At 39.3% G+C, this 57665-nt stretch carries 42 protein-coding genes; 13 read left to right on the top strand and 29 right to left on the bottom strand.

Features of this window, described 5'->3' with window-relative positions:
* The coding region (locus AC0KSB_RS06260) for a transposase (RefSeq protein WP_472307416.1) at nt 1-163 on the bottom strand (163 nt) is incomplete at its 3' end.
* A 1494-nt stretch (nt 164-1657) separates the two neighbouring features.
* Between AC0KSB_RS06260 and AC0KSB_RS06255 the strand changes: the two genes are divergently transcribed.
* Together AC0KSB_RS06255 and AC0KSB_RS06250 are read left to right on the top strand one after the other, a co-directional pair.
* Nucleotides 1658-4153: a hypothetical protein gene (locus AC0KSB_RS06255; RefSeq protein WP_472307412.1), complete on the top strand. Its 2496-nt coding sequence runs from the start codon at nt 1658-1660 to the stop codon at nt 4151-4153.
* A gap of 14 nt (nt 4154-4167) precedes the next feature.
* Nucleotides 4168-5712: a tyrosine-type recombinase/integrase gene (locus AC0KSB_RS06250; RefSeq protein WP_472307410.1), complete on the top strand. Its 1545-nt coding sequence runs from the start codon at nt 4168-4170 to the stop codon at nt 5710-5712.
* Between the two features lie 412 nt (nt 5713-6124).
* On the opposite strand, the gene AC0KSB_RS06245 is transcribed toward AC0KSB_RS06250, so the two are convergent.
* The 4 genes from AC0KSB_RS06245 to AC0KSB_RS06230 all read right to left on the bottom strand — a co-directional run bounded on the left by AC0KSB_RS06245 (nt 6125) and on the right by AC0KSB_RS06230 (nt 10490).
* The gene (locus AC0KSB_RS06245; protein WP_472307408.1) at nt 6125-9148 is read right to left on the bottom strand and encodes a metallophosphoesterase; all 3024 of its coding nucleotides are present in this window, start codon (nt 9146-9148) and stop codon (nt 6125-6127) included.
* 313 nt (nt 9149-9461) lie between these two features.
* Nucleotides 9462-9614, bottom strand: coding sequence for a hypothetical protein (locus AC0KSB_RS06240; protein ID WP_472307406.1), 153 nt, complete (start codon nt 9612-9614; stop codon nt 9462-9464).
* Between the two features lie 449 nt (nt 9615-10063).
* The gene (locus tag AC0KSB_RS06235; RefSeq protein WP_472307404.1) at nt 10064-10297 is read right to left on the bottom strand and encodes a hypothetical protein; all 234 of its coding nucleotides are present in this window, start codon (nt 10295-10297) and stop codon (nt 10064-10066) included.
* Between the two features lie 22 nt (nt 10298-10319).
* Nucleotides 10320-10490, bottom strand: coding sequence for a hypothetical protein (locus AC0KSB_RS06230; protein ID WP_472307402.1), 171 nt, complete (start codon nt 10488-10490; stop codon nt 10320-10322).
* 111 nt (nt 10491-10601) lie between these two features.
* On the opposite strand from AC0KSB_RS06230, the gene AC0KSB_RS06225 reads away from it, so the two are divergent.
* Together AC0KSB_RS06225 and AC0KSB_RS06220 are read left to right on the top strand one after the other, a co-directional pair.
* On the top strand, nt 10602-11264 hold the full coding sequence (locus AC0KSB_RS06225; protein ID WP_472307400.1) for a recombinase family protein: 663 nt from the start codon (nt 10602-10604) through the stop codon (nt 11262-11264).
* A gap of 590 nt (nt 11265-11854) precedes the next feature.
* A complete protein-coding gene (locus tag AC0KSB_RS06220; RefSeq protein ID WP_472307398.1) occupies nt 11855-12466 on the top strand; it encodes a GNAT family N-acetyltransferase in 612 nt (203 codons plus the stop codon).
* Between the two features lie 532 nt (nt 12467-12998).
* Here the strand turns inward: AC0KSB_RS06220 and AC0KSB_RS06215 are convergent.
* The 7 genes from AC0KSB_RS06215 to AC0KSB_RS06185 form a co-directional block, all read right to left on the bottom strand.
* The gene (locus tag AC0KSB_RS06215) at nt 12999-15530 is read right to left on the bottom strand and encodes a hypothetical protein (protein WP_472307396.1); all 2532 of its coding nucleotides are present in this window, start codon (nt 15528-15530) and stop codon (nt 12999-13001) included.
* Between the two features lie 2 nt (nt 15531-15532).
* On the bottom strand, nt 15533-16984 hold the full coding sequence (locus tag AC0KSB_RS06210; protein WP_472307394.1) for a hypothetical protein: 1452 nt from the start codon (nt 16982-16984) through the stop codon (nt 15533-15535).
* A gap of 5 nt (nt 16985-16989) precedes the next feature.
* Nucleotides 16990-19227, bottom strand: coding sequence for a glycoside hydrolase family 2 protein (locus tag AC0KSB_RS06205; protein WP_472307392.1), 2238 nt, complete (start codon nt 19225-19227; stop codon nt 16990-16992).
* A gap of 34 nt (nt 19228-19261) precedes the next feature.
* The gene (locus tag AC0KSB_RS06200) at nt 19262-21313 is read right to left on the bottom strand and encodes a beta-glucosidase (RefSeq protein WP_472307390.1); all 2052 of its coding nucleotides are present in this window, start codon (nt 21311-21313) and stop codon (nt 19262-19264) included.
* Between the two features lie 46 nt (nt 21314-21359).
* Complete coding sequence (locus AC0KSB_RS06195; RefSeq protein ID WP_472307388.1) at nt 21360-22241, bottom strand: carbohydrate ABC transporter permease; 882 nt, start codon at nt 22239-22241, stop codon at nt 21360-21362.
* 9 nt (nt 22242-22250) lie between these two features.
* Nucleotides 22251-23120, bottom strand: a complete 870-nt coding sequence (locus AC0KSB_RS06190; RefSeq protein ID WP_472307414.1) for an ABC transporter permease — start codon at nt 23118-23120, stop codon at nt 22251-22253.
* 259 nt (nt 23121-23379) lie between these two features.
* The gene (locus AC0KSB_RS06185; protein WP_472307386.1) at nt 23380-25104 is read right to left on the bottom strand and encodes a type 2 periplasmic-binding domain-containing protein; all 1725 of its coding nucleotides are present in this window, start codon (nt 25102-25104) and stop codon (nt 23380-23382) included.
* A gap of 574 nt (nt 25105-25678) precedes the next feature.
* On the opposite strand from AC0KSB_RS06185, the gene AC0KSB_RS06180 reads away from it, so the two are divergent.
* The 4 genes from AC0KSB_RS06180 to AC0KSB_RS06165 are packed head-to-tail and all read left to right on the top strand — an operon-like array spanning nt 25679 to nt 31608.
* Complete coding sequence (locus AC0KSB_RS06180) at nt 25679-27160, top strand: sensor histidine kinase (RefSeq protein WP_472307384.1); 1482 nt, start codon at nt 25679-25681, stop codon at nt 27158-27160.
* Nucleotides 27157-28860: a helix-turn-helix domain-containing protein gene (locus tag AC0KSB_RS06175; protein WP_472307382.1), complete on the top strand. Its 1704-nt coding sequence runs from the start codon at nt 27157-27159 to the stop codon at nt 28858-28860. Before AC0KSB_RS06180 ends, AC0KSB_RS06175 begins: the two co-directional genes overlap by 4 nt.
* Before the next feature lie 13 nt (nt 28861-28873).
* The gene (locus tag AC0KSB_RS06170; protein ID WP_472307380.1) at nt 28874-30319 is read left to right on the top strand and encodes a sialate O-acetylesterase; all 1446 of its coding nucleotides are present in this window, start codon (nt 28874-28876) and stop codon (nt 30317-30319) included.
* Nucleotides 30319-31608: a glycoside hydrolase family 140 protein gene (locus tag AC0KSB_RS06165; protein ID WP_472307378.1), complete on the top strand. Its 1290-nt coding sequence runs from the start codon at nt 30319-30321 to the stop codon at nt 31606-31608. Before AC0KSB_RS06170 ends, AC0KSB_RS06165 begins: the two co-directional genes overlap by 1 nt.
* 109 nt (nt 31609-31717) lie before the next feature.
* Here the strand turns inward: AC0KSB_RS06165 and AC0KSB_RS06160 are convergent, their stop codons facing one another.
* The 10 genes from AC0KSB_RS06160 to AC0KSB_RS06115 all read right to left on the bottom strand — a co-directional run bounded on the left by AC0KSB_RS06160 (nt 31718) and on the right by AC0KSB_RS06115 (nt 42409).
* Nucleotides 31718-32347 carry a bifunctional 4-hydroxy-2-oxoglutarate aldolase/2-dehydro-3-deoxy-phosphogluconate aldolase gene (locus AC0KSB_RS06160; RefSeq protein WP_472307376.1) on the bottom strand — a complete coding sequence of 210 codons (630 nt, stop codon included), beginning with the start codon at nt 32345-32347 and terminating at the stop codon, nt 31718-31720.
* Between the two features lie 15 nt (nt 32348-32362).
* On the bottom strand, nt 32363-34369 hold the full coding sequence (locus tag AC0KSB_RS06155; RefSeq protein ID WP_472307374.1) for a PfkB family carbohydrate kinase: 2007 nt from the start codon (nt 34367-34369) through the stop codon (nt 32363-32365).
* 13 nt (nt 34370-34382) lie between these two features.
* Nucleotides 34383-35222 carry a class II fructose-bisphosphate aldolase gene (locus AC0KSB_RS06150; RefSeq protein ID WP_472307372.1) on the bottom strand — a complete coding sequence of 280 codons (840 nt, stop codon included), beginning with the start codon at nt 35220-35222 and terminating at the stop codon, nt 34383-34385.
* Nucleotides 35223-35253: 31 nt separating this feature from the next.
* Nucleotides 35254-36186: a dihydrodipicolinate synthase family protein gene (locus AC0KSB_RS06145; RefSeq protein WP_472307370.1), complete on the bottom strand. Its 933-nt coding sequence runs from the start codon at nt 36184-36186 to the stop codon at nt 35254-35256.
* Entirely contained in the window at nt 36179-37525 is a 1347-nt protein-coding gene (locus AC0KSB_RS06140) for an FGGY-family carbohydrate kinase (RefSeq protein WP_472307368.1), read from the bottom strand. Before AC0KSB_RS06140 ends, AC0KSB_RS06145 begins: the two co-directional genes overlap by 8 nt.
* A 79-nt stretch (nt 37526-37604) precedes the next feature.
* Complete coding sequence (locus tag AC0KSB_RS06135) at nt 37605-38957, bottom strand: ABC transporter substrate-binding protein (RefSeq protein WP_472307366.1); 1353 nt, start codon at nt 38955-38957, stop codon at nt 37605-37607.
* A gap of 96 nt (nt 38958-39053) precedes the next feature.
* On the bottom strand, nt 39054-39905 hold the full coding sequence (locus AC0KSB_RS06130; RefSeq protein WP_472307364.1) for a carbohydrate ABC transporter permease: 852 nt from the start codon (nt 39903-39905) through the stop codon (nt 39054-39056).
* Complete coding sequence (locus AC0KSB_RS06125) at nt 39892-40815, bottom strand: carbohydrate ABC transporter permease (RefSeq protein WP_472307362.1); 924 nt, start codon at nt 40813-40815, stop codon at nt 39892-39894. The genes AC0KSB_RS06130 and AC0KSB_RS06125 overlap by 14 nt, the downstream gene beginning before the upstream one ends.
* Before the next feature lie 28 nt (nt 40816-40843).
* Nucleotides 40844-41992 carry a galactonate dehydratase gene (gene dgoD / locus AC0KSB_RS06120; RefSeq protein WP_472307360.1) on the bottom strand — a complete coding sequence of 383 codons (1149 nt, stop codon included), beginning with the start codon at nt 41990-41992 and terminating at the stop codon, nt 40844-40846.
* Between the two features lie 30 nt (nt 41993-42022).
* Nucleotides 42023-42409: a VOC family protein gene (locus tag AC0KSB_RS06115; protein WP_472307358.1), complete on the bottom strand. Its 387-nt coding sequence runs from the start codon at nt 42407-42409 to the stop codon at nt 42023-42025.
* Nucleotides 42410-42746: 337 nt separating this feature from the next.
* On the opposite strand from AC0KSB_RS06115, the gene AC0KSB_RS06110 reads away from it, so the two are divergent.
* On the top strand, nt 42747-43559 hold the full coding sequence (locus tag AC0KSB_RS06110; protein WP_472307356.1) for an IclR family transcriptional regulator: 813 nt from the start codon (nt 42747-42749) through the stop codon (nt 43557-43559).
* Nucleotides 43560-44049: 490 nt separating this feature from the next.
* On the opposite strand, the gene AC0KSB_RS06105 is transcribed toward AC0KSB_RS06110, so the two are convergent.
* The 6 genes from AC0KSB_RS06105 to AC0KSB_RS06080 all read right to left on the bottom strand — a co-directional run bounded on the left by AC0KSB_RS06105 (nt 44050) and on the right by AC0KSB_RS06080 (nt 54573).
* Nucleotides 44050-45939, bottom strand: a complete 1890-nt coding sequence (locus AC0KSB_RS06105) for an AbiA family abortive infection protein (RefSeq protein WP_472307354.1) — start codon at nt 45937-45939, stop codon at nt 44050-44052.
* A 60-nt stretch (nt 45940-45999) separates the two neighbouring features.
* The gene (locus AC0KSB_RS06100; protein ID WP_472307352.1) at nt 46000-47253 is read right to left on the bottom strand and encodes a hypothetical protein; all 1254 of its coding nucleotides are present in this window, start codon (nt 47251-47253) and stop codon (nt 46000-46002) included.
* Nucleotides 47254-47490: 237 nt separating this feature from the next.
* Complete coding sequence (locus AC0KSB_RS06095; RefSeq protein ID WP_472307350.1) at nt 47491-50673, bottom strand: DEAD/DEAH box helicase family protein; 3183 nt, start codon at nt 50671-50673, stop codon at nt 47491-47493.
* 12 nt (nt 50674-50685) lie between these two features.
* Nucleotides 50686-53796 (bottom strand): site-specific DNA-methyltransferase, encoded by a 3111-nt coding sequence (locus AC0KSB_RS06090; RefSeq protein WP_472307348.1) that lies wholly within the window; start codon nt 53794-53796, stop codon nt 50686-50688.
* Between the two features lie 26 nt (nt 53797-53822).
* Complete coding sequence (locus tag AC0KSB_RS06085; protein WP_472307346.1) at nt 53823-54026, bottom strand: helix-turn-helix domain-containing protein; 204 nt, start codon at nt 54024-54026, stop codon at nt 53823-53825.
* 331 nt (nt 54027-54357) lie between these two features.
* Entirely contained in the window at nt 54358-54573 is a 216-nt protein-coding gene (locus tag AC0KSB_RS06080; protein ID WP_472307344.1) for a helix-turn-helix domain-containing protein, read from the bottom strand.
* Nucleotides 54574-54931: 358 nt separating this feature from the next.
* Between AC0KSB_RS06080 and AC0KSB_RS06075 the strand changes: the two genes are divergently transcribed.
* Genes AC0KSB_RS06075 through AC0KSB_RS06060 form a run of 4 tightly spaced genes read left to right on the top strand, consistent with a single transcriptional unit; the run spans nt 54932 to nt 57104 of the window.
* On the top strand, nt 54932-55165 hold the full coding sequence (locus AC0KSB_RS06075) for a helix-turn-helix domain-containing protein (protein ID WP_472307342.1): 234 nt from the start codon (nt 54932-54934) through the stop codon (nt 55163-55165).
* 1 nt (nt 55166) lies between these two features.
* Complete coding sequence (locus AC0KSB_RS06070) at nt 55167-56294, top strand: tyrosine-type recombinase/integrase (RefSeq protein ID WP_472307340.1); 1128 nt, start codon at nt 55167-55169, stop codon at nt 56292-56294.
* A gap of 2 nt (nt 56295-56296) precedes the next feature.
* A complete protein-coding gene (locus tag AC0KSB_RS06065) occupies nt 56297-56740 on the top strand; it encodes a hypothetical protein (RefSeq protein ID WP_472307338.1) in 444 nt (147 codons plus the stop codon).
* Complete coding sequence (locus AC0KSB_RS06060) at nt 56730-57104, top strand: HNH endonuclease (protein ID WP_472307336.1); 375 nt, start codon at nt 56730-56732, stop codon at nt 57102-57104. The genes AC0KSB_RS06065 and AC0KSB_RS06060 overlap by 11 nt, the downstream gene beginning before the upstream one ends.
* Nucleotides 57105-57394: 290 nt before the next feature.
* Here AC0KSB_RS06060 and AC0KSB_RS06055 read toward each other — a convergent pair.
* Nucleotides 57395-57665, bottom strand: a 271-nt coding sequence (locus tag AC0KSB_RS06055; RefSeq protein ID WP_472307022.1) for a transposase, incomplete at its 5' end; no start/stop codon positions are given.

Raw genomic sequence — 57665 nt, 5'->3', positions numbered from 1 at the left:
CTGTTGTTGTAATTGGGGAGGCATTCTTCACCCAATTCGAGATGGAGGATCTTGCTACGCCATATTCACGTTCTAACTGAGGATACGTATAATTACCACTGGTGTACAAATCAACCAGCTGCTGCTTGAAATCAGCGGGGTATTTCTTCTGGGATTTGGCCATGTCGAACTTTCTCCTTCTTGCTTTTTTGTTAATATAACTTGTTCGACTTTACCTGTCCATACTTATATACTAACACCATGAAGAGGCCGAAATTACCGAAGAACAGCGTCTATCTACCAAACCTGAAGATATACAGACTTGCCTAAAAACAGGCGTTCTGCCTGCTTGCTATAAGGACAGTGGCATAACAGCAGAAGTACAAAGTCAAACCGAGCTTAGCTGTTTTGTTAAAAACGATGATGGCATTGTTACATGTCCAATTCCAACTTCAACATATACCACATGATCTGCCAGTAAGCCCGTTCAACCATACACTAGATAGAAAAAATCTACCCAAAAAGAAGGTTCAGCTTCGCATTCGCAGTGATAATGCAGTACTCCAAAAACGAATGTGTATAGTAGAACAAATTAAGAGCTGAATATCTGACATGTTCACTTTTTTTGCACCTTTATTGTTTTTTTATACTCTGAAAGACACAAAAAAAGCGCTTTTTAGAGCGCTTTTTTCGATTCCTATCCGACTTTTCGGGAAAAATGTGGTGGAGAAGCATCATAGAAAGCCGATTAGGTTTCTTCCCAGATCACATCAGTAGTTCTAACACACGGAAATTTCTATTTAACAAATTGTACTATCTTGCTTTTGGTAGTGATAGAAAAGTTGTAGACATAAAGATAATATTACAGGAAATTGGTTTAACAAATCTAAAATCTACTTGTGTACCACTGTCAAGTCATAATGATATTGAGAGTCTTGTTTTCCTTTACAAATTTGAACTAATTTCGACAAATAGCAATTTTCTAGACTATCGCATACGCAGTCAAATTATCAACTTGATGAAAGTTACTGAACGTAACGGATGGTTAACCAAGGCTGAAATTCTTCGACTTATTCAGTGGTATTGTACAAACAAACATGCAAGCATATTATTGCTTAATCCAACTCTAATACTATTAAGGAAATCAATCTCCTGTGATTTTTTGACCTACAAACTCAATTCACACGGGAAAACATTATTAATTCTTATTTGGTTATTCATCGTCAAAAGCACAGATTTAAACTTGCTTTTTGATAAACCAACCGATGGTCTAATAAACAATCCCAAACTTCCTGTTGAGTTCCAACATATCATTGATCATGCGCGAAAATGTTTATTGCCTAACCAATCAGCACAAGATTATTTTGATCTGCTATATGAACTGATTTATCCGCTATGTAACACCAATCAATCTGACATACTTACGCTTACAAATTCTCCCGATAGACCGAGCTCATTACTCATATTAGAAACCATTACTGGGAACACTACCCAAATGAAATTACTGCATCTTTTTATAATAGAAACCTCTCAAGATGACTGCAATCCTTATGACACTTACTTGTATCTCTCTGGGGCGCTACATATAGATCACTACAATTCAAGTGATTATGAAGCTATCGTTAATGCACTTAAAGATATTTGCTTAGCACGAGAAAATCTGCCTGAGAATCGAAATATGACCAGAGCAGTAAATATTCTAAAAGAACAGAACGTAAGCAAAAACGCTGCACTGACACTATACTGCGATTTGCGAGATGGGAAAAATCTGCCAACCTCAAAGTTAAGTACAAAAAATACAACAAATTGGGGGCAAGCTCTTTCATTACTGCAAAGTAAAAGTGCTAATGCTATAGACTTCCTGCGCAGATACGATGATAATTCGCATGATTACATGTTTGAGAATAGTTTAGTTTACAATGAAACAATAAATACATTTAACCTCAAAAACGGAATAGATACGCTCATTATTAATCCAAGCTGGGAATTTATACGGCTTAGTATAAAGGACGTAAGATCAATTTATAGAAATACAGTTTACATTGTCACCGATAAACTTGAGGCAGATTGTCTGCGAGAAAATTCGGATATCACACAGTCATTCTATGATTTTCAGTCGTTGAACGCAATTTCTGGAAAATTTGATTATATAGTTTTCTTTGAGAGAGACATCGGCCTAGACTCTTGCAATTCAATGATTAGAAAAGCACTCGAACTACTAAACCCCAAAGCACATCTACTAGTAGTTGGGCCAGATGACTTATTCTTAAAGAATTACAGAGATGCAATATTTGATAGTGGTTTCACTTATGAGAAGATTACAGTACTCCCATTTAGTATTGCAAAATCAAAAAGAGCAAAAAAGGTAATTATTGATATTGCGAAACTTACTAAGGTGAACACGCAGATCAATCTATCCAGTTCTTCCTTTGAAAATTCTTCGATCAATGGCTATGATTACCCAAGAATTTTAATAGATAGTACATTTACGGCTGATCGAAGTTATGTTAGCAGATTAAAGCTCATGAGTATTAGATCGTATATGAAGACCTTACACGATGCCGAAAAAAGCAATCCCGTGAAAAGAAAGCTACCTTCCGAATTTATCTTCTCTAAAGAGATTAGTTTCTACTATTCTATAACTTACATAAAGACCGAATCCACGTATCGAGCCGAAGTCTATGTATGTGAGCGCCCAACATTTGAACAGCTAAAGCGGAACAAATTGGCACGAGGCAAACAAGTTAAGGGTAGCAAAACATTTTTAAGAGCGAATTCTATCGAAGAACTAGAACTGAAAATAAGAGAAAAAGCCCCATATAATAAGAGATTGAGAAACGCAACTATTTCTTTAGTAAAGAATGCAATATTGGACAATGCCTACAGGGACATATCTTTTAGAACATTTTACTATTGCTATGAAGAATTGATAGTTAAAAGAATAAACTACAGTGACACCATAACAAAACAGTTACACTACAGCAAAAACGTTAACCTGATACATAACTGTATGCTTTGCGATAAACTGGATGAATACAAAACTGCAATGTCTGAATTATCTACACAGAACAATTTATCTTATGAAGATGAAATTAAGCTATGGTTTAAACTTTATGATGTTTTTCTTTTAGCCCAGAACGAGAAACTGGTCGAAGAAATACCAATTAAAGAGTTTATATTGAACATTAGAAAAAGAGATAAAACTCAAGAAGTTAGGGATGCGTTAACAAGAAAGGTACTATCTGATAAAGAAGAAAAAATCGTTTACCGCTGGATTAATGAAAAAATATCTCAAAAAAATAAGTGGTCATATGCTGCAGTCATGATTAGACTATTCACAGGTCTTGGGGTTGATGAAATTTGCGCTCTCAAATGGTCTGATTTCGAGAGTATTTTATATTTAGACTTCTACTTTTTGAATATAACAAAAAGACATAACCATAAGAACAATATGGAAACTCTAAGTGTTTCAGACCACTATAGAAGAGTTCCGATACCAACTGAGCTGAGTAAAATCCTGAAAAACAGATACAATTTATTAATAGATAAATTTGGTTCAAGGAAAGTTGTTGATAATCTACCAATGTTTTGTGACTTCACGCCTACTCCTAGAAAAGGAAGTTCTACATCATTATCAAAGCATACCATTCCCCTACCTTATAGAAAATTACAGAAGATGACTTCGTCTGCATACAGTTCAGCGACATCAAACAAAGCCCAAAATGTGAATGTTCCTATAGAAGGAAGTAAAAGCAAGGCAACTGACCTGAATAAATATTATGGTGATTTGCTTAGATCAAACTTCCGTTACCGTGCATTTGAAACATGTGGTCTTAAAACTGGTGAACTATGCTATATATTAGGCACTCAAGCTCCTGATACTTTTTCAAAACATTACTGTGATTATTCTCACGACTTATCAATTCTCAACATGATAAAGAAAATGGACAGATGGGTGAATGATTTATTCGTTGATAAGTACGAAAAAAGGCAAGCATTTACATGTGTACTCAATGATGAAATCATAATCACATCCAATGCTGTAAGCAGTAATGTTCCAAGCATTGATATGATAATAGAATTGGATGGAGCTAAGGATAACCAACTTTCAGTTGAGATAGAGAGCGAATTTGGTATCTCAGGAACAGTAATTATGTTAGAGAAACAATCTTAAGTGAGGTTATGCTTATGACCGAGTTAAATAACACAAAGTTTAAACGCCTTGAAAAAAGAAGTTATGAAGGAATGCGACTCAATGAAATTATTGATGGCAAATTAACTCTTCTAGGTTTTTTTATTAAATATTTCCCGGAAATCGGCAAAAAAAGAAACTGGGCACAAGACACATTCACAGCTTACGAGAATGATTTTTATAATCACCTGGCAATACCACTTAGTTATAAACCTCTAAACAGCTTCTCTTATGAAGAAATTGCAGCCGTAATCAGAAGCATTGAAAAAGCTGGCTACGGATCTGGGGTTAATAAGAAAAGGTACCAACCAACAACTATAAATCATCTGTTCTATTTGATATCACTTCTTTATGATAATGCTAAATTAAACGGACATTGTATTGAAAATCCATTATGGGGAACAGCGCTTTATTTACCAAGCAAGAAAAAAGAAGAAACTGAAACAAAGGCTGGAAAAATAAGGAAATCACTAACAATCAAAGAAGAACTTCATGTCTATGAGAGATGCTACACAAATGTTATGCAAGCAGGAGAACTTATGGGAGTACTGCTTATGTTTGCATGCGGGCTCAGAAATTCGGAAGCTTGTGCAATTAACTTTGAAGACATAATTGAAATACCTGACTACCCTCACAACTATTGTATTAGAGTTTTTAAGTCTACAGGAAAGAATACAAATGAAACCAAAGCAAGTGGTAAAACTAAGAATGCCGACCGTTTGATACCAATTACAAATAAGCTCCATAATTTCATCAGTGATAGAAAACGCTTCATACAAGGCGAAATTGGAAATAGAGCATCTGATGATGAAATAGCGCAATTACCTATAGTCTGCACTAGAGATAATTATAGAGTTAGGTGTACCGCTAATGACCTAACAATTATGGGAAAGAAGATTCTTAGGGAGGCAAATGTGAGTTCATCTATACTCGGACTCATAGACTCCGAAATAAGTAAAGATACGGATATCATAGAAAAAGAGCCAACTTCCTATCTTCTTAGAAGAAATTTTGCTACCCATTTACACTTATTAGATTTGTCTGATTCAGAAATACAATATGTTATAGGCCACGACATAGATGACCCAACTGATATGAGACACTACTACTCTAATCCCGACAGGCTTATTCGGATTAAAAGAAAATTGGATAATCGTCCACTTATATCCGACACGTATCATTATGAGAACTTAATCAGCATCGACAGCACCGAGGGAAAAAGATTTTTTGTTTCTCCAGGCAATCAAAAGATTTTGATTAATACTGTCTCGAACAAGTCAGGTAACAGAAAGAGCGATGCCCCTATTTATTTAGATGCTAGACTAAGCATCTCTGCAACTGAACCGCTTGAAAAAGTTACAACTAAGATACGCAATGAATCAGGTCGTGATCAACCCATAACCCTTCGTTACGAATTATCTGACGGGAAGTCAGCATCGGGAAATGCAAATATACTTAAGCAGTACCACAAATCATATGACAATGCAATGAAGAAAAACAGAATAACTGTATCACACGATTATGAAACAATTTTTGAATGAATGTATTGTAGTATAACAATAAGAAATCATATTATGGCATTACAGTTGCGAAACGCGGCGAATCAGAGCCACCTGCGCGGAGGCTTAAAGCAATTAGCGTACGACTGTAGAGCCGCCCGCCGCAGATAGAGAAAGCCATTCTCAAGACTCACAAAGACTTCGCTTTGTCTTCAGTTATAGAGAATCTCACTTCTTCGTTTCTGTGTAAATACATCATTTATCAGACGCTTACAACAGTTCCATTGGAGATAGTAAACCAGTGGTCTTCTTTTCCTTTTTCTGTAGTTTCCTGTTGTCATTATATTCGGCTGTTTTTGGACAGGCAAGGCCGGTAGCTCGACGCTATATTTCAGCCTAAGCAACTTGTTCATAGAATGTCAGTCTATGAGTGTGCACTTAACTTTTATAGAAATTACTCGCTTTTCTGACTCAAATGTGCCCCTCTTTGAGCTAGTAACTTCTTCTGTTCTTCTTTAGCAGGAAAATACTCTGTTTTAAGTCTTTGCTGTTGCTTGTAGCCTAGGTTATCCATATAAACAAGTGCATGTTGAACAATTCGTGCCAGCATGGTTGCGAACGTGTTTCCTTTTTTTGTTTTTGATAACTGCATCGCCGTATCTGCAAAATCGGTACCTAATCCTTTTCTCTCGATCATCATAAGATGCTCTAATGAATATGTCTCTGACAGATGATGATTGTAACTATCAAGATATTCGAATGTGTTTTCTTTAACTGAACTGCTAACAACAAGATTATACAATTCGAGAAACAAGGACATAGAAACCCATTGAAGAGCGGCTAATATGTCATCGTCAGTCACATTTTTCTGTCTGATAAATTGATCCTGTGCTTGATCTCTAAAAAACTTAATTATTTCACCAGCATCTTTATCAACCTCTTTAGCCCACTGGGAAAATATCTTATTGGGAAGCTGATATAATATTTCAACAAATGCCTCTTTATCACTCCTAAGCATTAAGTGTTCAAAACTCGGTAAGCATTTAGCGACTACTGAAAGTAATTTACAAGCTCGAATGATCTGGTTTGCAAACTCTTCAATTGAATCATCAGAATAATCATATATATCAACCGCTTTCATATCAGTCTCTTGTCTTTTCTCTGCTTCTATCTCAGCGGCCTTGTCAGCTCTTTTTGTCTCTTCTGAAAGAGGTTCTAATTTATGAACTTTATCATGAAGCAGAAATTGTGGCATTTCATTATCAAAGCGAAATTCACTCCATTCTGAAGTAAATTTATTCACCATATGAATAATATGTCTAAGAATCTTAATATTATCTGTTATGAATGATATGAAAAGTAATATGTCCGAATTTATACCAAAACAAGCGCATTGTAGAAGCTTAGTAAGATCTGAATCGTCACCAGTTGTATGGTAACGGTTATTTACTTCTCTTGCTACAAAAAAAGCTAAATAATTTTTATTCGAAAAACGATATCCAGAATGATCGTCTGTACGGACTAATATTTTTGAATTTAGAATAATTTCTATAACATCAGGTATACTTACGTTTGTACCATACTCATTGTTATATTCACTTATTATTTCACACACACGTAAATGTGGTATCGGATATGCTTTGTTAAAATGAATGTAATGTGCAATTTTTGACAATATCATAAATGTTTTATCGACGGATAACCTATTTGTTTGATACTTGGCAATAGCCGTTACTAGGCTACTCTCAAACACTTTGCTAAAAATACTACTATCATTATAAGATGCTTCTCCGATATTATTACAAAAATACTCAACATATTTAATTATAAAGTCCGGATCCAGGCTCACAAAATTGCGCTGAGTTTTAATTGCATCTGATAATAGTTTTGCAGTTCTACTTGCTGCATTTTTATCATCAATCTTTATTTCGACTATTTTATATATTAATTCATCGCGTTTATCAGTGTAGAAAGAAGTTAGTTTATATCTTCCTACATAGTCCGAAGCTTTAAGGAGACTTTTTATTCTTTTTACTAGATCAAAATCTATTACTTGAATCGAAGTAAAGATTACATATTCAAAAACATCTTCAACTTCACTTATAAACTGATCCAGACATTCAGGAGAAATCTGATCAACGTTGTCAATAAGCAACATTCGATTATCTTTTGACAATTGTGAAAATCTTTCATAATCTGACGGATTATCACCATATATTTCTTCGAAACAAAACTTAATAGTTCTCTTAGCATCTTTTCCACTAATATAAGATACATCACAAAATATAACACAATAGTCTTCGGTCAATTTCAAGAACAAATATTTCAATAAGGAGGTTTTCCCTGAATTGTATCCACCAACGATACTCATTCTTTTACTTGATCGAACTTCCGTCACTAAGGAGTCTTCATCAAGAATCTCTTTACCAAAAGCACCTTTTTGATCTTCAGCTTGAATACGTGGGAATGTATAATAGTCGCGAAAATCGTCCGATATATCGTGTTTTTCATCCTCTACTAATTTTTCGATAAATGAATGTTGAACAGTTATTTTTCTTTCAGCAGACGGCTTCAGTGCTAACATCTTTACATTTTTATCAATATTCTCGTATTGCTGTTCCTTAATATTCCATTTCATGTTATAAAGTGTGTATTCCATTTTCTTTGTATCAAGGATCCCCGAATGAAACTCACTTTTAGTCCAATCATCATTTTGACATAAACATCCGCCTGCTTGAATAAAGGTAGGAATATGACGATCGCTGGAAATTGTCTTAGTTCCAGAATAATGCTCATGACCGATAAATACTATTGAGCTCTTTTTAAATATCGCATTTTCTAGCAATACTTTTTGGCTATCATTGTACCACTCAGGAGCGTGATGCATTATCGTTATTACAAAATCAGCGCCTGTTGGCTTACATAGATTATTAATACATTGTTGCGGAATATAATGCAGTCCCTTGTCTTCATCAAGAATCGAAAATATAGCACTATTTAATAAATTTACCTCGATTTCAAAGTCACGTAACCTGATGATATTTTGACAATACACTTTTCCATTAACAAAGCACCTATTTTTAGCAGAAAACTCATAGAATCCATCCAGTTTTATTAACTCTTTATCAATGAGTTTATCGTATGATTTTGCCTTTCTGATACTCTGCAGTTTTCTGCTTGTTAATGGATTGCCATTATGATTAATATCATGGTTACCTGGTACACATAAAACATCTATACGCCCTTGATAACCGGTTCTATCTTTGACATTAGAAATAAGATGACCAACCAATCTTTGAACTCCTGCGAATTGTTCTCTTTCTCCGGTTTGAGTCAAGTCGCCTGATAGAATTATGCATACTCTATCAAACGGAAATAACTGCTTAAGAGAATCTACGATTTTACCGGTTTGAAATGAATTAACCGAATATGCTCCACTGAAATGAAAGTCACTCAAATGTAAAAATATAATCTTCATTTATAAATCTCCGTCTGTCAAAGCATAGACCATATAATTACAAATTATTATACCATACACTATATGAAGCAGTGTTATAGCTATAAAGCTTTTCTATCTAATATCAAATCACAGTATCAATTACTATGTCTAACCCCACAGGTTAATGTATAAGATGTTGATTCAACTGATGCTTATATATTGATATAAGCATTGTTTCCTGGAGTCATCATTTAAATGTTTTTAACCATTATGTTTTTGTGAATAGCATGTGTCTCAACCAGAAGTCAAGTCCAAAAAGTTGGTGTAAATTGCCTTCCGGTATCTGCATGAATTAGGTGACAACATGCAGGTGTGCTGCTCGTTCTGCTAACGCTTCTTTTCTCGCTGTTTCTCTCTCATCAAAGCAGCGATCCATTATGAAATACTTCTTGCCGGTCAACCATTTTTCATGGTGCTCCACTAAAAGTGCAGAGAAAATGTCCACGCAAATACATCACTGGGGGTGTGATATAAAAACAGACCTCACTGGTGTTTGACTTTTATGAGTCCTCATATTAAACTTTAGCTGTAGCACCCATTAAATAATTGTCGCTACTTGATATGCGACTAATAAGAGGTCAAGTTCAAATGGTTGTCGCTCCCTGGTATGCGTCTCATAAATAGCCAGGTTCAAATTATTTTGGCATGTCATAATTCCCCCAGGGATACGAAAATCGAAGATGATGTTTTATTTTCCGAACTTTTCCAAAATCTGCTTGAATGCATGAATGAATTTATAGAATACAAGAAGCAAGACTGCGAAAGCGACAAAATTAAGTTGCGATTAACTAAAATCGAAGAAGATGACTTGAGTATGTTGTGAACAGCAGGCTTTCAACATATATTAATCTAGATTAAAATAAACAAATCACTACCACTCTAAGCAAATCACTATCACTCTTCTTTTTCGACTGGCAATTCCCAATCGACTTCGCCAATATCATGGTTTACGGTTTCCGAATTCTCAAAATAATCCTCAATAGATTCTTTGTGTTCATCACAGGTTTGCTCATCTAGCTTTTTTCGAGCTCGATCGCATACTGTCCGAAACTCTTCTTCTCCAAATTTTTCGCACGCTGATTTATATAGTTCTTCTAACACTGGATTGCTATAACGTTTTGGAGTCATATTTAGCCACCCAATTTTTATTTTAGCTGAGTTGTCTGACTGGTACAAGTTTTGTGTCTGCCCAAACTTTATATGAATAATCTGCCCCGAAATGAGCCATCAGTCCGGTTGACATGAAGCCGGCGGCGGCTCCGTCACCGCCGGAACAGCGGCTCTGATTAACCGTAATATTCACTTTATAGTAGTTTTGCAATGTAGAGCTTTATTAACAACCATGTCACAAACCACCGTTTATGATACAATTGTTACACAAGTGAACGATAATAGCAAATGATTGCTTAATGTGATTCGGGGTGTGTACGTTATGAAGTTTGGTTATGCTAGGATGTCGACCAAAGAACAAAATCTTGATCGGCAAATTGATTGGCTACGTGACCAAGGTGTAGAGTATCAGAATATTTATGTTGAGAAAATTTCCGGTGTAAAAGCTAATCGCCCGCAATTTAATCGGCTCATGGAAAGACTTAGAGAAGGCGACACTGTTTTAGTTGAGAGCTTTTCACGACTCGCTAGATCAACTAAGGATCTGATAGATATTATTGAGATGCTAGATGGCATGGGGGTTGTACTTGTAAGTAGCAAGGATAATTTCGACACCTCGACTGCACAAGGCGAGCTTATGTTAACTATAGTTCAATCCTTCGCCCAGTTTGAAAGAGAATTGATAATAGAGCGGACGAAAGAAGGTTTGGCCGATGCTATGACAAGGGGTAAGAAAGGCGGCAGAAAACCTCTGCCGAAAGGTAAAGTAGCAAAGGCATTAAAACTGTACAATACTAACTCTATGTCGCTAAAAGAAATCGAAAATATAACAGGTGTTTCAGCATCTACTATTTATCGTCGCCTAAGAGAACAGAAAGCAAATAATGCAGCATATATCAACAAGCTCAACGAAAGCAGAGCTCAAATCAAGCAGGGTAAAGTGATTGTTAAAACTATAGAAGAACTTGAGGAGATGCTAGACTAATCTATAAAAGGAGCAGACGTACTCCTCCTTGGTAGCGGTAAATAAACACCACCCTTTTGTGGCTAGATGAGTTAATGAGATATAAAGTCTATGAGAAAATGCCTGTATGCTTAAATGTAGTGGTAAAACGATTCATTGGTTGCATAATAATTTTTGTGTATCCCCTAGTAGTAAGCTAATCGGTCTGACGGAACTACCTAAATCATGCAGAAATTGTTAGACCATCCACTTGCAAAAACCATCTAGATCAGAAGAAGTATTGCCCTCCACTTATATTATGGGATTTGACTGATTCAGAAACACTAATCATTACAGGTCCTGGGATGGAACGCCCAACTGATATGAAACACTACTATAATCTCGACAGAACCAGGAAATTTATATATTTTCAAGCAGTACATCAATTCATATGACAACACAAGAACTCAAAACAAACAACTTCACCACACAATTATGTAGTTGCGGATGAACATTTTTTGATTACTAGTAGTATACTAGGTAATAGAGTAATATATTTATTCTGTCTCCATGGATTAAGATTATAGATTTTATTGTCGATGAATTCTTGTTATCAGATTGACGAGGTGTATATGATTATAAAGGCTGGAACATCGCGAAATCGTACTTATGTCCAAGATGTTATTGAAGAAACTAATTTTAGCCGAGACCCATATATTGAGGAAGAGCGCTACTGTTTCTACGGACATATTGAGTTGTTAGACGAATACACAGAAGAATGTATGCTTACATTCGATGGCACTTTTTTCGATGAGACAGCTATTATGAATAATGGTGAGAGCTTAATTGAAGTTTCTGACATGATAGACTCTGATACAAATATGGGAATCAGCTATCTTGTATCAAGAAGTTCATATGAAAAGGAGTACTTAGGAGACAAACTTTATCTCCCTCTATTTTCTGTCTATATTAGTAGGTTATACGTTAACCCTAAACATAGAGGACAAGGTTTAGCCAAATATTTGCTGTCCAATTTTGAAGCTATATGCAAGCACTGTTTCAATGTTTATTTGCATGCTGCTGTTACGTGTCCAAAACCGCAAGAACCAAACAATCAAGACGAGTGGATTAATACAATTGACACGGATGGTGCTATCTTAAAAAGAATAGAGTCTGTAATTAAAGCTGATGGTTTTAAGAAGATCAGAGCCTCAGAGTACTTTTATAAAGTATACTCTGAATAATTTAATTATCTGTGTAATTTACCTGTTCTAACTATATGATTTCTAAATTCCATCATATTGTGGTTTGTCAATTAAATGTCTCTTTGAATACTTTTTGACAGCTATTAGAATCGTTCCTGTTTCATGTGTATGTATTATTTTTACCATAAAACACGTTGAAACAGAGCCATTCGCACGCAGTTTTAGTGCCATTATCTGACTAACCCAATTTATTTAGACATTTCTAAAGCGCAGATGCAGAGCCACAAATGTCAGTCTTCTTATAAGATGAAATTACTGCACAAGCAAAATTTATCTTAGGAGGACTGAAAAATGTCAAACAACCTTGATATCGTCCGAGCCGTGTACATCTGGCTCAGTCAGCGACAGATAGCAGCCACACACCATATGTTAAGAAATACAATGGTGCTACTTGTCAGGCATGCTTAAACTCATAAATGGCTAACACTATTTGATTGCGTTTTGCACCATGAGGCGACTAAAACATCTACTAATTATTTAAACTTGTTTGCAACACTAAAATCCTGTCTTCTCATGGCAGTTCATTTACCATATTGCTTATTACAACCGTTCCACTGACATTGTTTATGATAATCGCAGGGCCATACGGTGTTGTAATCTCTTCAGTTTCGTGAAGCTCACCAACCACTATTGGACCTTGAGGATTAACTAATACTTCAGTTCGTCCGACAAATTCAGTTTCAGGCAATATAATAAGGTTCGCACTTTTTAAACCATCAATTCTTATACGTCGATGCATAAAATAGCTGACCGGCGCCATCTCTCGACACGATACAATGCCTGCGGCTTGGCCGCTAATGAAAACTCTGCTTTCGAATTGCCATGCCCGGCTGAAATTATATTCTATCTGTGCTTGGCTACCATCATTTTTAACTGACCTCAGTTTTCCTTCATGACCTATCATCAAGGGAGCGCCTATCGGTGTGTTTAAACTAATCGAAACAGTTGTATCAGGACAATAGCCTGTGAAGACAAACGCATTTTTATTCCTGTGAATATTTACAACCGGTGTTTTACTGTCAGCGTCTTGATAGTGATATCTAATATTTATACCGAATTCAGCTAGAGCATATCGAAGCAAGCTACTACTCTGGAATGAGCGATCAACTGCGTATGGCTCCAAACCGGCACTGTGCTCTGTGAAATATCCACTGTTTGATCCCCGTACCCAAACGACACGACCTTTTGCTCTAGAGCCATCTTCACTAACAGGTTTAGGCGCTGTTGCAAAAATTCGCCTTTTGCCATCGTGTATAACCATTGCTAATACTTTGTTTTGTGTCAAACTATAATCAGAAAGAATCGCTTCTGCTCCTCCATGTGACAGGACAGGTTCAATTTCAATTTGATCAGGAACCATGTGGGGAGCAAGTTTATCTGGTAAATTGGCCACTTCGAGTTCGAGTAGACCGGAAAGCGGTTCAGTTCTTTTTATACCAAGATATGCTAGAAGTTTACAATCACTGTCTTGAAGTGATCCATAGAGTATAACCTGACCTCCTTCACTAATAAATCTTGGCAGAAGCTCTGCCATAATAGAGTTTTCAAGTGGCATTGGTGTTACTATTACGCTTCCTGGTAGTATGTTAAGACTAGTAATTTCGTTAGTTTTCTTCATAGAACTAGAATCAATTTGCGATGTAACATACTTAGCGAAATTGTCTGTTGATATAACCCCACCGATAGGGAATCCTTGATTAACGGCACTACGCATAAACATATCCTCGAAGAATGTTTTCTCTCCGTTCCCGCTTGTTGAATACTCGTCAAAGGGATAGACCCAGAGTACTGGTGGCAGATTATCAGGGAATCTGTTTAGTGCTTTGTTGATATGAGGTTGTATTTCTATTGGACAATCCTGCGGCATTTGTCCAAATGAGTTATCAATCGTAAGAAGATTGATCTGCGACGGCATCTGTGATGTGCCTGTTTCATCGAACCTCGTGATCGACAATGGTAGATAGATATCGTGAGGCTGTCTCTCATATCTGTCTATCCAGGGGCTATTGACCCACCAAGGATCATGCACATAAAATCGGAAGGGGTAGCCTTTTCCCTCAGGCAGCTTAGCTATTCGCGATAAATGGCCAACGAGCTCCATGCCGAAGTCACCATTTATTGCGGCCCATGGCGAGTTGCAGGGCGGTGCGATGTCGAACCCACCCTCATAAATACCCTTATGGTTGACAGCATCAGTGCCATAGTCTATACCCAACGATTGATTGGTTCCACGAGTTTCAACAGGGTAATCACATTCCTGGCGAAACAGTTGCCAGAACTGGAGAATTTTCAGCTGAACTTCGGGAATCTTCTCATTATTGAATTTTAGCTTATTAAATATCGCACCGGTGAGGCCCCATGTTTCAGTGCCAAACCCGAAGCCATTTGATAGCCAAAGATAGTCGAATCCAAGATCTCGCATGAAGCATTGTGATTGCCTCCCGAGAAATGTGCCAAAATGAGTATCCTGAGGGATGCCATTTGGAAAGCCTGCATATTTTACTTCATCAGCATTTAGCAAGGCGTAGCAACAGACCATACTGCTTTTACCCATAGATTCGCCAAAACATATTTCGTTATGCCGTTCATATTTGAAGCTTGATTTAGCAAATTCAGGACCGGGATCGAAGGTTGCACCCAGCTTAATTGGTTTACCAGTTATTTCTCTGCCAATATCTCTTACAGTCTTGAGCAGTCTTCTTAAGTCAGCATATGTATATTCCGACGGATTATCACGATAGTCATAATAAGTCGCGTGCAGGTTAATTCTTTTTGGATCATTTACCTGATCCCAACCCATACGTGGGTTAGCGCCACCAATATATTTAGCCCATTCGAATATAGCATCCATATCACCTTGATAGTCAAGGATTTCGGAGCCATCAGAGGACCAAAACAAGATAGATACTGTCTCGGCAAGATCTATAGAATCACGCCAGTGTGTGAATATCTGTCGTGCTACAGTTTCGAAACATTCTTGATCAAGGCTATAAAACGGTTTTAGAGAGACTTCAAGCGTAAAATTTTTCAGCAATTCCTTCATGTTCATTTTCCTCGTACAATTACAGCTTCTATACCAAGAATATCAGCAATTTTCTTGATCGTAGCAGCGTGATGACCTATGCCCAACGCATAATGATGCGTCGGCCCTTCCATGACCCATGCTTTGACGAACTCTTTTGTTGTCGGTGCGAAATAAGCTCTGGTGTTAGTATTACCGGTCGGTGGAATCGGACCCTTTTTACTGATACCTTCTCCAATAACAAACTTGAAATTCCCTGTGGCGGTTTGCGTTATACCGAGCATTGTTATCGGCCCTTCGCGAAGTTTAAATTCGACAGAGGCACCGCTACCTGGCTTGCCATGATATTTTTTCAAGCTGCGCAAAATTGGTTTGCTATCCGCAATTGTCATATGATGCGGTCCATCATGTCCGACAAGTATAAAATCCTCCTGAAAATCAAACGGATGGAATTCTGCGAAGCTGCCGCCAATATCGAGTCGGTCCATTATCAGCATCGCTATACAAGTCTTGAGATCAAATTCGCCGCACATAGGTACACCTTGCGCATTGAGGATAGTATTGCCGGCAATCAAAGAACTCATAACCTGGCGCTGTGCACTGTCGGCTCGACCCTCATAATAATAAGCAAGTCCTGACAGTTCATGTCTCTCGACTAAGGCTTCCAATGCGGCAGCTCCAATTGCGGCTTGCTGCAAGTGTTCATCGGTCAGCTTCGCTGTTAGTGGATCAGTTTGGGGCTCGGGCGTCTCGAACTCCTTTAGTATTAGCTTTCTTTTTTCGTTTATCAATTCAGGAGCAACAGCTTCAAACTCAGACATTAGATCCTCGATTTCAAGCAGCGAAACATGCACTCCGAAGGTAGCGGAGACTGCTGTTGGATCAGTATGCATATCATACATAGCTTCCATTACATGCCCCATCAACCCAATACGCGCCTGTCGCAGACCATGCAGTACTTTTGCTATATCGCACCACCGGCCGATTTCTTTAGCCGCTTCCTGATCATCGTAGAGTGTCCCAATAACAACATCCGCGACAGGTCTTCCAAGTCTAATAGCAACCCCGGTAAACTCGGGTACAGAGCATATATTGTCGTTCTCCAATTGCATTCTGGTACTAGCCTGGCTGTAGTCCATTGCGGCTCTTGGCTGTAGCGCGAGCAGTATGATCGGCTGTTCCGCACCCAATACCACAGGGGCAAAAGTCGCCGAGGTCGCGTATGTAGCCATATTGCAGAAAATTAGATCCAGGTCATCTCTTCGCATTTGTGCAGCTATGGCCGCAGCATTCTGTTGACCGCTGGCAAAGCCATAGTCAATCAACGTGATATCATGTTGCTCGAGGCTCCTCACCAAATCCTGATGGAAACCTTCAAGTTTTTCCTGTAAGCCATCAAACTGTGAATAGTATGTATCATGAACAACTGCGAAAATTCCAATTCTAGCTATTCGTTTATTTTTTCTCTCAATCATTTTCCTTACCTCAATAAAAGTCGATACTCGCTTGACAGCTCGCCGCATTCAATGATCAGTTTCATCTCACGAGTACTGCCTATATCTGATTCAATAATCGCCGCATTAAGCGGGATCAATTTATCCTTCTCTTTATTTTCAATTGTTTCTGGCAATTTGAAGCGTACAGTAGGACCCTCCAGATTCATGTTGGCCGGGACTGCCTTGTATTGCCAATTCATAACAAAATGCCTGCTGCCGGCAAATTCCAGCCAGACATCGGCCTGCCCTGCCTCAGCCGCATCATTACCATCGTTCAGCAGCCATAGATCTACGGCAAAAGTTTCTCCAGAACGCCAGGCGAATTTGGGAATTCTGGCACTGATCAATTGATTGCGGCAGCTCACAGCTACGGCATAATAGGCAGGCTTAGGGGCAACTGGGTAGTTAATCAGTGAGTTGTTAGCCAGAGTTGGCCAAGGCTCGTTATAGCACCAGTTAAGGGCCATCGAGCAATAGGGTTTCTGCCGGCGGGCTTCTTCATATATGCATTTATAACCTTCACTCTGAAGCCACTGACTCCATTCAATCATCTGTTGTAGATTAGACGGTTTACCGAAGTAATCCTCGATCATGTCCGGACATGCCCACGAATCGAAATCTCCCCAAGCCTTAAACGCGTGATGAGCAATAGTGATCTCATTTTCCTCCAAGGGAAATAGCTTGTTCTGCTCGCTGATCATCAGGCAGCAATCAAGATTGGATAGAGATGGAACGCCAAATTCTGTATAAGCGGTATAGTGTGCCTGAGGCATTGCCTGAAACACTTCGCGTCCATCAAGATACCGGAACAAATAGCAGCCATGAGCCATACCCATCAAAGGTGATGTCGGAAGATAAGGACGTTTAGGATCTAGCTCATAGCAGAGCTTGTTCAGTAATCGCAAGGCATGCGATTGGTCGGTCATCTTGGACCAGCTGTTGAATAACTCATTACCGCCACACCAAAAAGCCAGGCTGGTATATTTACGAAGCTTAGTAATTATTGCCTCTGCTTCTTGCTCCAGCACTTGCAGATACTCCTTGCTACCTCGATAATTGTTGCAGGCCAGTGGAAATTCCTGCCAAACCATAAGACCGAGCTCATCACAAATTTCGAAGAAGCTATCCTTATTAACGATTCCGCCTCCCCATATTCGCAGCAAATTCATATTGGCTTCCTGAGCCAGTATAAGCAGAGGCTCATAGGTCTCCTTAGTTATTGTGCCGGGAAAAACCGCCGGATTTACCCAGTTGGTACCTTTTGCGAAGATGGGAACATTGTTAAGCTTCAGCGTGATTGGTGCATTACTGCGTGATTTTGGATAGCCTACTGGCTCAGACCAGGCACCCTCGTTCATTTCCAGAGTGATCGTTCTGAAACCAATTTTGCCACCAACAGAGTCTCTAATATCGCCGTTTTTCAGCAGTCTAAGCTCCCATCTATAGAGGTCAGGCTGACCATAACCATTGCACCACCAGAGCAGTGGATCGTTGATGCAGCCGATATTACCCCGCCCTGTTGACTGGAGAACAATTTCCGAATCAGGCGAGTATAATGTGAATTCCAGATCACCTTCCCCTGATAGATCGACATCGAGACATATTTCGGCCTGATCCAACTGCTCCGATAAATCGTAAAAGAGCTCTGCACTAATGATGCGATCCTCATATCTGACAACAATGCCTGTATCATCCCAGATGCCAAGCGGTATCAAGCGAGGATGCCAGTCCCAGCCGTAACTGACAGCAGGCTTACATGACTGCCTAGCCTCTTGTCGCGAGCCCGGAACCGCTCCCTCATCCTTGGGCACAGGATGAATTGCAATCATCAGCTCTGATCCCAAATCCTCAGTCACATCGAGCTCAAATGGCCTGAACATTCCTTCGTAGGAGTATCGCAGCTCGCCACCAATCAGAATCTCATATTTATAATCAATACCCTTGCAAGTGAAGAATACCCGCTGGTCACTAGTCAAATCAGAACTCAGATCCGGAATAACAGACTTGTATATCCAATACTGATCCTCCATCCACCTGTAAGCCTCAAAATTAGTCTCCTGCCGCCAGTCGGGCAGACCCTCGGCTGTACCCCAATCAAGATTGGCCGCACCTGGCACCGTCGCTTTTATCCACTTCTCAGGCATGACATCATGCCCGCTGCTATGCCCAAGCTGCCAGCTCAGCTCAATCAAATCAACCGCTGGACGCAAATTCGAACTCATATCATATCCTCCAAATCACATCATCAGAACCTTGTTACAAGATCAGCGCTTCCCTCTCACAGAGAATCGTATAAGCCTGCGGATCATTTATAACAAGCTCATAGCCTAAACGAATATCCGCAGCCGAAGCCCCGACTGATATCATGTACTTTCCATTCTCAATCTTCCAGTCATTACTATATTGATCGAAATGAGCAAAATCGCGGAACCCTAGCCTTATTTCGACTATTTTTTCTTCACCAGGCGCCAAAAACACTTTAGCAAAAGCCTTCAACTCTTTTATTGGTTTGTAAACTATACTGTCAATCTGTCCAACATAGAGCTGCCAGACCTCTTGACCAGCAATATCTCCGTTATTTTTAATCACAAAACGCAGATCTAAACTCATGCTTTCACTAGTGTTTTCACTTGTATTATCATTTGTTATTTCAAGCCCTTCATAAGAAAACCTCGTGTATGACAGCCCATGGCCGAAGGGAAACCAGACACTTTCCATATTCTTATCATAATATCGATAGCCGATATCAGAACCTTCCTGATATCGAACATGTTTACCATTGCCGGTATCGTAAGCGTAAGCAGGTGCTTCCAGAAACAAAGTTTCAGAGAGTTTGCCTGACGGATTAACTTGACCGAACAGGATTTTTGCCAGAGCCTCACCGCCGCCCTCACCCGCGTACCACATTTGCAAAACAGCATCAGCGCTATGACGCCATTTACCCGGAATATTAGCGCTGCCTGTCTGCATTACTACAATAGTCCGCTTAAATTCCCCAGCAGTCAGATCGGCATATTCATTCATCACATCGGCAAAAGCCAAGCACTCTCGGTCAGTTCCTTCTGTTTCCAGGTCCTGCGGATTAGCGATAAAAACAATTACCGTATCACATTGTTTCGCGGCGTCACGTATATTCCGATAATTTTCAGTTCTCTGCAAAAGAGTATTGAAAATCGGCAGATAATCAATCTGACACTCAGCCGGTAATATCTGCCGGATACATTCTAATGGTGTTGAAATACTATCAGAAGCTACTGTGACCTTCGAGCTTCCGCCACCCATAATGACCGGTTCTTGCGCGAAGCTTCCAATGATACAGATGCGTTCCATAGAACCGGAACACAAGGGCAGAGCATCATTATCATTTTTTAGAAGAACGATTGATTCGGCAGCAGCATTCACCGCCAGCCGATGCTGGGAAGCCCGATCATAAATTTGTTTCAGACCGCGGCACTTGATAGCCTGCTGAGCGAATCTTCTAATTCTCTCAATGGACTGATCAATCTGAGCCTCACTGATGATTCCTCGAGCAAGTCCATCCTTAATCCTCTCGACAATATTTTTATCCTTCGGCATTTGCAGATCAAGACCAGCACGCAGTGCTTTTGCCGGTGAATGAACTGCATACCAGTCAGATATAACCAGTCCACCGAAGCCCCACTCTTCACGGAGCAGCTCCGTCAGTAACCATTTATGCTCAGAGCACCAGATACCGCCAAGTTTGTTGTAGGCACACATAACGCTATCCGGCTGACCTTTTTTAACTGCAATCTCGAATGGGAGCAGGTAGATTTCTCTAAGTGTGCGCATATCTATCTCAACTGATACTTTGTTACGATCCTTCTCTTGATTGTTGACAGCGAAATGTTTAAGGCTAGTACTGACACCAAGTGATTGAACGCCCTGGATAAAGGCTGCGCCAAGCTCACCTGACAGTACCGGATCCTCTGAAAAGTATTCAAAATTACGTCCACAGACAGGTGTTCTCTTCATATTGACTCCTGGTGCTAAGAGTACCTGGATATCCTCCTCGATACAGTCTCGGGCAATTGCCTTGCCAACCTCCTTCACGAGCTCAATATTCCATGTGCTACCAAGAGCAGATGGTGTCGGAAAACAAACATCTCCACCCGGTATGCTGCATTCCTGTGGAAACCATGGATGTCCAATTAATCGTCTGATGCCATGCGGACCATCACTTAACAATAGCGCCGGCAGATTAATGCTGTAATTTCCACTTGTCAGTAATGCGCCGCTACCGGTTAGTATTTTTGCTTTTTCCTCTATTGGAAGAGATGATATTTCCATTACATATTCTCCTGTGATTTATACTTAATCAATCGCAAACACGATATCAACCCTTAACACTGCCGAGAACAATGCCTTTTGTAAAATAACGCTGCAGGAAAGGGTATACACAGATTATCGGCAGCATGGCCAGGAATATCTGCGCGGCATTGTTGCCTTTTTGCGTCAAGTTGAAGGTTAGGGAGTCGATCGACTGAACCAGAGTCATATCAATCTCAACAACTATGGTTTGAAGATATGACTGCAGAGGATAGTTTTCTGTTCTGTTCATATAAATTAGACCGTCGAACCAGGCATTCCAGTTGCCAACTGCCACGAATAGTACAAGTGTTGCCATTACCGGCTTGCAAAGAGGCAGAACGATCTGTACAAGGGTTCTCCAGTGTCCTGCACCATCGACAAACGCTGATTCGAGTATCTCGTCAGGCAAGCTCTTAATATAATTTTGCAGAAGTATAATATTGTAGACATTTACCGCACCTGGTAATACAAGAGCCCAAATGGAATCCATCAATTTGAGTGATGATATCAGCAAATAAGTAGGAATCAGACCACCACTGATGATCATAGTGACCAGCAGATACCAGACATAGAATTGTCTGGCGCCGAATCTGTGACGTGACTTGGACAAAGGATAGGCAGCGAGAACAGTCATAGTCATACTGATTACAACGGACAGAACAACTCGTTTGACCGATACCATCATAGCTGTTGGGAAGGCCGGAGTTGACAGAATATATTTATATGAATCGAGTGAGAAATCAACAGGCACCAAACCAACTCTTCCGGCATTAACTGCTGCGCTGCCGCTTAGAGATACGGCAAATATATGCACCATCGGTGCTATACAGACCAGGGCAAGTACTATACAGAAAATATAATTTGCAGCCACGAACAGGCGGCGGCTTAAGGATTCTTTGTAAACCATGATGCCTCCTTAGAATACACGGTAGCCCGTGGCTTTGTAAGCGATGCGATAAGAAATAATCAGCAAGCTACCAGATACGACTGATTTGAAGAGACCTGCTGCTGTAGCCAAACTGAACTGAGCTCCACCGATACCAAGACGGTAGACTATCGTATCTATGATGTCACCGGTCTGGTATGTTATTGGACTATAGAGGTTGAATATCTGATCGAAACCTGCATTTAGTATCGAGCCCATACGCAGAATTGCCAGAAGAACAATTGTTGAGGAGATGCCAGGAAGTGTTATATGCCACATGCGTTTTGCATAACCAGCACCGTCGATCGCGGCCGCTTCATAGAGCGCAGGATCAAGTCCAGCCAGGGCGGCCATATAAATAATCGTCGCATAGCCGAATTCCTTCCAGATATCTGTGACCCAAATAACGCCACGGAAATGGTCGTTGCTGCCAAGGAAAAATACCGGATCCATCCCGAACATCATTAGAATCTGATTGACCATACCATCTCTAGGATTGAGTATTTCGACAACTATACCCGCCATCAGGACCCAGGAAACAAAATGAGGAAGGTATACGATAGTTTGAATTGATCTCTTAACATGCTTAGACAACATCTCATTTAGCAAAAGTGCGAAAGTAACTGGCACTATCAAGCCAAGCACTATCTTGCCTACCGCGATGATGAATGTATTTATAACCGACTGTACAAATCCAGGTGTGTTGAACAATCTTTGAAAATTAGCCAAACCTACAAAAGGCGAGTCCAGGAAGCCTTTTGCCGGACTGTAATTCTGGAAAGCCATAACAATACCGCCAAGTGGAATGTACTGGAAAACAAAGATCATAATTACCGGAAACAGAAGCATTACATGTAGCATGGCATCGCGTTTGAAAGTATAAAGAAACCTCTGACCTCTTGTAAGTCTCTCTGCAGCTATTTGCAGCTGACCTGAAGTAGCATGCTCCGCCTGAGAACTTCGCTTGTTTCTAAGCAGACTAGGCTTACTTCTTTTTGTTCTGTTTATTGCCATGGCATGTATCTCCTCACTCATTTTTTAAGAAAGGCTGCGTTTACCATGAATAGACGGTAAGCGCAGCCTTAGTTTCAGTTTGATCTAATTTATAGGCTTATACCATTTATCTGGCTTCATACCATGCGTTAACTTCATCGGTCATTTCCTGACCGCCATTCTTGAACCAGTCAGCAACAGCCTTCTCATAGGTTGAGATGTCCTCGCCCATGACAACGTTGATCATTGACGCATAGAGCGCGTCGTCAAGAATACTCTTTTTCTCAGTCATCGTAGTTGTTGGAATCGACTGATAATGATCGAGCAGGATTCTATCCTCATTCTTTAGCTGATTGATTACTGTAAAGGTACCAGCTGGGCCGAAAATGTGATAGCTGTTAAACAGTGAGCGTTCGCCGCCTTCATATCGTAAATGATTGTCATATGTAGTCTTGGACAGAGCAATTGAGAAATCCTCTTTGCCTGACTCAAGCGCTGCTACTGACTCAGTATGTCTTGTCAGGTTCTGCCAGGGCATGCCACAGAACTGTACAGTAGCCACATATTTTGATGTCTGTATATTTTCATTCTCACTAACAGGTGATGGATGAGTTGTATACTTAAGAACTACTTCTGAATCCTCGTTGAAAATCAGGTCGATTTCCAAATTGATAAGCTTAACCACAGCTTCAGGATTCTTACAATCCTTATTAACGAAAATAAATTGTGTCCTTGAAACAGAGCTCTGTGCGATTGGCTTGGAACCATCTATGGTAGGAATATCAGCGATAACCCACTCCGCGTTAGGATCAGCGATAGCATTGTCACCTACGCCAGATGCAAGATAAAATGTGCCGAAAACAACGCCGACCTTACCGGCTGCGACATCTTCTTTTGCGATACTCTTCTCGGTAACAGCAAAATCCTTGTTGATGAAGCCATTTTTATACCATTCCTGCAGCTTTATAAGCGGCTCATAGGTCTTCTCGCTTGCGGATCCATAATGCAACTTGCCTGACTCATCTGGAATCCAAACATTGGGATATGCACCATAACCATTCATTATGCCGCGGAAAGCAACATCAGGATCGGCTCCGAAAGCTTGCTTACTTCCTATCAAGCCATATGTCCCTTCACCGCCCATTTTGTTATCGATAAAAGCTTGCATTGTTGTTTCAAGTTCTTCGATTGTCGTTGGTACCGGCAGATCGAGTTTATCAAGCCAATCCTTACGGATATGGATAAGTGCAACAGAATCAGGGGTGGCGCCGGTTATCGGAAGACCCATCAGTCTGCCTTCATGTGTGCTATAGCCTCGAGTTGCTCCACCATCAGCATCAAGGAAAGCCTTGTATTTATCACTGGCATACTGCTCAAATATGTCTGTCATATCCATTATCAGGCCAGCCTCAAGCAACATCTTGTATTGGACTTCATTTACCATACCAAAATCAGGCAGGTTCTGCTGAGCTGTCGCCAGATTCCACTTGGTATTATAAGCATCCATATCGGCTGAAACCCAATCGTATTCAACACTGATACCTAGATGCTCTTTGTAGGCATCTATGTAAATATTCTGTGATGCTGAATCGTAATCAGGATTACCGGGCACAAATACTGTTCCTCCGGTATCAACCCAGGCACCTCTAAGTGTAACTCCTGGATCATACTTGCCAAACGGATCCGCTGGTTCAGTAAGATTGGTTTCTTCACCGGCAGTAGTTTCGCCAGAAGCCTGTGATGTTGTAGGCTGTGTGTTGTCGGTCTTATCATTGTTTCCGCTACATGCTGTTAACACAAAAACGGAAGTCATCATGATTGCCAGCAACAGTGCTGTGATTCTCTTTTTCATACTACCCTCCTGTAATAAATAGAATTCGTGCAGATTCACGCATTGCTCTTGAACTCTATAGTATATATTTCTTAATGCCCTGCGCTTCTGCTGATGAATCTATCCTATCACCAGACTGATCGTTGTGATATTCCACTATTACTCATTGAGCATTGCAAATATTTTGTATATTTTAACAAGCATTCAGAAATTATGTCCTAATCATCAATTCCTTTCTATTATGAGCACAATATCTGAATCAATCAGTTTTCGTACCCATGATATAATTATTCCACGTACAACCCTATATTTGAAGGAGTAAATCATGAGAGCATTATTGCCCCGAAAACATCACCGCAGAAGAACTCATTCGATGTCTGTTAGGATGTTGATAATCGCTCTAGTAACGCTCATTCCCTTTCAAATAACAGGAATTGTCTTAATCGACCGAGGCCAAACCGCAATCAGAAACGAGCTCACTAATGCCGCGTTGGAATCCACAGGATCCATCACTAGCCTTCTAGAACAGGATGTTCAGTACTTAGCTAGGCAGCTTGAAGCACTACTGGCAGCACCGTCTTTGAATGACTATGTTATGCGAAGCCAAACAATGAGCAACACTGAATTCTATAATACACTTAACAGCCATTGGGAGCTTATTAGACCGCTTTATTTGGGTAATGCCTCTATAAGCGATATCACGATTTACTATCGCGATCAAGACAGAATGATGTCTGCTGCGAGCGGCTATATGCCTACAACTCATCAGCAGTTTATAAATCAGTTTGAGGAAATCAAGGCCTCCTCTGGTACGGTTCACAATATAGATGATAGGCTGTATTTATCAATCATGTATCCGGTTACCTCCGTTTATTCCTCCTCTCCACCGGCTTATATTATCCGTTTCGACCTATCTACAGCTTATATCCGCCAGCTGTTGTCAAGACTTGGCGGTGATAGATACACGGTTTTATATGATAGTGAAGCGGACCGTATCATAACCTCAAATGAGATTGGAAGCCAATTGTCTGAGCTATTCGAATCTGAAAAAGAACAATTTGTAAACCGAAAGGAAACAACAATCAGAGAGAGTCGAAACGCATATACATTTGCTTATTACTCTGCATTAATGAATCTGTACATAGTACAGATTGTGGAGAAAAATGAACTATTCTCGGTCACTAATCAGATATTGATTGCACTTGTACTGTTTACATTACTGAGTGTTATCGCGATGCTTGCCTACACATATTTCTCAAGAAAGTACGTCAGAAAACACGTAGCAGCATTACTAGAAGCTTTCCAAACAGTTGAAAAGGGACAGCTGGGAAACACGTTGTCGACTAACACCGACACAACCGAGTTCAACCAGTTAGGCGAAGGATTCAACCGCATGTCAACCAAGTTAAAAATGGCAGTGACAGACCTGTATGAAAAAGAGATATATGCTCAGAGAATGGAACTAAAACAGCTTCAGGCTCAGATAAACCCTCATTTTCTCTATAATATTTATTTCTTGCTACATCGTTTGATCCAGCAGGAAGATTTCGAGACAGCACATGAATTGTCTGGTTATCTCGGCGAGTATTTCCAATACATCACACGCAATTATCAGGACAAGGTCACACTGGAGGCTGAATGGAATCATGCAGCTAGCTATTTAGAAATCCAAGCACTTCGTTTTAGTAGCACTCTGAAAATAAGTATTGACCAATTACCAGAGGTAGTAAAACAGATAATGGTACCAAGACTAATTCTTCAGCCACTTCTGGAAAACGCCATCAATTACGGTATCAAAGGAGCAAACGAGAAGGCACAGGTGGCACTTAAGTATGCTGACGATGGCAACCACAGCATTAGAATCGAAAACCATGGCCGAGAGATTACTGACCAGGAACTCGAGCTAATAAAAAGCAAGCTGATATTTACATCAGAGATACAAGCAGAAACAACCGCGATTACAAATATCCATCGAAGATTAATCCTGGAGTTCGGCAGCTCCTGCGGACTGGATATTCGACGTCTGTCAGATGGTTTAAGCGTAATCATAACAATACCGAAGGAAGCAAAAAAATGAGAAACTACTCTGTACTATTAGTAGATGATGAAAACTTTGTTGTCGACTGGATCTACGAACTATTGGACATCCATCTCGGAAGCAGCCTATCGATCTATAAGGCATACACAACACAGCGGGCGCTCGAAATTGCTGGCAGTACGAAAATCGATCTGCTGATAACCGATATAAACATGCCGGAAATCAACGGTTTAGCAATGGTAGATCGAATCACCTCAATTTGGCCATTGTGTAAATCAGTATTACTTACAGGACATCCAAGCTTTGACTACGCACAGGAAGCAATACGCAAGGGCATTAGCAGCTATGTCCTTAAAACCTCAGGCGATAAAGAAATTCTCAGCGAAGTCCAACAAGCACTAAAATTAGTTGATGAAGAAATTGAGCGACAGCAGAGTCTGATCGACATGCAGCAAAACCTGGAGGATCAGCAGAACCAGCTAAGAAGACAGGCCTTCTTCACCTGGATACGCGGCAATTATTTGTCAATGGGCGAGCTTGATCAATGCAAGCGCATTCTGAATGTAAACAATATGACGCATGATTTCTATCTGATAGTAGGTTCGATCGCAAAACCAGAAGGCAGTAACAACAAGGTTATTTTTTCCAGCTCAGTTGCGGCCTTTAGACTGAAATCGATCGTAAATCACTACCTGCAGCCATATACTGATCTGATCATCGCAGAGGTCGCAAATGATCGGGTGATCTGGCTGATTGAGCCACAAGCAAGAAGTGACGAGGATTTCAAGGAAACCCAAATCATTGGCGCTCTCGAGATCGCACAACAGGCGGCATCACAGTCTCTTGGTATTGATGTATCATTCGTTGTCAGCGAAAGAGTTAAGCATGAAATCACTATTCCGGAACAATATCTCTTGATCAAAGCCAAGCTCGATAGCCCGATGCCTGCGGATGGTCTTATTTATCTCGGTGAGAAACATGACGAGAGAAATAGCACCGACAATACACTGACAAAAAACGAGAACAATAGCCAGTCCCCATCCAGAGATGGCTTGATAAGCAGCGCTGAAACGATCGTCATGCATAGGCAGAACACCGCCGCGTCGCTGCGTCGCTTCCTCGACCAAGGCAATCAAACTGACTTCAATAGTCTTTTCAATTCCTATTGTGATAATCTGGCCAAGAGCATAAATTGGCATTCAAGCCAAACACTGGAAAACTACTATAATCTACTAAGCAGCTTTCTCTCATATATCAATCAAAACCAGCTTGAGACAAACACTGAAATTAAGAATCTAGTCTTCAATTTATCGCGCCCTGCTAATGCACCATCATTTGAACATCTGCGTTCAGAAATGACCAGACTAGCTAATATTCTATTTGAGGAGAGGGAAAATCAGAGACATAAGAATATTAGTGATGTGCTGGAAACAATACAGGAATACATAAGCAATAATATAGAAAACGAGATTAGCCTGCTGGACCTATCAGAACTAACAGGCTACAGCACAAACTATCTCTCCCGCTTCTTCTCGAAAACAACCGGCATAACTATTGGCGACTATATCGCCAAGAAAAAAATTGCACGCATCCAGGAGTTGATGAGAAATAGCAATCTAAACATAAGCGAAATAGCCAGCAAAACAGGCTTCCAATCAAGAACATACTTTAACAGTTATTTCAAACGCTATGTCGGAATGGCACCACAGCAGTACCGTGATAGCATCGAGAACAGTTGAAGGAGCTAATAAAATGAGAGACGGTATCCCTAATCTGCCAGAGAACGTTAACGGTAGTGTCTTTATTACCGACGGAGCACAAGACTGGCAGATCTTTCAGAAAAACAATATCGGAGTAGCAGACATCATGCTGACTGGATACTGGCGCAAGTTGAGTGCCAACGGAAGCGAGTGTGTTTATGTAAGATTGGTTTGTGAAAACACAGGAAGAATTATCAAATCGTTCGCAGCAGCAAATACAGTAACTTCGGCTGAAAACTGCAATCAAGGCACGTGGAGCTTTAAAATAGAAGCAGTCCCATGTGGGGGTCTATATCGAATTGAGACCTGCCTGCTCGATAATGGTTGTGATGGTTTCTCATGGGCTCACAGAGGTGACATGCGCCATCACATTGGAGTAGGTGATGTATTCCTTATTATCGGTCAGAGCAACGCGACAGGAATAGGTCGTGACAGTATACCTGATGCACCTTGTCTTGGTGTACATATGCTACGTCATAATGGCAAATGGGATATAGCGAGCCACCCACTGGCAGATTCAACCGACACAGCAATGCCCCTGCTGCAAGAGAGGATCAATCCCGGCCACTCCCCTTATCTGGCAGCTGCAAAAATCTTAAATCAAGCACTCGGCTACCCCATTGGATTGATGCCATTTGCACGAGGCGGCAGTGCGATGTCCAGTTGGCATCCTGATGAACATGGCGAACTATTTACAAATCTCAATCAGAATCTCGGTCTGCCAGCCGCAAATCTAATCAGAGGTATTTTTTGGTATCAAGGCTGCACAGATGCGTTCAGCGAAGCTATCAAGGCGACAAGCTACCTCGATAGATTCACATCTCTTGTAAAACACTTGCGTGTAGCTTTTGCCGATGACAAACTGCCAATATTCACAGTTCAGCTCAATAAATACAGAGCCGAACAGAATAAACCTAAAGATGCCGGCTGGGGGCTAATTCGCGAAGCACAGAGACAGGCAGCACGATTAATTGATAATGTTTTTATCTGTCCTTCAATTGATGTGCCTCTGGGAGATATTATTCATAACAGCGCAGCTGGTAACCTGATGCTCGCACAGAGGCTAGCCGCCCAGGTGCTTCATCATATGACAAATAGTGGATATAGCTACAAAGCACCAGACATCGAGGGAGCAAATGTTATCCAAACAGATACAGTTACATTAACATTTAGTAATGTGCTTGACCGCTTATCAACTAAGCAAATTTCAGCAAAAGACTTACCTTTTGATTTTATTGATCAATTGGGAAGATGTGAGCCGACCTCGTACTTAATCGAACATAATAGGATTCACATAACGCTAAGCAGGAATATCGAGTTGCCTGCGAATGTAAGCTTCGCATGGCGCCAATCTATTAATCTTGAAATACCATTCGATACAGGCTCATGTTTACCAGTCCTGGCATTTTATGAATATCCAATCAGAGAGGAAATATAATGGATAAATCCGATATTTTACAAACTACTCCCAATAATCGTTATCTGCAGACAATAGGTGGCAGGCTATTTTTCTGGTTAGCAGATACCGCCTGGAGCATGTTTCACATATTAAGTCTAGAAGAAATCAGATTTTATCTTGAAGATCGCAAGTCAAAGGGCTTCAATATAGTCCAGGCTGTCGCGCTAGCTGAGAACAATGGTCTGGAGCTGGCAAACTATTATGGCCGAACACCACTCAAGAAGAACGCCACTGGAAAGTACGATCCGACTTTGCCAGATATAGAAGGGTATAGCTACTGGCACCATATTGACAGTGTATTTGATCTGGCAGAATCACTTGAGATGTACATAGCGTTTCTACCCACCTGGGGTGACAAATTTAATATTAAACACGGCAAAGGACCAGAGATTTTCACAACTGAAAATAGCCGTATATACGGCAGCTGGCTCGCTCAGAGATATGGACATCGCAGCAATCTAATTTGGATGCTCGGTGGCGACCGGCCATTGGAAACTGATAATCACTTTGCAATTATCAGAGCTATGAAAGAAGGCATCCAGGAGAACGAGAAATTTCGCCACTTAATTTGTTTTCATCCTCCCGGCAATTCCACTTCCAGCAGATTCCTTCCTAACGAGGTTGATTTTCATCTCTGTCAATCAGGCCATGCGCTAGATTGCTATCTTAATTACAAGAAGATAAAACACGATTACAGCCTCAAACCTGATAAACCAGTCGTAGATGGCGAGCCTCGCTATGAAGACATACCTAAAAACTTCAATCCTACATACGGCTTCTACAATGATCATGATGTACGCATCGCAGCCTATTGGAGCGTGTTATCAGGTGCATTTGGCCACACCTATGGACATAGCTCAATCTGGTGCTTTCAAAAATCTGCAGATGATTATTACCCTCGTACGTGGGAACAAGCTCTTGAACAACCAGGTGCCAATCATATGCTTCATCTGAAAAATCTCATCACATCACATCGGTTCACTCAGTTTAAGCCTTGCCCCGAAATAGTGATAGACAATCTCGAAGATGAAAATTATATCAGCGCCTGTCAAACAAATGACTCTGTGCTACTGTATTCACCATACGGAAAGCCATTCAGTGTTAATACTCAGCACCTGAAATTTCAAATTAATGGCATGAAATGGTACAACCCCCGATCTGGTGAAACTATAGATTTCGATACAATAAACATATCAAGGGATGCTGAAATTGTGGAAATCACTCCACCAATGCTAAATCTCGATTGGGTGTTGATAGTAGAAAGATAGTAGAATGATTAACAATTCATTCTCTCAGAAGCTAATAAATTTGAGTTCTCAAACTTAATAGTGTAAATGAGACTATGTAATTCGTATTATTAAAGGTCCACTCTAAACTCTATTTACATGTAGCAGCAATATACTTTGCAGCTAGTGTTTGAATCTTATTATAGTTACCCCGCTCAATCTCATTTAAATCTACTAAGTTTCCTCCAATACCAAAAGTCTTTATCCCTGCCTTTTTATACAGCTCTATGTTTTCAAGACTGATTCCACCTACAGCAACTATTTCAGTATCTGGTAAAGGAGACAAAAGGGCTTTAACGTATTCGGGACCAAAAACGCTTGCTGGAAACAACTTAATTAAGTCAGCACCATGGCTGATTGCAGTTGTCATTTCAGTAGGTGTAACACAACCAGGTAATGAGATTAGTCCTTGCCTTTTTGTTTCAATTATTACTTCTGCGCACATATTGGGAGATATTATGTATTTTGCCCCATGCTCCTTTGCTCTGAGTACTTGCTCAACTGTTATTACGGTCCCAGCACCTATAAAAACATTTTTTCTATTATCAGAGATCCATTTTATGCTTTTATAGCTATCTTCCCTATTCAGTGTTACTTCAATTGCATTTATTCCACCATTAAGCAAGGCATCCACAGTATCAGGAATAAACTTATATGGTATATTCCTTACTATTGCAATAATGCCAGCATTCTTAAGACTTGTTTTAATCTCATTATTCATAATACACCCCATATATTACCTTTGAATGCGACCAGAAGAATTTCCCTTAACAAGATTGATAACTTCAACCTCTGAAAATCTGTTGAAATCACCCATTATGCTATGTTTAAGACAACTGGCTGCTACAGCAAATTCAAGAGCCCGCTCTGGTAAAATGTAATTTGCCAATCCGTGTATAAGAGCACCAGAAAATGAATCACCGCCACCTACTCTGTCAACAATATCGGTAATTTTGAACTTGTTTGACATATAAAAGTTGTTATTAGAATAGATACATGCAGACCAGTTATTAATATCTGCATTAACACTTTCGCGCAAGCTAATTGCAACTGTCTTGATATTGGGATAAGTTCCAACTAGTCTTTGACACAAAATCTTAAAGTAATTAGTCGCATTTCTTGATTCAAAAGAATCAGCACTCATGTCGGCTAAATCCATGTGTTCATCTGCCGAAATTCCAAGCATCTTTTGGATATCTTCTTCATTAGCTATGCAAACATCAACATAAGGCATGATTTTTGACATGACCTCTTGGGGCGCCTTACCATAATCCCAAAGTTTGGCTCTATAATTTAAATCACAAGATACAATCACGTTTCTTTCATGTGCATTTTTCACCGCATGCAAAACTAAATCCGCTGCAGTGTCGCTTAGAGCAGGAGTTATGCCAGTAAAATGAAACCATGTCTTATTACTAAATACATTATCCCAATCAAAGGTTTCCATATTAGCAATTGCAATAGATGATCCTTTTCGGTCATAAATAACCTTTGACGGCCTTTGGTTTGAACCGGGCTCGACATAATATACCCCTAATCTACCTGGAGAAAAAACTACACTACTTACATCGACATTGAACCTTTTTAGTTCAGAGAGACATGCTTTACTTATATCGTTTTCAGGTAATGCAGTTACAAAAGAAGACCTATTCCCATAGTTTGCCAATGATACGGCTACATTTGCTTCACCGCCACCAAAAGTAGCTTCAAATTTTTGACTTTGTAAAAACCTCTCACCTCTTGGAGATTTTAGTCTAAGCATAATTTCGCCCAATGACACAAAATGTTGTTTTCTAATTAGTTTTGATAGTATTTCATTATCAATAAAATATTCTAAACTTAAGCCACATTCACCTAGTTCTCTTGGGTTTACAATATTCTTCTTATGATCTGCATGATAGTCAGAGCCCGCTGAGATTATTTTTACACGATCTTTGAATTTTTCAACAATTTGAGAAGCTATGGTAGCCTTGTCAAGATTTCCCTTATACGAAGTTTTATTGTATGTATACAAAGCTTCTATCCCATCAAGCCCTGCAATAATAAGCCTTTCGATATACTCATCTCTTGTTATGTATTTATCTTCATCCTTACTATTTACAATCACTGGTCTTTCGCTAATAAGGTAAGGATGAGCCAGTATTGCATAACCACCAGTCCTATGTATATTCTCAATAACCGATGTCGGATCAGGTTTTTCTCGTGCAACATTTAACTCTGGCGTACTTTGCAATTTTTTCTTTGCTTCACTCCAGTCGGAAGCAAAACCCTTTTGAGCCAGATACTCAAATATCTTTTTCTTTTGAACTTTTTCTGGATTATCTACCAATCCTGCAAACTCGAGCATATCATCCCAATTTACATCTATTCCAGAACTCGAGATTTTATCAATTACTAGTTTATAAGAAGATACCTTGCTGTTCTGTACCATAGTCTCTAGTTCCGAGAAGAAATGGTCTTCCCAGTCACATCCCAATGCAATTATATGAACATCTTCGTTTAGAGTGTCACAAGAGATTTCATTGCCAAGCAATAAACTCAGTCCCTTTTTTCGCGCATAGTTTATTGTATCAACATTTTTACCATCTATTCTAATTGTTTTAGGTGGAGTCGTATCATGATCAGTTAAAGCTAAGATAGAAATTCCTCTATCTATTGCATTTTGAATTAGCTCCTCAACCGAATCGTGTCCATCTGATCTCGTACTATGGCTATGTAATTCAACAGGATATTGCGATTTCATAGGTTTCTCCGTTCTATATATCTTCTGCCGTAAAAATCAGCATATGTCGCATAACAACTTCTTTTATTTGCTCAATAATACTTTCATCCATCAAAAGCGGATCAACTTTCTCAGAAGAGATGTTTATGGCTTTTCTACAACCCTCAACAAAAGCATATTTCAAAGCAGTGGATACATTTATTTTGCTAGCTCCATACTTGATTAGCTTTTTGAAATCATTCTCTGACAAGCCTGTTCCGCCGTGAATAACGATTGGACATTTTGTATTTTGAGATAGTTTTTGTACGATATCGAAGTCAATTTTCGGAGTACCTTTATACACTCCGTGTGCGGTACCAATTGCTGGAGCAAAAGCGTCTATTCCTGTTCTCAAAATAAACTCCAATGATTCATCGAATTGAGCATTTATTTGGATGTCAGAACTCATATCATCCTCAACACCAAAAATTGTTCCAAGTTCACCTTCTACTTCTACAGCTTTACTATGAGCTATTGCCGTGATCTCGCTTGTGATTCTAATATTCTCTTCAAAGGATAGATGAGATGCATCAAACATAATTGAATCCCATCCGGCATTTATACAACTTTGTGCTAAATCAATATCTTTACAGTGATCTAAATGGACAACAATTGGTACCGTAGCACCATACCTTGCTGCATTAATGATTTCAATCAATTTCTTCTCACCATATTTTTTTACTGTTGAAGTTGAAGTCTGAATAATTATTGGTTTGTTGAGTTCCTCTGCAACATCTACCACAGCCTTAGCCGATTGATAATTGAAAATGTTAAAAGCACCTATTGCGTAGCCACTATTTTGGGCACTTTTTAAATTGCGAGAAAAACTTTCCATGTTGTACTCCTTCTATCCCATTTGCTACTTGTCAACTATCTGTTAGGAATTCTTGTCCAAATTCTGTCAACGCATCAGCAATAATAGCTCTTTGATTTTGAGAAAGAGCTTTCAACGGTTTTCTAGGTGAACCACCGTATAATCCAAAATGGTCCATCGCACCCTTAACTCCTGCTACACCATAATCACCTGAAATCTTTTGATTCATTCTCAAGGCACTATTTATTATCATTTCACAGAAATCTTCTTCACATTCTTCTATCATTCGTGTTAAAACTTGATGAATCTTAACCGCTTCGATTGGCATGAAATTCGCAAAAGACAATACTGCTCCAGTAGCGCCGTGTTGAAGACTCTCGCCATATATGCTTAAGCTTCCAGCTAAAAAGCTGAATCTTTTTGTCTCTTTTAAATAAGGTTCATACTCTTTATAACTGACAGCTGAAGTTTGTTTCATTCCAATTATGTTGTCATGCATTGCTAACCTCACAGCAATATCTGGTAAGATATTTACTTGATTGCAAAACGAAGGCGAATTATACACAAGGATTGGAATAGGAGATTGATCAGCTACTTCGTAATAGAAATCAACTATTACATCTTTTGAAATTTGTTTGACAAAATAATTAGGGGGTTGAACAACTGCAATATCTGCACCTTTATCTGCAACATTCCTTATAAATTCTAAAGTGCAAAATACCGATTCATTTGATGCACCTACAAGAAGCAGTTTGTTGTTATCCCTTGTTTTAGAAGCCAATTCAGCAATCCGAAGCGACTCACTTTCATTTAGAGAAGCGTATTCACCGTTGCTGCCAAGCATCATGTACCCTGAAACATTTGACTGATTTAGAAAAAGAATGTTCTGTTCTAGAGCGCTATAATCAACACTTTCATCGACAGGACTAAAAGGTGTGATTACTGGAACATATATTCCACTTAATTGACTATCAATATTAATCATCTCCTTCAATATCATTCAAATTCAAGCTGTTACGTACAATAATTGCGTTGCCGATAATTGGTCCATTATGTGTAATTTCTAGCTCTAAATCCCCAAATATCTTTTGCTTATATTCCAAATAACTCTTACTTGCCTCAACTAAGTTTCCAGTTATTTTTGCTTTCTTATTAAGCTTTATTGCCTTAATGCAGGTGTTATATGTTTGTAATGCAGGTTTTTGTATGCCCTCAAGTAGCGCGCAAAACATATTGTCCCGATCTGTATCTAGAGTCAATCCAGAGAAACTTCCACGTTTCTTTCGCAAGCTATGCCTATCACCTGTTAGATGTGAATTGTATTTTACTAGTTTTGTGCTAAACCGATTTTTTAGAACATCTTCGAAATAAACATCATAAAAAAATCTATGAGACATATCTCTGAAAATTTGTTCCTTCATCCACTCAATTGCAAATCCGCCAGTTGTAATCGAAAATATCTGCCACAATCCAGGAGTTACAGCACAACGCAAGTAGTGGGTCTCCTTAACAAGTGGCTCGTGTGTCAAAATGGATGTCATTTCGCTGCTTCCGGAAATAAATAGTATGTCACCTGATGAGTGATTGTTCGCCCCAACTTGTGCAGAAGCGATATCTTGTGTTCCTAGAAATACCTTAACATCACTTCTTAGTCCAAATTCATCTGCAATTTCTTTTCTTATTCTTGAATAGGTTGGTCCAACATTCTTTATGGGTGGTAACATTGATGGGCTAACACCAATTTTTTCACAAATCATCTTAGACCAGTCACCATATTTTACAGTCTCATAAAGCCCAGTCATCGAAGCATTGACAGGATCCGTTGCCCATTCGCCGGTTAAATACTTGTATAAATATGTTGATAAATGGCCAATTTTATATGTAGTGTCGTAAATGTGTTTCCTGTTATTCTTCATCCATAGTATTGTTGTCAATGATACCCCGCCTGCAAACGGAAGAACTCCTGTTATCGATAGATACAAATTCTTATCTATCAATGATAGAACTTGTTTGCTTTCACGCCTACTTCTTCTATCAAGATGCGTGATAATGGGATAAACAGGCTCTCCTTGCTGATTCATGAACAATACTGACGGAGCAAAAGTATCATAACAAATAATTGAAATCTGATTTTTGTATTCTTCAATTTGGCACAAACACTCTTCTAGTGCCGACAATACATCCTTAGGATCAATTTCTAAATTATCAAAACCTGTCATCATAAGTTCATATGATGCCTTAGCCGTTTTTAAGCAATTAAGTTCACTATCTAGTACTGCAGCTTTTACTGATGATGTTCCAAAATCTAGTGAGAGGTAATACACTTAATTGATCCTTTCAAATTAGTTACCTGCCCTGACCCTTAGACCAGGGCAGGTAGCTGTTATTGCTCTTTCATATCAGTTACTGATTGTTTTGCGCCAATAGAGGTTCCATTCTCGCCTTGACTTGTTCCATTGCTTCATCAACTGATGCATTATTACCAATCATCAGAGAATAAGACTCTGCCATGATGTCAAATATCTCCGTATGCTCTGGGAAAGCTGGAGTTTTTATAGCATATTCGAAGCTCTCAATAAATCCTTTATATGTGTCTGTTGAAAAGGCTTCATTGGCGGCTGCTGTCTGAACAACAGGAAGTCTACCGGAATTTATTCCGAAATTTACAGCAGTTTCATCAGAGTTCATGAACTTGAGATAGTCCGCAACTATTTCAGGATGCTTACTTGATGTAGTTATAGCGTAACCAGAAGGCTGAAGAACAGTAACGTGCCTCTGATCCATTGGTATTATTGCACTACCAATTTTCCCTTTTAGAGCGGGGTTATCACTTTCAATTGCACCTATTGCATTAGAACCAGTGATCATAAGTCCTGTTTTTTCTTGTGCAAAGAATGCTGCTGCTTCTGGGTAACCAGTTTCTGTAGCTCCTGGAGGGACAACACCTTCAGTCAATGCCAGGTCAGCAAAGAACTGTAGTGCTCTTTTGTAGTCATCTGAATATAGATCCGTCTCCCATGTTCCATTGTTATCAAACACCTCATCTACACCATAGGAAAGAGCGTATGCTCTAAATCTTGATGCACCTGAACCGTTCCTCGTACCAACCATGCTGAAGCCCCATCTGTCTGTTTGGCCATCACCGTCTGCATCTTTTGTGAAGGCTTTAGCAATCTCTAGGAAATCATCCCATGTTTTAGGTGCTTCAAGACCTTCCTCTGCTAGCCAATCTGTTCTGTAAATAACAGCCATAGGAATTACATGCCAAGGTACAAACATTAACTGATCGTTAATAGTTGAGTGATCAGCAACATACGGAATCAATGAATCCAGATACTCTTGTCCAAGCAATTCTTTATGATCAACAATAATACCCATATCCTGAGCCTGTGCCATAAACTCTGATGGCATAAAGAAAGCATCGGGAAGATCACCAGAAGTGTTCAAAGCAATGATTTTCTTTGCCATTTCATTGACTGGAGTTCCTACAAATTCGATTTTGACATTCTTGTTAGCTGCCATATAAGCATCAGCCATGGCCTGCTCAAGAGGAGCCTCCTTTTCTGTTATTAGGGTTGAGTAGATTTGAATAGTTACAACTTCATCTGAATCATCAGAGCCAGCATCGGTCTGTTCACTACTTCCATCTACCGGTGCAGTTGTTTGACTAGCATCATCTGATGATCCGCATGCAGCTAGTGTAAACAGCATTGCAACCAACGTCACTAAAGATACAAACTTGATAAATTTGGACATGTTCTTTCCTCCTGTTTTTTGAGAATTGCAATAGAACTATCTTGTGACAGCACTATGCGGGCTTATTTATTTCAAGTCTTGCGACAATTGAAATTATTATTGTTTTACTGATCCAGCAGTTAAACTACTGATAAAATATTTTTGCAAGAATATAAACATGAAGATTAGTGGAATACTTGCGATAACAGAAGCAGACATCATATCGTTCCACAATATTTTGTAGAATCCATTAAGTTCTGCAATACCTACAGGAACGGTTTTGTTGCTGGGGCTTATCATAAGAGTCTGTGCAAACATATATTCATTCCATGCTGTAATAAACGAGTAAATGGATGTTGATGCAACTCCAGGTAATGTCAAAGGAAAAATAATTTTTGCAAACACTTTAAACCTGCTACATCCATCAATTATTGCTGCCTCGTCAAGCTCTAATGGTATGGTTTTAAAGAATCCTGTCATCATCCAAGTGCAAAATGGAACTGTAAATGAAACATATACAAATATTAGACCTACTAAAGAATCCTTAAGTCCATATGTATCAAGGACTTTGTAGAATGGAATCAAAAGCATAATTGAAGGAAACATCTGACTTATCAGCAAAAATGTTAGAAAGCTCTGTCTCCCCTTGAATTTAAATCTTGTGACTCCATATCCTGCAAAACTAGAGAATACTACCGATATAAAAACTGAACCTAAAACTATCAATATACTGTTTTTGAAATATGTCAGGAATGGATATTCAGACCATAATCTCTTATATGATTCAATAGTTGGATTCTCTGGTATCCATTTTGGTGGGATGGTTATCGTTTCAGCTTCTAGTCTTAGTGATGTGGATAACATCCATAGTATTGGTATAAGAACTAGTATTGAAGCAATGATCAATATGGTATATCCGCCAATACTTGATAGGTCAATTTTTGACTTTTTCAATTCATTTGTCTTCATTATCAAAAATCCTCCTATACAATGTACTTATGATTAGGCAAATAATGAAAACAATGACTGACATTGCTGCAGCTTTGCCGAAGTTGAAAAAGTCAAAAGCGGTTTTATATATATCTATAGATATGATTGAGGTGTCATTTCCAGGCCCGCCATTTGTCAGTAACCACACAATTGTAAAGTGCTTGAACCACCAAACTGTATCTAATACCAACGCAGTAACTAAAACTGGCTTTATACTTGGAAGAGTTATGTATAGAAGTGTCTGCCACTTATTCGCACCATCAATCTTACTTGCTTCAAATAGGTCAGCAGAGATGCTTTGGAGACCCGCTAGTACATTGATCATTATTAGAGGGTAGCCTTTCCATACACTAACAACTATAACTGCTATAAAGGCATATTTTGTATCTCCAAGCCAAGAGATATTTGTCTCTATAAGACCTAATTGCAGTAGAAAAGCATTTAGAATTCCATATAATGGATTCATAATCCACTTAAACAAAAGGGCGATAACAACTTCAGGCATTATCCACGGAAGAACTAGGAGAGCACGAAATAACGTATTGAACTTTCTTTTTTTATTTACTAGAAGTGCAAACCAAGTACCAAGAAAGAAATGGGCAATAACCACTATTGCTGTATATCTAAGTGTAAGTAATATTTTCTTGGTAAAATCAGGGGTTTTAAATAGATCAATATAATTTTGCAGACCTTTAAAATCCCAAATGTTTGACATATTAGTTTTAAAAAAGCTTATGTAAAAACCATATATCAACGGATAAACTACTAAAGCGGCTAGAGTTACAAGTGCAGGGAATATAAAAACATACCCAAACAGTTGCATTTTACTCATATTGTGGACATTAAACCCTTTGCCACCCCTCTTGAGTGGTACATTAAGCTGAGACATTATTTCCTCCTGTCAAATCTGTAATTGATTACCAATCAGCAACAGAATTGTCATCTTCTTGGAATGTTGTGGGGCAAGTCCACTTGCCATCAAATTTTAGCTTCGCCAATTCATCTTCGTTTATCTCAAAACCAAGACCTGGTTTTTGGGGAATCTCAAAGTATCCGTCAACAATCTTGAACGGTTCTTTGAATATTCCTACACCTAAGTCATGCCCTGTGCTTGTTGTAGGATGCTCTTGTGCAACAAAGTTAGGAATGCATGTATCAACCTGCAAGCATGATGCCAAAGCAATTGGTCCAAGCGGATTATGAGGCGCTATCGATGCATAGTAATTTTCTGCCATTGCAGCTATTTTTATAGTCTCAAGTATTCCACCAGCATGGCTTAAATCAGGTTGATAAACTTCAGCTACTTGCTTCTCAATCGCTTCTCTAAATCCCCATTTTGTGAATAGTCTTTCGCCTGTAGCTATAGGAATGCTAGTAGATTGTCTAATTTTGACCATTGTGTCAACATTCTCTGGTAGACATGGCTCTTCAATAAACATAGGGAAATATGGTTCAAGCATTCTACATAATCTAATTGCATTAGCTGGTGAAACTCTTCCATGAAAATCAAGAGCTAAATCAACATGTGGCCCGATTGCTTCTCTTACAGCAGCAATCTTATCAACATACTCTTCAAGTTTAAATTTAGTTTCAAGCGGCCTAAGAGGAAAATCTGCGGGCATTTTTAATGCGGTAAATCCTTGTTCTACTCTTTTTTTTGCGAGGCTTGCATACTCTTCCGCTGGTGCTCCATCTCTATCTGGAGAAATATGTGCATAAGCTCTAATTCGATCACGACATTTACCGCCTAGAAGTTGCCATACTGGTACACCATAGTATTTCCCTTTAATATCCCAAAGTGCCTGTTCTATTCCGCTCATAGCACTTACTAGTATAGCTCCACCTCTGTAAAAAGTTCCGCGATACATATATTGCCAAATATGCTGAATATCGAGTGGGTTCATGCCTTTTATCATTTCTCCATAAACCCTGACCGCTTCTTCTACAACTGTACTTCTTCCCTCAATCACTGGTTCGCCATAACCAACAATACCTTCGTCAGTGTACAATTTTAGGAAAAGCCATCTGGGCTTGATATGAATGAGTTCAAGATTTGTGATTTTCATGTTCACCCTCCTTATTTGCTGTTTTGCTTTTTAGCAAAGTTCTCTATTTCTTTTTACTACATGGAGTAAATTGTCATCAGGATCCAAAAAGAAACACGTCCATACTCCAGGCATCGTCTCTGCTGGCGGACTAATTATTTGAGGACTTTTATCTTTTACACGCTCATAGAACTCATTTATATCGTCTACTTTAAAAGCAAGATGATATATTCCTTTTCGGTTCATACCAGAATCACTTTTATCATTTTCAGCTGCAAGAACAAATTCAATCATTTGTCCAAATGAATCTGAAATGAAGTAGTTACCTTTTTTGTTATCATCAACCACTTCAAAGTTAAATAAATCGCAGTACCATTTTGCCAGGTACTCTGTTCTACTTGACTTAATCGCACTATGCTCTATTTTTATTGGATTCATGATAATCTCCTTACAAAAACCTGCTATAACTAGGAAAAGTTGTTACTGTTAGAAATCGTTCGCCATCGCGAACCACGTTCTCTATTTCGATTATATCACCACATCTGTCATTGTCAACAATTCAATAGAAAGATAAAGCATTTTGATGCATACACCAATTATTCAGACAATAATTTGTGCTATTGCACATTTAACTAAATCGTTTTAGGTTTATTTGTGTATATTAACTATAATGAGCAAGATGTTATAAAATCTACTTGCAAATCTATACCTCGTTCGCTATTATGAATGCAAGACAACCATTCGCAATGGCGAACTCATTAAAAGGAGGCATACGATGTCTATTGACAACTATCAAATGAATAAAACATCTGCAAGAACTGTTGATATCCTTGAATTCATATCGCAAAGCAGTGATGCTGTAACTATTGCCCAAATAAGCAAAGAATTAGGCATACCAAAGAGTAGTGTTTTCGACATAGTTCATACTCTTGTAAGAAAAAGATTTCTTGATACAAATGAAATTACCAAAACATTCCAATTAGGATTTAAATGCTTTGCCGTGGGAAATGCATTTACCAACAAGAGTGATCTTCAATCTTTATCAAGACCAGCTCTTCAAAGGATAAGCAACGAGACTCACGAAACTGTATTCTTAGCCGTTGAAAATAACGGTATGATAGTATACCTTGATAAAGTAGAAGGCCAATCCCCAATTAGAACCAGCTGTGTTATAGGGGAAAGAAACTACCTTCACTTAACAGGACTAGGGAAGGCTATTCTTGCAACTTACTCAGACAATAGGGTTAAAGAGATTACCGGCGGTGGTGATTTGATTACAAGAACTCGAACCACACATAGACATTATGATGATCTATTAGAAGATCTTTCTAATATAAGAGAAAGAGGTTACTCAATTGACAATGGCGAGGGAATTGATAACCTTTACTGTATTGCTGCACCAATTGTCGACAAGGACAACAAAACAGTCGCAGCCATTAGTATTGCTACTCTATATTCTAAAATGTCAGAGGAAAAGATAAAATACTTCAGTTCTCTAATAATGAACGAAGCCATGAATGTTTCACGCAGTCTTGGATTTACTTCTAGCGATTTGTATGCAGGATATTATAATGGAAGCAACGGATGAGGTTTTTTTATCAAAGATTAAGTAGTTGCAATCATCCTCAAAATCTATAAAAACTGTTTCACAAAAACCTCCATCCTGCTCTGTACGGGTCAGTAACATCTAATCCGCTCTGTACGCGGTCATAGAGCCTTCATGCATGGACTAGTTCCCGCTGAGCAAATAAATCATCGTTTTTCTAATTAAAACATTTATCACTAAAAAACCAGAAAGGCTTATATCAAGCCTTCCAGAGAACACCTCTTTATTTTCTTGACATCAATACTACCGTTTCAGCATGGCCCGATAGGCTCATGGAACTGGCCACCAAAAGTGCAGAGAAAACGTCTGCACCTACTTCCATCTGGTCTGTATTTTTCGTTTTGTCCGCTCAGGGAATAGGTCAATAGTGGATTTTATGGGGGTATTCTGTTCAAGGGAACAGTTCAAAAGTTTTTGTCTGTTCGAGGGAATAAGTCAATATTAGTTTTAAATCTCACTGACTCAATCATTGCTAGAGTGGCTGGTACTCGGCTATTTTTGTTTTAATCAAATTGCTTAATTGCTTAATATTTCTAAGTATGTCAGCCGCTGTATCGTTATTATCAAGCAGCTCTGCACTCGAATGAGATAGGGGGTTGGAGTTCCTTATTTCATGGGCTTTTTCAATAATCTTGTCGGCATCAGAAATTCCAGTATACAATTGCTTGAAAGCACCTTCCTTGTAATATCCCTTGTAGTTGGGCTTACCCTTCGCTCGATTGCCATTTATGGTGTAGGCTAAATGAGCCGAAATTCTGTCAAAGAAATTCTTATAGTATGCAAAAGCTGATAGGTAATTGTTTTTCTTCATTTCCACCATGTACAGAAAATATAGGAAAAATAGTTTGTCATCCTGTTCATAATAAATTGATGTTTTAAATTTACTTATATATTTCTCCTTAGATTTGCTCATTGAAACCAAAAATGACGATTTGCAGAATAACTCATAATACAAATGAACGGACTGTTCTTCATCTTTCAAAATATTCAATAAATCGTCGTGGTTGAAACTCCTTTGCAAAAGATAATTTATGGCAAGTGATGTGTCATACACATTCCATACACCCATTCTGTTTGCTTCAAACAGCTTTGAAAGCATAGCTTTGATGAGTCTCCCGTCTTGTGTCTTTAGCAATATAAGTGTGAAGCGTTTTGTATCCAACTTCAAAATGTTATAATCAAAACATACAAGATTGATGAGTGTTTCAATAATTCGAGTGTCCTTAAACAGCGGATGCTTCTCATAGACGAGCGAATTATATATTTCATGCGGTGTATATTCGGTTTTCGGGATATTGAAAATATCATTAATCAATTCAAGATATTTAGCAGCATCCAAACTATAATCAAGCAATGACTCTTTTATACTTTCAAGGAATTTTAATAAAAGATCACCGTCTACAAAATCAGTGATATTGCATTCTTTTCCATTGAATTGCTCATCATACAGAGATTTCTTTAATTCCACACTTATGTCTATAGTAGGCCTCCAAGAAGTCTTTCCTCTGTTAAGAGATAAATTCAACTTTTTCAATTCACTTGAGTATTCGTTTATGATTCGATTAACCATAGGGGTGATCATATTTTCGGGTAAGTACGAATTGAACAAAATATACAAATCGTCAACGTATCGAACCATAGAAAATTCTGTTATATAAGGTACTTTGTCAGTAATAAATGAAAAGAGCTTTGAATCTGGTGTTTCCAAGTAAACAACCGTCGCTAAAAATGAAGAGGCCGCACAGCTCTCAATAAGAGGAAACTCCCCTTGTCCCAAACACAACAGTAGTTCTTTGTAAACCATTAAGTCCTTTTGCGCTATTTTAACGCCAGTTTCCGCGAATCTAAGATTAATAATATCAAACAATTTGTTCATATCAATATTAGGGAAAAAGTCTTTGACATCCGTTTTTATAAAATATCGATATGACTGGGATAAGTCGTTTAGCGTCTTAAAAAAAATGTCGTAGTCTTTTTTATAGTAAAGTCTATCTTCGTCATAATTCCCGGCATAAAACACTTTAATTGAAGACTGACGAAGTGGCTGATACTTTTTCGATATACTTTTTCCAATCGTCAATGCCACAAGATACATAGTTGGAGATACTAACGAGGAATTTCTAAAATTACCGTCGCCTTTCATGATGTAATTATTTGTGATGAGCCAATTCTCTGAATAATATAAATATATGCCTGATTTTATGTAATCTTTATAAAAGTCTTCACTAATCAGCGTTTCTTTTTCCTTTGCAGATAGACATGTAAATGGATACCATTGCAGATACATTCTTTTGCGTCCGCGCTTTTGAAGGCTAATCTGTGAGCAGATCATTTTCCAATCTTCATATTCGAAAGCAAACAACTACTCACCACCTCTAATCAAATAATATTTAGCGCAACGGAGCAAAACGTCAACGGAAACCTATTTGAGTGCAATTTCATGAAACCTTTTCTGGATGAATTTATCAATTTCTCCCTCGTTGTCATCAGCTCGATAACGAAGGAGAGTATAAAAATCTTCGTCTATCAATGGGATTATTAACCCGCGACTGTCGCGATATGTATCTGAACAGCGTAACAAGAACGTGTCCATTTCATCGATTGTTCTGCAAGTGATAATGCCCATTTTCCCACGATTAGGACTGAAACGTCCTCCAATTTGATCCAGTTCTGGATTTGCTACATCTCTGGAATAGTTTTTACACTCAACCATAATAAAACGCGATGGAATATCATGTGTGTTGGACAAGCGGAAAAAGAATCCACTTTCAGCGCAATTATCAAAAACAATATCAATTCGTTTTCGCTTATCATGGATTTCCTGTTCTATAGTTGGTGCACATAGGTAAGGATAAAACAGCAGTTCCATAATGCCAACTATAGTTCGATGGTAAACAGTGGCGCTCTTTCCTCCTGGTGGTATTTCGCAAAGGCGCTTTTCTAAATAAGCGCAAATGGAAGAAACACTTTCTGTAGAAATATCTGCATTGGAAACTGGACGTATTTTTGATTTTGTTATCTTACGAAAGTCCTTGAATATTTCTGGATATTTATCCGTGAATTGTGCCAACCAGTTTTTGTCTATAGATTGACTTCTCTCCTCCTGTTCTCGTATTGATTTTTTTGTTACATATTTAGTTCTTGCCTTATCCTTTCGTCGCTGAACTAATGGTCCATTCAAACGCAATTGTTCATTTTGTAAATAATTCAAGACAAAATGCTGCAGATATTTTTGAGGCGTATATTCCTTTGAGAAAGATACAATGCGTTTCGGCACAAGGAGTATCTTTCGATCATTCACAATTAACATTTCAGTAAACCGAATATCCCATGAATTTGTTTTACGATTCCAGAAAAATCCCGATGGCACTCCCTCAATTAGCGGGATATCCAATAAAACGCACTGCGCTTTGGTATATTCAATCAGTTGCTTTTTTATAATATTGGCTGTCATATCAGACATTTTATCTTTGTCAACATTGTCAACAAAAATGCGAAAATCCTCAATGTCTTCCATTATCCCCGTCTGCAACGCCTTACTTTCCTTAAGGCTTTTAAATATTCTGCTGGCATCTGACGGCCCCATTCCTTTGCCTTGAGGAGCAGATCGCGAAAAACCTAAGCAAATTTCATTGGTCTCTCCAAGATGGCTAAACAAGTCCTCTGCATCTTTCATCCTATCATCCCTCAACGCACATAGGAGGCAATCAAAATAACTCCTCAAGCTTAGATGCGCTTCTAATGCGAAAGGAAAGTCACTTTTCGCAATAAAATACGGATCTAGAAATAATGGGGTGTCTGTATTAGTATCGACATCAACAAAATCCAATTCATACTGTGACTTGGACAGCCCAAATCTTTCGCTTATTCTCAATCTTCTCACTCCCTTTCAAATCACATACTTTTTTACTAATTAATTGCGTATTCCGATGAATAACTTTTCAATGTAATCACTGTCATCCATAAACAGCACGTGATTTGCGTTCCATTCTTCAATAGTTACGCTTTTATCTGCAAGTTCAGTAAATTTTGTTGTAGATAGAATGAACGAATTCAACGACACAGATGACACCTTCAGCGCTTCCTCTATCTCGGTTTTCAACCGCCTATATAAACTGACCTTACTCGAAGCAAATGACTCTCTCGCCATCCCATGCGGTTCAATGAATGTGATGTGTTGCTTTCCGCCGGCAATCATCCACAGGATGAAATCCGGATAAAATCCAGCGGCATCAAAAAACCCAATACCTTTTTTACTGCGATTACGGATTAAGTATAGCTCCTTATCCGTAAAGAAATCGGCATGAGAAGTAATATGTTTTTGCAGCGCCTTAACAAATTTCACCTCGTCCTCGTTCAGCGCGACGGGGGATATACCAATTTCAATGTTTCCTTTTGCCAAATACAAAAGGGGATTATACAAGTGCGCCGGAACGTTGATTGTTTCCAAATCTCCTTGACGCGGAATAGCGAAGGTCGGCAGTCTCTTTTCTTTTTTCGCCTTTTTAACTTCATCAATTATCTGACGCAACCATAATATTGTAGTTTCGTTTTCACTTGTGTCATCAATGCTGATGCTATACTCGTCTTTTTCTTCGTTCAAGAAATTTTCGTTGCTGTCTTCCATTGGAACAAGATCATATCCGACAACCTGTGATTCCCATCGATTTTGCTTCGAATAATAAAAACGATCGAAATACTTTGTAAGCAAGGCTACGGCTATTCTTTCAAACCGCTTGTAATCCTCAAAACTCCGCACGACAAGCTCATCCTCTGGTATGAGAAGCTTGTACCACTGGCTATTCTGAAGTAAATCCTTTAAATCCTGTCGTGTGATATTTACATTATGCCGCGCTTTTTCAGTCTTATATCTTTGCAGATCGGAGTAAATTGCATCATAGTCCAATAAAGCATGATGCTCTGGACCAAGTACAGCCACGTTTTTTGTGACCTCGCCTGAACTATGTTTTTGCGATGATTCAAATTGAACCTTGGAATAACAGTCAAGAGTGACCACCGGCAAACCAGATTCAAAGCGCAAGAAGGGTTTTGCTGCTGCTTTCCTAAAATCCGCATCGCCTTTTACACGAAGAGAATAAAGCCCTCTGTTATTATAATCCTTGTTCCTAATCACAGGCATTTTTAAAGTTAAAGGTTGACCTTTTTCGCTCGGAACACCTTCTGCTTCGAGAAACTCTTTGAATTGTTTCATGTAGTCAGCACGGACTCCGAATATATTCAGCGTTTCTAAAATGCCAATGTGCTTCGGCACAATAGTTTCCGGAAAATCCTTTTTATAGTAATTGCTCCGCTTCAGCGACATCCCTCGGCCTTTCAAGCGTACACCTCTACCGAAAAGCTGAATGATTTCGCTGCCTTCACTACGCCCAACATTCATAAGACCCATTGTAGATACCCGCCAGCAGTTCCAGCCTTCAGTAAATTTCTTTGAGCCGATAAGCAGGTTGATTGTTGACTTTGGCTTTGTAATGCCTTGAAACAGCGAATCAGAAAAATCTATAGAATCCGTATCAAATCCGTTCTCCGCACATAGGTTCAGAAGCGCCGAATCATCGCCGACGTTAATAGCGCCAAATGGCTCATTTTCACCAAGACGTAGTCGGATTTCGCCACTGATCCCTCGAAGATTCTCAATATGAAGATTAGCCCCAACCGAAGCACAGTTAAATACAGTTTTCAGAATATCCCTATACATCGCTGTTGGGTTCATACCAATCGCTGTGAGATATGGGAAGTTGTTTCTAAATATGTCTCTGTTTTTGCTATCGAGCAAACCTGTATTGCCGGAAAGTACACGTTGTATATTTGCTGTTGAGTCTGTTGCGTTTGATACAAAATCTTTAAAGAACAATAGGATGTCCACCACATCAGACACCCTACGCCCGCGTTCGGTACGCACGGCGTTGACGCTCGCCCCAACAAATACGAACAATGGGTTTTCAACATTGAAAGGTGCATATTCGCTTTCTTGTGAAAGATATAGCCTTTTCTGTTGATAATACGACATTAAGCAAGCAGTTAGATATACATTGCGTTTCATTGCATCGCTGTCGTCTGGTAGGTTTATGATATTGTAATCTTTGCCGTAACCATCCCCATAGAAGTACTTATAGGAATAGTCAGAGATGATGCATTTGGCATAACGGTCGGTAAGTAACTTATCGCTTGAGGCGGCAATTGCTTGTCCGAAAGTTGCGGAATATTCAAAGGAAAAGCCATCCGAACATAGCTCGTCCCTGTATTTCTGCCACTTGCCCTCTTTGCCGGAAGATGAGCCACGATGTCCTTCATCCACATATACGACGTTGCGGTTACCAAAACGTTTAACAGAGACTACGGTGTCTTGGTCTTTGTCACCTAACTTCGTATTTTCAAGCACACTGATTTCATTGGCGTTCTGCGACCAACGACTGGCTAACTTATCATAAATTCGCGCGGAAATACCGGAAGCGGTATAATCCTCGATGTGCTGGAGTGATAAACCTTCCTTCGGTGTCAGCAAAATGTATGTTGCATCGTCCGGCAGTTTCCCTTCTGAATAATGCAGATACTGATAGAAATTAACATGCATAATGAGCGTTTTACCGCTGCCTGTAGCATTCCACACAGCAATTTTGTTAAGGTCATTAGCTGTATATAGATCATATGTATCATTCGGATATTGCGAGTTAAATTCTGCAACATAGGCGTTCAAGCCGTCAAGCAAGCCATGACGATTATTAAAATATTCATCAAGGTAATATTCAATAAAAAGAAGCGAGAGGTACTGAAAGTATTTTAGCACCATCGGCTCGGTTCGTTTATCGTTGATCTTCCTCATGTGGGAAACGATGTTCAGGTCATAGCGAGCAAGCACATCCTCGCTTATCGCACATTTGCCACTGAATTGCGTTATGAGCTGTTTTAAAAAGCCTGTGACACCTTCACCGTCGATTTTCTCCAGCGACGGTTTTTTTATATTAGCGGAGAGATCCCGCAATTTATCAACACCAAACTGTGACAGCAGATAACGGTTCAATATAAGCTTTTGGTAAAATTTTAGCTGCGGCTCGTTAGCCGTTGTTCTTCTTGCCATTGTGCCGCCTCCTTATTCCGCGTCCTCGAACATACGCTTTTTCATTTCCTCATCGATGAGGTTGATCTGCCAGCTTTCACCGTTGCCACGCAGGTTTAAAAGGTTATTGTCGCAGTTAACATATATCCGTTTGAAGCTCCGCGCGTTCGGAAGCGAGAGGAAATAGGCATCGAGTGCCGCATTATCCTTTTCAATGTCGCCTGTCATTTCACGCCAGATAACCAGTGTTTTATCACCACTCGGCGTAGTTCCTTCAACAGCTTTGAATGTATATGTTTCTCCGGCTTTGAGCGCAGCGGAAACAGCGCCGTATTCGCCCGTGGCAAAATCAGCGTCAAAGGATATTAACGCATGGCTTTTCTCGACCGTAAGCCCAATGAGGTAGTTGAAGGTTTCCACAAGGTCGACGGCGCGCTCTGCGCTTTCGAAATTGCGTGTGATATTCATTTTGTAGCTGAACGGCTTGTCCAGCATATTCACATTGAGTAAGCTAACGCTGCCATTTGCTTCCGTACCGAGCATGTAGGAGAGCATATATTCTTCCCGCGCATCGGCAAGCAAATCATAATTAATGCCTTGAAGGACGATGTTGTTCAGGGCATCCTCGTAGGATTCGAGACGAAGATACTTGAAGGCGTGGGATGTACCCTTGCGAGAGACGGGCTTCCCGTCTTTCCACTTATCGGAATAAACAACTTTTTCAACTCGCAGTTTTGTTGTTGTATCAAAATAATCGCCCATCTCAACAAGTATGTACTTGTGGTTACTATTGTCCTTATGATTCAAATTAATTATCGCGTGACCAGTTGTTCCCGAACCAGCAAAGAAGTCAAGAGTAAGCTGGGGATGATTAGCGGATATAAGCATTTCATACAAAGAAACAGGGTGCGCATACGGGAATTCCAAACCCAACTTATCTAAATCTGCTTTACCGCTATTGCCATTTTCAATCACTGATGCAATTTGCCTTGTAGCATCATCAGACAAAAGTACCTTTTTTTGCGGTTGAGTAGTATCGTCTTTACCGAATACAATAATTCCAGCATCAATCAACTCTTTCATGGTTTCCGGTGTCCTTGACCAACCGCTTGATGGAACAGGACAAGCCTTACCTGTAACAGGATGAATAAGTGGAATAAAGTATTTCGGGTCCGTACGTTTTTCTGGTGCTCCCATAGCTACCAGACGATAAATATTTCCATCATCATCCAATAAGTGATAGGCTTTATCACCGCCGGAAAACTTCTCATCTTTTGATACCATCTTTGCAAAAGCAGTTCGAGAGGCAGTGTTTACACCATGATTCTCACTAATAGCCTTCTGAGCAAATTCCTTAAGTTTCTGAATGTTGTCATTTTTTGCGTATATCATCCCATCATAATTTGAACGATAAATGACATATTCGTGCTGAGTCGCGACACCTTTACGTCCGAGCATTGGATTCAGTTTGTTCCAGACGATCGTTCCCACGCTTGGTAATGTGTATTCATCGAATATTTTAAATAGTAACTCGTACTCGTTTTCATCAATATGGCATTTGAACGAGCCATTATCTTCATCAATCAAACCATATGCTAATCCAATGCGATCATACATCATACTTGCCCAGCTCGAATGACGGTAGTTGTTTTTGTATAAGAAACCGCTCGTATCTGTATTGTACGGTGGGTCAATCTGGATGGCGTTAATTTTATTACGATAGCGGACTTGTAAGAAGCTGAGTGCTTGATAGTTTTCGCTATGTATCATTATGCCGTCAAGATCTTCATCCAAACTATCAATGCTGGCAACAAGACGCTCTTTGAATTCCTTACTGAAAAAAGCAGTGTCCAATACAAGAAACGAATTCTGCTTTAGGAAATCTACCGCAAGCGGCACGGAATAAGTCAGCGTAGCGGCAGTTACAAGGTCGCCCTCGGTGCCTTCAATCTCGTCAATTGCAAATAGACGCACCCATTCCTCACGCTGCGCTTCATTGGCGGCAATTTCGGGATACATTGATTCCGGCACACGGTCAAGAGTGATGCAGTAATTCGTTTCGACCACGAATTTCTTTTTAAGGTATAACTTCTTCTGAAAGTCCTCAATCTGCGCAAGGAAGGTGATAATCTTCCGCGCAATTATACGGATGACCTTTGCTTTTGTCAGGTATCCCTTTGTTTTTGCCTCATCCTGCTCATCAATATCGTCAAGGTAAATCACATCATTTTTTATATAGAAATCAAGCTCGCGGCGCAGGAATTTACCCAAGTCTTTGTGTATGAAGTAATCAAATGTGTTGCGGGCTGTATAACGATTCAGTTGGCGTTCCAACAACGTTTTATTGTCAGTGACCGTCATAATGGCGGAAAACGGAACATATTCCGGTTGTGTTTGCACAGCTGCAAAAGCCTCAACAATGTCTGTTATATGCCTTGCCTGAGCTGTTTTGCCGCTATATTCCGAAGCCTTGTATTCAACGTAAACATACAGCTCACCGCCAACAACTTCAAACGACTTATCAGTATGAAGCTGAAAGAACCGTTTTTCACTTGATTTATTGTTATCCCGTTCGGTTTCAGCATCAATAAGCTTAAAATGGATGGTTTCACCGTACATCGTTTTGAAGGTATAATCTTTAAAATATTCGCTGGTCTTCACGTAATACTGGTCGGCATTCGCCCAATGTAACTTAACCTCCTCGCCCTCGTAGGGAATGGTGTATGCTCCATCCTTATAGCGACGCTGAGATATAAAATCTCCGTCATCATAATAGCGGGAGAAGAAGTTCGTCAAATGATTATATACATCGGCCTCAACAGCTGTAATATCAACGCTTCCAGCAAGCGACTTTTTCTGTTCTTCATAAGCAGCAATTGCAGTAGCTTTAATTGCTCCGGGCAATGATCCGCTTTTTGTTTCTGCAATTTGCCTGTTAATTTCTGCAATGCTGGACGTAGTATCTAAGGCCGCAAGCTCACTCAAACCATCAGAAATTTGAGCGGGTAATTCTTCTTCAATAAATCGGCTGACCTCGTCGCGTTTCATACGCATAATACGATATATGCCAAAATCGAGATCTGCCTGGTCAAATTGAAACATCTCACGGAGAATGTTCAATAATTTTTTCTGATTATCTGTCATTTCGTAGTACCTTCCTCTCGGTTAGCCTAATCAGGAACGAATTCCATTATTTCGGAAATATCACATTCCAATGCTTTACATATACGCAGGAGTACTTCAGTATTCACATTCTCGCCTTTGCCTAGCTTGGCAATTGACGCAGAACTGATAACTGTCAAATTTCGCAAGTTCTGCCTTTTTATCTTCTTGTCGATTAATTGCTTCCATAAGTTATTGGAATTAAAATGCATGATATCAACTCACATCATTCTTCTTGGGATTGCGGTAAATCAAATATGCAATCATGCAAAAACCCACACTGTTCTTCGCCGACAACGCCAGTGAAGATGATTCGGTTCACCCTATTTTGTTCATAATTAAGTTTAGGCAGCGTCCGTTTGTTTTCCACAATTATTAGCTGCCCCATTTCACGGCTATCCATAAAGTACTTGAACAAAGCGTTTTGTGCGTTCTCTGGTATTTCATTCTTTGTACCATCACCAATTCAATGCAGTGGCGTTTCAATAATGTGTAACTTAAGATTACAAACGGTAATTTCCTTCATAAATCATCTTCAATTGTTTAGTTCCTATCATCTTCTGATACATGCTCCATTATATCTCCTGGCTGCAAATCCAGTGCTGTACAAATCTTGTCAATCATCTCTGTTGTTACCGTTCCACCTTTTGATATTTTCGACATAGTTACTGTTGATATGCCTGCTAACTTACATAGTTCAGACTTGCTCATTTCCCTTTTATTTAGAATGTCTAGAAGCTTATAAAACTTGATTGCCATACTCTTAACCCCCCTACTAAAGCAATAATTCACTACCAATTATTGTACCACAAATCAAGCAATCGTTATCTTTATTATGCTTTCATTAAATTTATTTGACATTCATTTATGCTTATGCTACTATAATATTGTGAACGTTATATTTATTTTGCGTTCGTTATACGAAAGGAGTGATGCTAATGATTGCAAATAAAAATGCCATGTAAGTTGAATCAGAACTTACATGGCGTGCTCAGGCCCAATCTCGATTAAAAACTGAAGCCGTATGCATGATTATGATATCACATTAATAACTAGATAGCATCATCACATCCGGCTTCCAAATCATCTAACATTAAATAATTTGGAGGTTACTATCATGATAAACAATATGATCGATGAAACATATCTTACAGTAAAAGACGTTAGAGAATATCTCAGGATTAGTCAATCAGCGGCCTACTCGTTAACACATAGCAAAGATTTCCCAGTATGTCGCATGGGTGGCACTATTCGTATACCAAGAGAACCTTTCCTCGCCTGGGTTAATCGTCATACACACATTCCTACCTATCTAGACGAATACATGAACAAGATGAAAGAGGTGGGTTGATATGGCAGGGAAAAGATCTCACGGTGAAGGAACAATTCATCAATTGCCAAGCGGAAAGTGGCGCGGACTTGTCATGAATGGGTATACAAAAGCAGGCAAAAAGAGAATGGTATCTTTTATTTGTGAAACCAAAAAGCAAGTAGTTGAAAAAATAAGAGATTATAAAACTCAACAGTCACAAGGAATGAACTTAAATGATAACTATGAATTTTCTGAGTGGGCTAACGAGTGGTATGAAAGCTACAAAGGTCAAGTTCAGCCATCCACATACAGCAATTATAGGTATACTCTGAACATTCTTAAAAGGCTGTTTGGGAGCACACCTATAAAAGACATCTTACCTATGCAAATCGCACACCTATTGAATAAACTTTATCGTGAAGGCTATTCAAAATCGCAAATCACCAAGTGCCGTGCAATGCTAATTCAAATATTTGATGCAGCTGAAAGTAACATGCTGACAATTCATAATCCGGCAAGAAAAGCAAAACCCATAAAAGACATTAGCGAATTTGATTATAACAACATCTATGACAAAGACGCTTTTAGCCAAGATGAAATCAAAACACTCTTTGAAAAATTACCCAGCAATCTGATAGGTCATAGTATTAGATTGCTACTTAGTACTGGTATGAGAGTGCAAGAACTCCTTGTATTAGCACCAGATGATATATCTATAGATGGATCAGTAATCAACATTAACAAGGCAGTCAAGACTGTTGATGGCAAGGCTATGATGGGTCCGCCCAAGAGCAAAAGAAGCATCCGCAGTATTCCTGTACCACCAGAATGCCAATCGAGCGCTTTATTCTTACGAGAGCATGCCAGAGGTGTTTTTGTCTGGTCAACCTCAATTAAGCATCCTATATATAGTGTTGGAAGTTTTAGAAGCAAGTATTACAACACAATAAAAGAAGTACCTGGGGTTAGACGGTTATCACCACATTGTTGCAGACATACATACATTACAATGCTTCAGGCAAAAGGCATCTCTATGGAAACTATTGCCCGACTCGTAGGTCATGCAAGAGTATCTACAACTGATGGATATCTACATGTTTCTATCGAAACACTATCAAATGCAGTAAATGAACTTAACAACGAACTAATTAAATTTATGGAGGAATAATTATGTTTTCAGATAAGGTTATATTAGATAAACTCACAGATCTTCGCGAATTGAGCTTCAGCGCTTACATCAACGTTAAACTGAACGTCGATGCCATTCTTCAAAAGTTATCAATAATTGAAGCAGATAGAGCCATGGAGAATTGGTTTGATTCTGAACACAAAATTTATCAAATTAACAGTAACTCATTCACGCTTGTTGGTGATTATTTGGAAATAGATACATCTTATGCTTCAGCTTGTTATCTTGTAGTAATCGAAGGTATATATGCAGGATTATATATATACAACCAGAGCAACTTTGTTCAAGCACGAAAGCATCTATGGGGAAAAGATTGCATCAAGGATTTCTTCGATACCTTTAGCAATTATCTCGAAGTTGCCAATGAACCTGACAACGCTTTTGACCGCATTTTGAATCTAAAGGAGGGGTACTATGATCTTTGATTTTTCTGATTATTTAATCACAGGTACTACTCATAATAGTTTCTCTGGTATTCATAACAACCGAATGGCAGCCTATATAGCCCAAAATGGTTTGTGCTATGTAACCGGTAAGCCACTCATAGAGAAAGAGCGCGAACTTCACCATAGACTCCCTAGATTCTACGGTGGCACGGATACATCTGAAAATCTAATCCTTCTGGGGAAAAAGGTCCATAGACTAGTTCACAGCTACAATAACAATGAGATTTATCAATTGTTACGTGAAGTTAAGCCAACAGTTACTCAATTTAGGAGAATCAACCAACTTCGATTCGAAGCACACAGACAACCAATTGATCACTCATATTTCGAGAATGTATCATAGTGCGAATATTTCTATCAAACTAAAGCAGATTGTAAAACAATCTGCTTTTGAAATTTGAAACAATATATTGCAAAATTTCCACAATTACTAAATACGCTTAGCTGTATGCATAAAAAACTATCTCCTATGTTTTATAATTTATCTTAAAATAGTTTAAAATGTACTATATTATGTTTAAGATAAAACATGAATGGTATAATAGAAAAATGTGAAGAATAATATCAGGGAGGTTACAATGAATAGTCAAGTCCAAAAAGTTGGTGTAAATTGTCTTCCGGTATCTGCATGAATCAGGTGACAACATGCAGGTATGCTGCTCGTTCTGCTAACGCTTCTTTTCTTGCTGTTTCTCTCTCATCAAAGTAGCGATCCATTATGAAATACTTTTTGCCGGTCAACCATTTTTCATGGTGCTCCATCAGAACTGCTCCCATCAGTCGGATAAGACTGTCATCATTGGGGAATATCCGTATAACGCGTTCCCTACGACGTAGCTCTTCGTTGAGTCGTTCTATGCTGTTACTGGTTCTCAGTCGTTTGCGATAGGCTTCCGGCAAAGCA

It is taken from the genome of Ercella succinigenes, from assembly GCF_900002895.1.
The sequence above is the reverse complement of the archived record's forward strand: the minus strand, read 5'-3'. Positions and strand labels throughout refer to the sequence as shown.

Coding starts and splice junctions, on each gene's coding strand:
- AC0KSB_RS06255 (WP_472307412.1), top strand. CDS start 1,658: ATGACCAGAGCAGTAAATATTCTAAAAGAACAGAACGTAAGCAAAAAC.
- AC0KSB_RS06250 (WP_472307410.1), top strand. CDS start 4,168: ATGACCGAGTTAAATAACACAAAGTTTAAACGCCTTGAAAAAAGAAGT.
- AC0KSB_RS06245 (WP_472307408.1), bottom strand. CDS start 9,148: ATGAAGATTATATTTTTACATTTGAGTGACTTTCATTTCAGTGGAGCA.
- AC0KSB_RS06235 (WP_472307404.1), bottom strand. CDS start 10,297: ATGACTCCAAAACGTTATAGCAATCCAGTGTTAGAAGAACTATATAAA.
- AC0KSB_RS06225 (WP_472307400.1), top strand. CDS start 10,602: ATGAAGTTTGGTTATGCTAGGATGTCGACCAAAGAACAAAATCTTGAT.
- AC0KSB_RS06220 (WP_472307398.1), top strand. CDS start 11,855: ATGATTATAAAGGCTGGAACATCGCGAAATCGTACTTATGTCCAAGAT.
- AC0KSB_RS06215 (WP_472307396.1), bottom strand. CDS start 15,530: ATGAAGGAATTGCTGAAAAATTTTACGCTTGAAGTCTCTCTAAAACCG.
- AC0KSB_RS06210 (WP_472307394.1), bottom strand. CDS start 16,984: ATGATTGAGAGAAAAAATAAACGAATAGCTAGAATTGGAATTTTCGCA.
- AC0KSB_RS06205 (WP_472307392.1), bottom strand. CDS start 19,227: ATGAGTTCGAATTTGCGTCCAGCGGTTGATTTGATTGAGCTGAGCTGG.
- AC0KSB_RS06200 (WP_472307390.1), bottom strand. CDS start 21,313: ATGGAAATATCATCTCTTCCAATAGAGGAAAAAGCAAAAATACTAACC.
- AC0KSB_RS06195 (WP_472307388.1), bottom strand. CDS start 22,241: ATGGTTTACAAAGAATCCTTAAGCCGCCGCCTGTTCGTGGCTGCAAAT.
- AC0KSB_RS06190 (WP_472307414.1), bottom strand. CDS start 23,120: ATGCTACATGTAATGCTTCTGTTTCCGGTAATTATGATCTTTGTTTTC.
- AC0KSB_RS06185 (WP_472307386.1), bottom strand. CDS start 25,104: ATGAAAAAGAGAATCACAGCACTGTTGCTGGCAATCATGATGACTTCC.
- AC0KSB_RS06180 (WP_472307384.1), top strand. CDS start 25,679: ATGCGAAGCCAAACAATGAGCAACACTGAATTCTATAATACACTTAAC.
- AC0KSB_RS06175 (WP_472307382.1), top strand. CDS start 27,157: ATGAGAAACTACTCTGTACTATTAGTAGATGATGAAAACTTTGTTGTC.
- AC0KSB_RS06170 (WP_472307380.1), top strand. CDS start 28,874: ATGAGAGACGGTATCCCTAATCTGCCAGAGAACGTTAACGGTAGTGTC.
- AC0KSB_RS06165 (WP_472307378.1), top strand. CDS start 30,319: ATGGATAAATCCGATATTTTACAAACTACTCCCAATAATCGTTATCTG.
- AC0KSB_RS06160 (WP_472307376.1), bottom strand. CDS start 32,347: ATGAATAATGAGATTAAAACAAGTCTTAAGAATGCTGGCATTATTGCA.
- AC0KSB_RS06155 (WP_472307374.1), bottom strand. CDS start 34,369: ATGAAATCGCAATATCCTGTTGAATTACATAGCCATAGTACGAGATCA.
- AC0KSB_RS06150 (WP_472307372.1), bottom strand. CDS start 35,222: ATGGAAAGTTTTTCTCGCAATTTAAAAAGTGCCCAAAATAGTGGCTAC.
- AC0KSB_RS06145 (WP_472307370.1), bottom strand. CDS start 36,186: ATGATTAATATTGATAGTCAATTAAGTGGAATATATGTTCCAGTAATC.
- AC0KSB_RS06135 (WP_472307366.1), bottom strand. CDS start 38,957: ATGTCCAAATTTATCAAGTTTGTATCTTTAGTGACGTTGGTTGCAATG.
- AC0KSB_RS06130 (WP_472307364.1), bottom strand. CDS start 39,905: ATGAAGACAAATGAATTGAAAAAGTCAAAAATTGACCTATCAAGTATT.
- AC0KSB_RS06125 (WP_472307362.1), bottom strand. CDS start 40,815: ATGTCTCAGCTTAATGTACCACTCAAGAGGGGTGGCAAAGGGTTTAAT.
- dgoD (WP_472307360.1), bottom strand. CDS start 41,992: ATGAAAATCACAAATCTTGAACTCATTCATATCAAGCCCAGATGGCTT.
- AC0KSB_RS06115 (WP_472307358.1), bottom strand. CDS start 42,409: ATGAATCCAATAAAAATAGAGCATAGTGCGATTAAGTCAAGTAGAACA.
- AC0KSB_RS06110 (WP_472307356.1), top strand. CDS start 42,747: ATGTCTATTGACAACTATCAAATGAATAAAACATCTGCAAGAACTGTT.
- AC0KSB_RS06100 (WP_472307352.1), bottom strand. CDS start 47,253: ATGAAAGATGCAGAGGACTTGTTTAGCCATCTTGGAGAGACCAATGAA.
- AC0KSB_RS06095 (WP_472307350.1), bottom strand. CDS start 50,673: ATGGCAAGAAGAACAACGGCTAACGAGCCGCAGCTAAAATTTTACCAA.
- AC0KSB_RS06090 (WP_472307348.1), bottom strand. CDS start 53,796: ATGACAGATAATCAGAAAAAATTATTGAACATTCTCCGTGAGATGTTT.
- AC0KSB_RS06085 (WP_472307346.1), bottom strand. CDS start 54,026: ATGCATTTTAATTCCAATAACTTATGGAAGCAATTAATCGACAAGAAG.
- AC0KSB_RS06080 (WP_472307344.1), bottom strand. CDS start 54,573: ATGGCAATCAAGTTTTATAAGCTTCTAGACATTCTAAATAAAAGGGAA.
- AC0KSB_RS06075 (WP_472307342.1), top strand. CDS start 54,932: ATGATAAACAATATGATCGATGAAACATATCTTACAGTAAAAGACGTT.
- AC0KSB_RS06070 (WP_472307340.1), top strand. CDS start 55,167: ATGGCAGGGAAAAGATCTCACGGTGAAGGAACAATTCATCAATTGCCA.
- AC0KSB_RS06065 (WP_472307338.1), top strand. CDS start 56,297: ATGTTTTCAGATAAGGTTATATTAGATAAACTCACAGATCTTCGCGAA.
- AC0KSB_RS06060 (WP_472307336.1), top strand. CDS start 56,730: ATGATCTTTGATTTTTCTGATTATTTAATCACAGGTACTACTCATAAT.